The organism is Bacillus cereus group sp. N8 (assembly GCF_016483685.1).
In the GTDB taxonomy this organism is placed as follows: Bacteria; Bacillota; Bacilli; order Bacillales; family Bacillaceae_G; genus Bacillus_A; species Bacillus_A proteolyticus.
Map to the genome: position 1 here is coordinate 1 of NZ_JAEHBK010000031.1, position 43,992 is coordinate 43,992.

A 43,992-nucleotide genomic window follows, 5' to 3' on the forward strand; every position below is an offset into this window, starting at 1 on the left:
CCGAGCTCCGATAGAATATCGAATCTCGATGGCTGCTTAGTCTTTTTAATATTGTCTACTTGACAGGGATAAGACCATAGGCAGTCTCTTTTTATTTATAAAACAAATTATAAAGGTTTCTCTTTATTTCGGGCATGTGATATCATTTAATTTTATATAAATAGTATTCGAGTAATTGTAATCATAACAATTTAAAACGATAAAGGATGATAATAGATTGAATAATCATAGTAAAACACCTGCATGTATATATACGTATGCGTTTCGAGAAGAGGAACGTGCTTTATGTTACTTGGAAATGCGTTCGTTCTTTGGGATGGAGTCTCACGTTAATATTTTGAAAAGTGAAGTCAAGATTGCTCCGAGTAGAAGTCCGTTTATTAAAGAGCGCGTTGAGGTTATGTATGAAGGGGACGACTTAGAAAGCATTTTAGAACAAGTGGAACAAATTGATTTAGCGGGAGCGACATTCAAAGTTATCTTCGTTAAAATTAATGATCTTGGTAAAGAAAATAAAATTGAATATGGGGAAAGACGCCTTATTGAACGAGACCTTGGCATGCATATTGAAGGAGAAGCTGATGTTCGTAATCCAGAGCGTGTATTCGGGATTGTTCCTCTTGGAGGACGCTGGTACTTCGGGCACTATGTAGAAAGTGATCCGGTTTGGTATCATCACATAAAAAAACCGCATAGCTATTCGACATCACTGAGCACCCGTGTTGCTAGAGCTGTCGCAAATATCGCTGTACCAAACCCAGATGGAGTACGAGCAATTGACCCGTGCTGCGGAATTGGAACAGTAGTAGTAGAAGCACTTTCTATGGGAATTAACATTGTTGGTAGAGATATTAATCCACTTGTAGTTCTTGGAACGAGAAAAAACATCGCACATTTCGGATTTGAAGGAACAGTAACAAAAGGCCCAATTGAAGAAATTACTGAGAACTACGACGTCGCAATTATCGATATGCCGTACGACCTATTTACGCACGCAACACCAGAAGATCAACTCTCGATTCTTTCAAGTGCGCGCCGCATTGCAAAAAAAGTAGTCGTTGTCACGATGGAAACAATGGACGACATGATTCATGAAGCGGGATTTGAAATTAAAGACCGCTGTATCACAAGAAAAGGATCATTTTCTAGACAAATTCTTGTTTGTGAATAAGAAAGAAAGGTCACCCATTTGGGTGACCTTTTTTGGTTTGCATTATTTTAGCAGTATGTGTGATTGGTTGGTGGAATAGAGGTGGGATTTGTCGATAAGTCGATATTCCAGGTCGAAACGCCGATATATTCCAAGAATCAATCGATCGCAGATTACTCTTCTTTCGTCTTCTCTTGTTGTGCAATTAGTAAATTACGTAATACGTGTCCGCGGTAGCTTTCTAGCTTTCGTCCTTCATGATAGCGGACGCCTAATTTCTTTAGTTCAGCTACGTACCAGCCTTTTGTTCCATAGTACATGAGATCACTTCCTTTTTACTTTTGAACAGTATATGTGCCTGGGCGAGAGAATTTTCTTTTTTTATTCATGAAATTTGCGAAACTGAACATTGAATATTCAGTTTATTTGTATTATGATTAACTTATTAACGGATGACAGTGATTAGCCTCCCTGTAAGCCCGAATGCCTTTTTGAAAATGAATAGAGGAACAACTTCTTTCCACTTGAACTTCCTTAGCAGGAGGACGAGCCATAAGGATAGGGGCAGTAAAATTCAATGCAGTTGTATGCGTTGTTTTTCTGGCTCTTTTTATTTTTTACTTAAAGTAGGAGGGGATTTTTAGAAAGCGTTGTCAATGGAGTATGGTGTACGTCCACGCTAATGGAGGGGCTGGTGAATTGTTTGGCTAAAGAGAAAAAAGAGTTACAGAAGGATTTAAAAACTCGGCATATAACAATGATTTCGATCGGCGGGGTTATCGGTGGTGGTTTGTTTGTAGGAAGTGGAACGATTATTCAATCGACGGGTCCAGCAGCGATTTTGTCCTACATCATCGGCGCTTTAATGGTTGTGCTTGTGATGCGGATGTTAGGAGAGATGGCAGCGGAAAATCCTGATAGCGGTTCTTTCGCAACGTATGCGAACAAAGCAATTGGGCCGTGGGCAGGGTATACGATTGGGTGGTTATATTGGTTTAACTGGGTCATTATTATCGCAATTGAAGCGGTGCTTTTAGGCGTGATGATTAACAATTGGTTCCCTTCAGTGCCAGCATGGATTGCGAGTTTATGTATGGTTCTTTTAATGACGATGACGAATGTATATTCAGTAAAACTGTACGGTGAGTTTGAATATTGGCTAGCGTTTATTAAAGTTATTGCGATTGTTGCGTTTTTAATTTTAGGCGTTTCGATGTTTTTTGGTCTTGTTCCAGGGGTGGATAGACCGAGTCTTTCTGTTATTACGGAACACGGTGGTTTCTTCCCGAATGGAATTGTCCCTGTCTTACTGAGCGTTGTGTTTATTTCTTTCTCGTTATCAGGAAGTGAAGTAGCAGCGATTGCAGCCGGAGAATCGGAAAATCCAGAGAAGAATGTTATACGAGCTATTAATAGTGTTGTATGGCGCCTTATGCTTTTCTTCGTAGGTTCGGTAACGATTTTAGTTATGTTTATTCCGTGGACGGATAAGGAGTTATTAAAACTTCCGTATGCAAGTTTATTTAATATGGCAGGAGTACCTGCAGCCGCAGAAATTATGAATGGTGTTGTCTTTCTATCACTACTTTCCGTTATGAACTCAGGTATATATACGAGTTCGCGTATGTTATTTTCACTTGCTAAAAAAGGAGATGCTCCGGCTAGTTTTTCACGATTAAATAGTAGAGGGACGCCGGTTGTAGCGATCTATGCAAGTATCGTATTTGCATTTATTTGCGCGATGTTGAAATTTATATCTCCTGATAAACTGTTTGCGTTTTTAGCGAATAGTTCAGGCGGGGTAACGATGCTTATGTATATGTTCGTTGCCGTTTCACATGTCATATTAAGACGAGAGAGGGAAAGAGAAGGGGCTGGCAAGCTGAAAGTGAAAATGTGGTTATTCCCTTATCTCACATATGCAACGCTTTTAATGATTGTTACGATCTTTGTTTCACAAGCATTTATAGCAGATATGCGTATGCAGTTTTACATGACATTACTAGCTACGATCCTAGTAATAATAAGCTATTTCCTAAGAGTTAGAAAGTTAGATAAGCAAAAGTTGAATGATTTTGCGATTATAAAAGATTCGGAAGTTAGTTTAGAAGACAAATAAGAAAAGGGGTATATACCATGTTGAAAGAGAAGAAGGATATTACAACTATAAAATCTAGCATATTACATGAAAGAAGAAAAAATGCAGTGCCAGAAGGACCTTACAATATTACAGAGTTGTATGTGCAATCAGCAAAAGGCGCGATTATTACTGATGTTGATGGTAACGAATTAATAGACTTTGCGGGCGGAATTGGCATGCAAAACGTCGGGCATTGTCATCCGAAAGTAGTAAAGGCGATTCAAGATCAAGTGGAATCTTCTATTCATAGTTGTTTTCATGTAGCGCCGTATGAAAGTTATATTACATTGGCGGAAAGGCTGAATGAGTTAACGCCAGGTGATTTCAAGAAAAAAACGATGTTTGCGAACAGCGGAGCTGAAGCAGTAGAAAATGCGGTGAAGATTGCTAGAAAAGCAACTGGAAGAAGCGCGATTGTTTCGTTTGAGCGTGCATATCACGGGCGTACACTTTTGACGATGTCACTGACAAGTAAGGTGAAACCGTACAAACATGGATTTGGACCGTTTGCATCAGAAGTATATAAATTACCATATCCGTATTATTACCGTGCTGACGAAGGGCTAGCACAAGAAGAAGTAGATGCACAAATTTTAGCGTATTTCGAACGCTTTATGTTAGAGGAAGTAGCAAGTGATAATATCGCTGCGATTATTTTGGAGCCACTTCAAGGAGAAGGTGGATTTATCGTTCCGACGACTACATTCATGCAAGGTGTCCGGAATATTTGTGATAAGTACGGAATCATTATGATTGCGGATGAAATTCAAACTGGTTTCGCTCGTACGGGCAGCTTATTTGCAATGGATCATTTCGGCGTAGCTCCTGATTTAATGACTTTCTCAAAATCAATCGCTGCTGGAATGCCACTTAGCGCAGTAACAGGAAGAGCGGAACTAATGGATGCGCCTGGCCCTGGTCAACTTGGAGGTACATTCTCTGGAAGTCCAGTTGCTTGCGCAGCTGCATTAGCTGTTTTAGATATTATAGAAGAAGAGAATTTAGTAAATCGCGCCGCTGAAATTGGCGCACGTATGATGGAAGTATTTAATAGTTGGAAAGAGAAATACGAGCTAGTCGGTGATGTGAGAGGAATCGGCGCGATGACTGCAATCGAGCTTGTAAAAGATAGAGAAACAAAAGAGCCAGCGACAGAAGAAGTGAAAGCAATTATGAAGGAAACGCATAGTAAAGGGGTCATTACGATAAGCGCCGGTATTTATAGTAACGTACTTCGCTTCTTGCCGCCTCTTGTTATAACGGATGAACAGCTTGAAGAAGGGCTTACTATTTTAGAAGCTGCTATTGCGAAACTATCAAAATAAAAATGGTGGGGGCAGGGGAATGAAGTTTTTCAATTATATAAACGGTGAGTGGAGAGAGCCTTCCACGAATGCATATGTGAAAAATTATAATCCGCATAACGGGGAAGTGTTAGGTGAATTCCCGTTTAGTTCAGTAGAAGATACACGAGTTGCAATCGCATCAGCGAAAGAAGCTTTTCATAAATGGCAAAAGTTATCGTTCCAAGAGAGAGCAAGTTATTTATGGAAAGCGGCAGCTATTTTAAAAGAAAAGGTAAATGAAGTTGGGCGGGATGTAACGAATGAAGAAGGAAAGACGATTGCAGAAGGAATAGGAGAGACGAAGCGAGCGATTAGCATTCTTGAATATTATGCCGGGGAAGCAAATCAGCCGATTGGAGAGATCATCCCATCTGCTAATGAAAGTACGATGCTTTACAGTAAACGTGTAGCAGTAGGACCAGTCGGATTAATTACGCCGTGGAACTTCCCAATTGCGATTCCAGCGTGGAAAATGGCGCCGGCACTTATTTACGGAAATACGATTGTCATTAAGCCGGCTGAAGTTACGCCAAAATCGGTGTACCATCTTGTGAATGCTTTTCATGAGGCTGGTATTCCAGCGGGCGTTATAAATTGTGTATTCGGCAAAGGTTCTGAAGTTGGAGCAGAATTAACGGGAAACCCTGATATAAAAGCGGTATCTTTTACTGGCTCTAATCACGTTGGAAATATCATTCAGAAAGCAGCCGTTGAAACTAGGAAAAAAGTACAATTAGAGATGGGCGGAAAAAATCCGTTAGTTGTATTAAAAGATGCCGATATTGAAAAGGCGGTAAATATTGCGATAAAAGGTGCGTTTATGTCAACGGGGCAAAAATGTACCGCAACAAGTAGAGTAATAGTTGAAGAGGGCATTTATGAAACATTCCGTGATCGACTGTTACAGCGCACTGAAGCTCTTACAGTTGGGAATCCGCTATATAGTAATACATTTATGGGTCCATGTGTTTCAAAGGGGCAGCAGCAATCTGTTCTATCGATGATTGAAGTAGGAAAAGGAGAGGCTTCGTTACTGTATGGAGGTAGCGTACCAGACAAAGCTGAGCTGCAGCGAGGGTGTTATGTTTTACCGACTATTTTTGAAAATGTAGACAAAGATGCACGCATTGCAAAAGAAGAGATTTTCGGCCCAGTTATATGTTTATTTAAAGTGAATAGTTATGAAGAAGCAGTTTCTTTAGCAAATGATACAGAATACGGATTAAGTGCATCGATTTGTACAAATAATTTAAGTTTGTCGCAAAGGTTTATTGATGATATGGAAGTTGGAATGGTTCATGTGAATTCAGAAACTGCAGGAGCAGAACCACAAGTTCCGTTTGGTGGAATGAAAAACTCTAGTGCTGGACCGCGTGAACAAGGAAAAGCAGCGAAAGAATTTTATACGAGAATAAAGACAGTATACGTAGATCAAGTATAAACAGTAAAAAACATAGTAACGGAGGATGAAATATGCGTAAAGGGACATTTTTTATGGCAGGACATTCGAGACTTCCGAAAGGGATGGCTGTTCGCAGTATGTACGAAACATTAACGATTACAATTGAGGCAGATCATAAATATCACGTCATTATTGAAGCGTCATGTACGCTTGCGACAGAGCATGGTAGGGACTTCGTCGCTCAAATGTTGAGAGGACATAGTTTGCAAGATGGTATTGAAGAAATCGTTCAAGATATTATGGACCATTATCAAGGAAAAGCGCAAAATGCTATTGTCAGTGCGGTAAAAGATTTGCATCGCCAATATGTAAGTTATTTAAATGATGAACAGCTAGAAGGAGAGTACGAGGAAACAACACCATAAAAACTGTCTAGTTTATCCCGCATTAACGCGCAGTAAGATCTCCACAGATCAACTGCCCGTAAATGCCCGATTGGTGAAACTAATGATCAGTGGGGATGAACTACGTCCCCACTGATCAAAGTTTCACTTTATATCGCCATAAACGAGAGCCAGTTGTATTTCCGTTAACGGGATACGACTGGCTTATTTTATTTGGGAGGTAAGAAAGATGAAAAAGTTAAATGAAGTTCAAACTGTGAAACAAGAGGAGAAAAAAAGAGGGTGCGCAGAAAGTAAGGGGATTTGTAAAATGTGTAAAGTTTGTCGAGAAAATAATAAAAAACGAATTGACAGTTAGAATATTTTGAATTATTATTTAATTAATAAGATCCATACGAGAAATTAGCCTTCTCTATATCCGATCTTGCTTTCCTGTTTTACAAATATTTTCATACAAACTGTCTATTATTATTGTACTTTAAGAGATTAAAGAACATTCGTAATTATGAGCCAGTTGTACGTTTCTACGATTTTATGTCGTGGTATGCGTATAACTGGCTTTTTCGTTGTTAGGACAGTAAGACCGAATCTCAGCATAAGAAGATAAGGATAACTGTCTGTAAAAAGCGTCAATACGTTCTTCATATTTAAATTAGGGAGGAATTGAAATGTCGATTATTACAGAACAAAATGCGAAGATGAAATTTGCAAAGAAATATGAAGGGTATGAAATTGCTCCTCATCCAGAGCATAAACGTTTATACCATATTACGCTAAACCAGCAATTGCTTAAGCAGTTTTTTGAAGAGGTAAAAGAGCATTCAGAGCAGTCACTGCAATACATTCCTTATTCTCGGTTTAATCTTGCGGATGGAATGAGAAAGATTTTTGGGCAATCATTTATGGATAACATTCGCGGCATTATTCATGACCGTGAAACGGGCGGATTTACAATTGGGGTACAAGGTGAAACATCAGATCCAGCAGACTATGTGAAATTTGCAACAGCATTAACACATTTAATCGGGGAGCCAAACTTTGATGCAATGACAGGAACGTATTATGCTAGATTTAATGTGAAAGATACGGATAGTAGTGATTCTTACCTTCGTCAAGCGTACCGATTGTTTACACTGCATACAGACGGAACATTCGTTGATGAACCGACAGATTGGCTTCTTATGATGAAAATTGAAGAGCAAAATGCAGTAGGCGGAGAATCTCGTTTATTACATTTAGACGATTGGGAAGATCTTCAGAAATTTAGAGAGCATTCACTCGCATCTGTTAAAATTACGTATAAAGCACCACCAAGTAAAAATTCACAAGAAATCGTCTATCGTGAAACATTTTTTGACGTAAATAACGCACCGTGTATTTGCTTTATTGATCAGTTCGCTTATCCAGATAATATTGAACAAGCAAACTATTTGAAAGACCTATCATATTCTGTTGAAAATTCACCAGCAACACATGCATTGAAATTACCAATTGGTGACTTAGTTCTTTTAAACAACTTATTTTGGATGCACGGAAGAGCTGCATTTGAGAAAAATAAAGATTTATATAGAGAACTAATGCGTCAACGTGGTTGTTTTTCTAAATAAGTTTGTACGGCGGGTCTTAAAAAAGGCCTGCCTTTCATCATATTAAGGGGGAAGTAGGATGTATGACTTTATAATTATTGGCGGAGGAATTGTTGGCCTTTCAACTGGAATGGCTTTAACGAAAAAATTCCCTCGTGCGAAAATCGCGATCATTGAAAAAGAAAAGGAACTTGCACATCATCAAACTGGACATAATAGCGGAGTAATTCATTCTGGAATTTATTATAAACCAGGGAGTTATAAAGCGAAGTTTGCCAAAGAAGGAAACGCAGCTATGGTTCAATTTTGTAAAGAAAATGACATCGCTTATGACATGTGCGGAAAAGTAATTGTCGCTACAGAAAAAGAAGAACTTCCTCTTTTACATAACTTATATGAAAGAGGCTTACAAAACGATTTACGTATTGAAAAAATAGATAAGGAAGAATTAGCTGAAATTGAACCTCATGTAAAAGGACTTGGGGCAATCCGTGTTCCCTCTTGCGGGATTGCTGATTATAAAGGAGTAAGTTATGCATTTGCTCGCTTCATTCAAGAAAGCGGAGGAGAAGTACATTTAGGAACAGCCGCAGAGCGTATTACTGAGAAGAAAGACGCCGTAACAATTGAGACAAACAAAGGCACATTTAAAACGAAATTTCTCATTAACTGCGCCGGCTTACATAGCGATCGTATTGCGAAAAAGACAGGCATATTGACGGATATGAAAATCGTTCCGTTCCGCGGTGAATATTATGAACTCGTCCCGGAAAAACGTCATCTCGTAAAACATTTAATTTATCCAGTTCCAAATCCAGAATTCCCGTTTTTAGGTGTTCATTTCACAAGAATGATAAACGGAGACGTACATGCAGGACCAAACGCAGTATTAAGCTTTAAGCGAGAAGGTTATACGAAAACGGACTTTGACATTAAAGACTTCATGGAAACAATGACATACACAGGCTTCTGGAAAATGGCAATGCCAAATATGAAAGAAGGCATAAAAGAAATGGTGCGCTCATTTAGTAAACAATCATTCCTAAAAAGCTTACAGCGCTTAATACCAGAACTTACAGAGAAAGATATCGTGCCAACTCATGCAGGTGTAAGGGCACAAGCTATTTTATCAAACGGAAATATGGTTGATGACTTCTGCATTATCCCTGGCATTAATTCTTTGCATATTTGTAATGCACCATCTCCAGCAGCGACGGCTAGTATAAAGATTGGTGAGGAGATTGTAAGGCAAGTGCCGGATGTTGTGGCGGTTAGGGTTTGATGGGGTCCCCCGGGTTTCGGGGGATTTTTTGTTTAGTGGTTGGCTGGTTGTAAGTCCCCACACTGCTCAATGTTCTACTTCATAAGTAATCCCGTATTTCTTCAGTTTCTTATATAAATTAGCCCGGGACATGCCTAACTTTTTCGCAGTGATGCTTTTGTTTCCGTACGTGTCTTCGAGAGCTTGTATAATTCTAGTTTTCTCTAAGTTCTTTTTCTCATCAAGGAGTGAGCGCTCTGTAAGATGGACAGATTTTTGCGAAGGCAATAGCTGCAAAATATTTGCTTCGCGTATTTCTTTCCCGTCATGAAGGACAATTAATCTTTCTATTATATTGCGTAGTTCACGAATATTACCCGGCCAAAAATATGTATGCAATCGATTCATTGCTTCTTGATGAACGAATGGAGCGGGCTTGTTATATTTAAACGAAAATTCTTTTAAGAAATGATGAGTTAAAAAGGAAATATCGTCTGTGCGCTCTCTTAGCGGCGGGATGTGCGCTGTGAAAACATTTAATCTATAAAACAAATCAGATCGAAAAGTTCCGCTGAGCACCATATCTTCTAAAATACGATTCGTCGCGGCAATAATTCTTACGTTTATTTTTTTCGGCGTTTGTCCGCCAATCCGGTAAATCTCTTTTTCTTGTAAAGCGCGAAGTAGTTTCACTTGCATATCAAGGGGGAGTTCTCCCACTTCATCTAAAAATAAAGTACCGCCATTTGCTAATTCTAACTTTCCTGCTTTTCCGCCTTTAGCGGCTCCAGTATATGCCCCAGATTCATAACCGAATAACTCACTTTCAAAGAGAGCGGCAGGAATAGCGCCGCAATTAATCGGGATAAAGGGTTGCTTGTTTCTAAGGCTTGCTTCGTGAATGGCCTGGGCAAATAGCTCTTTCCCAACGCCGCTTTCTCCTGTAATTAAAATCGTCGCATCAGTTTTTGCTACCTTTTTCATGTTGTGGATAATGTGCTGAAGTGTTGCGTTATTACCTTTAATCGTGCTGAAGGGGTCATCTTGTTGATGTTGAATCATTTGCTTTAATTGCTGTAATTCTTCAGAAGTAGAGGATAATTTTTCATTTAACTTAATTGTCGCGGTAATATCTCTTTCTACAGACATAGAACCAACTAATTCATTGTTTTCATCATAAATAGGAGTCGTACTAATTAAGACGTGCTTATCTGGCCGAGGAAGATGATAAATATCCCGAACCGGTTGCCCGCTCTCAAGAACTTTCAAATTCATAATATCTTCTTTTGAAAAGAACTCCTGCACGTTTCTTCCGATAATATTTTCTTTTTTTATGTTATACATTTTTTCTGCTGCCTCATTCCAGTACAGCATAACTCCTTCCGTATTTACGATAGAAATCGCTTCTTCCACGTAAGAGAGGAGTGTATGCAACGTTGGAACTGCAAAGGTATCGAATTGTTTCATAACATGGCCTCCAAAGAATTTATCCCGCTATTTGTGGGCTGAAAATCAGTAGGGGATTTATAAAATCACCACTGGTTTTATAAAAAAGTAGACAGTAGTATACAGATTTGTTGCCAAAAGGATACACCTTTTTCAGAAAAATGTAAACAAATTAATGCTTTGTGATTTGGCATAGTATTTGCATTGAAAATAGTATCAACATATAGAGGAGAGATAGAAATGAAGGTTAGTAAAATATACACAACAATTGATGCTCATGTAGCTGGGGAACCGCTTCGAATTATTACGGGCGGAGTGCCAGAGATCAAGGGAGAAACGCAACTTGAAAGACGTGCATACTGTATGGAACATTTGGATCACCTTCGCGAGGTTCTTATGTATGAACCGAGAGGACATCACGGCATGTACGGTTGTATCATTACACCGCCTGCAAGTGCTCATGCTGATTTTGGCGTACTATTTATGCACAATGAAGGCTGGAGTACGATGTGTGGTCACGGCATTATTGCTGTCGTTACAGTAGGAATTGAAACAGGGATGTTTGAAGTGACAGGTGAAAAACAAAAATTCATTATTGATAGCCCTGCCGGGGAAGTTATTGCGTACGCAAAATTTAACGGGAGCGAAGTAGATTCCGTATCATTTGAAAATGTTCCTTCGTTCGTATATAAGAAAGACGTTCCTATCAAAATAGATGACTATGAATTTCAAGTAGATATCGCATTTGGCGGAGCATTTTATGCGGTAGTAGATAGTAAAGAATTTGGTTTGAAAGTTGATTTCAAAGATTTATCTGCTATTCAAACGTGGGGCGGTAAAATTAAACACTATATCGAGAGTCAAATGGAAGTGAAACATCCACTTGAAGAAGGTTTAAAAGGAATATACGGCGTTATTTTCTCAGATGAGCCGAAAGGAAAAGACGCTACTTTACGAAATGTAACAATCTTTGCTGATGGGCAAGTAGATCGTTCCCCTTGCGGCACAGGAACTTCCGCAAGAATCGCAACTCTTTTTGAAAAAGATGCTTTACAAAAGGGAGAGATTTTCATCCACGAATGTATTACTGACGGCCAATTTGAAGGAGAAGTATTATCTTTAACAGAGGTAGATAAATATGAAGCAGTCGTTCCGAAAGTAACGGGGAATGCGTTTATTACAGGATTCCATCAGTTCGTTGTAGATCCGAGAGATGTTTTGAATCGGGGGTTTTTGTTAGCTTAATGTTTTCTTAAGGGGAGGGACCTTTGGATGAAGTGGTGGCGAAAATTAAATTTACCTGTGAAAATCTTGATAGGGGCATTAATCGGTATTGCGTTAGGGGTAGTATTTGGACCGAAAGTAGCTGTTTTAAAACCGATTGGGGATATATTTATTCGTTTATTACAAATGATTATCGTTCCTTTAACTTTTTTAAGTATCGTCTCAGGTATCGCGCAGCTTGAAAATCCGAAAATGTTAAGGGCAATTGGCGGGAGAATTTTTATTTACTATGCAATTACTGCTGTATTAGCGACTAGTATTGGCGTAGTGATCGCTTTTATTATCAACCCTGGTAAAGGAGTAGAAGGTCTTCTTGCGAATGGACAGAACTTTAAAGAAGAGAAGTTTAGTTTTGTAGATAATATCGTGCAATGGTTTCCTTCTAACGTCATTCAAGCAGCTTCAGAAACGAGTATGCTTCAAATTATAATCTTTGCTATTTTTGTCGGGGTGGCACTTATTCTTCTCGGGGATCAAGCGAAAGGAATTCGTAAATTAGTGCATGAAGGATCAGGAGTCATGATTAAAATTGCAGAGCTCGTTATCGGATTTGCACCATATGGGATTATGGCGTTAATTGCTCATGTAGTTGGCACATTTGGAGCTGAAATGCTTACTGCGGTCGTTAGCTATGTAGTAGCTGATTATTTATCATTGCTACTCATTGTGTTCATTATGTACCCAATTGTACTGAAAGTTTTCGGGAAAATAAGCCCAATTCATTTCTACAAACAAGTGAGTCCAGCTATGCTCGTAGCTGCTAGTACAACATCGAGTAGCGCTACTCTTCCAGTAACGATGGAAGTTGCGCAAAAAAGGCTTCGTATCCCTGAATCGGTAGCTGGTTTCACCATTCCGCTTGGAGCTACTGTTAATATGAACGGATTATCAGCGGCGCTCGGTGTTTTAGCGGTCTTCGCATTAAATGTATACGGAATTCCGATTACATTTGGGCTTATTATGCAAACTGTATTTTTAGGAATTGTCCTTGCAGCGGGCTGTGCCGGAGTAAAAGGTGCGGACGTTATTACCGCGACCATTTTACTTTCTACACTAGGGCTCCCGCTAACAATTATCCCGATCATCGCAGCTGTTTCTCCGCTCGTTGATATGGGCCACACGGTTGTAAATATTACGGGTGATTTAGTAGGAGCGCAGGTCGTGAATGAAAATATAGCACAAAGTGAGGAGAAGAATATAGGAAAGGGTGAACAAATATGCTAGTCATAAGCGCGAACGAGCAAAAAAACTTAGTAAATATGAATGAAGTCATTGAATACGCGGCGCTTGCTTTAAAAGAATTTTCAGCAGAAAGAACGATTACACCAATTCGCGGCTCATTACCATTTGCGAACGAGCAAAATACCGCATTAATTATGCCTTCAGTAGCGGAAGGGCTTGAAGCTCTTGGTTTAAAAGTAGTAACGGTAGCGCCTCATAATAAGAAGTTAGGAAAGAAAACGATAAATGGAATTGTTATGCTATCAGACTTTCAAACAGGAGAACCACTCGCACTTTTAGAAGGTTCCTATTTAACGATGATCCGAACAGGCGCCTTATCAGGAGTAGCGACAAAACATTTAGCTCGTCATAACGCAAAAACTTTATGTATCATCGGCACCGGTGAACAGGCAAAAGGAATTGCAGAAGCTGTATTCACGGTTAGAGATATTGAAAAAGTAATTTTATACAACCGAACGGAAGAAAAAGCCTATGCATTCGCGCAATATATACAAGAGAAATTCAGCAAACCGGCCTACGTTTACACAAATCCAAATGAAGCAATAAGCGAAGCGGACATCATCGTCACAACTACGAATGCATCTACACCAGTCTTCTCAGAAAAATTACAAAAAGGCGTCCACATAAACGCCGTCGGTTCATTTAGACCGAGCATGCAAGAACTACCATCTCACGCCATCACAAGCGCAAACAAAGTAGTAGTCGAATCAAAAGAAGCAGCATTAGAAGAAACAGGTGATCTTCTAGTGCCAATAAAAGAAGGTTTATTTAAAACTAGCGACATTCACGCTGAACTTGGTCAAATTATAAGCGGAGAAAAAGCTGGTAGAGAGAATGATGAAGAGATTACTATTTTTAAATCAGTTGGTTTAGCAGTAGTAGATATTATCGTTGCGAAGTATTTGTATGAGAAAGCGGTGGAGCGTGGAGTGGGGAATAGGATTGAGTTTTGAGGCTGCCTTTTGGTGGTCTTTTTTATTTGGGGGATAGGTTACTCTGTTTGGTGATTCGTATATTTTTGGAGAAAGTGTATTGGGATTGTGGTGTTCTTGTTGTTTATACTGCGTGTACACATCTCAAATGTAATGCAAAAGCTAGTGTTAAAGGGCATTCACAAGTAGTTGTTGAACTCCTTCGTAAGGGAGAGCTTGAAAGATAAGAAAGCAGCCGAGTTGTATACAAAGAGTCGGCTATTTTTCTGTTTATTTAATACTCTAAAGATACACATCTTAAAGAATATAAGATATTTATGTTCAAAATGCCTTGGTAATTGATTAGAGAAATGAGTTTGGAAAATAGATTAATTTTATTTAGAGAAGAAGAACTTAGAAAAGCATCTAATCATATTATTAATTTGAATGAAAATTTTAATATATATCAGTATTGGATTCTATTGGAGTTGTCTTTGTTTGTCCCTTATTTTCCAATTGGAGAATAAGGGACAAAGTTTTATGAAGGAGTAAATTTAGACACCAAGTATGCAGCTTGTTTACCATTCCCGCCATTCTTCTGTTATGTCTTCTTCGGATTCTAAGCCAGCTATTCGTGCTGCTGTATCGATAAATTCATAGAGATCTTCTCTTTCCATTGTTTCGATAAAATAGTCATGTTCGTCATTTAATTCATTTATGTTAACAACGACTTCTTTAACGACTTGCATTATTTCGACTTCGGTTGGATTCTTACCCAATTGCTCTAAATTGTTAATGTAAGTGTCGAGAACTTTATTTGTTGCACTTATATTTTCTTCAGTGAAAAACTCCCCATCTTCATCATTCTCAATCCATGGGGTTGTTGGTTTGTTTTTTTTCAATTCATCAAATGTCATGATAACCTCCTAAAAATGTTTTTTATCTTTAATCCCATTCTACATTCTCGATTATATATAACAACCATTTCAGAGGAATTTCTTGTAGGCTGCTAGTTTTTCAACTCATTTTACGAGGCCATCTATTCGTGGTCTTTTTATTTTAACCTCCGCATAAATATAGTTTATCGCAAGGATTCATTGATAGATTTCAAACTTTCTACCTTTGCGAAAAAGTTTGACAATACATACGGGTAGTGGTAATTTAAAACCTATAAGAAAACTCGGTATTAATTCCGAGTTTTCTTATAGGTGTAAATAGTCGAGAGGGGTCGAAATATGAAGAAGAAGTTGTTTGCATTACCATTTGTCCTACTATTACTTATTGCATTAGCGGCTTGCTCAGGAGAGAAAGATTCTTCGAAGCAAGCGAACACTAGTAAATCAGGGACTCCGAAAGATGGAGGAACGTTAACAGTTGGTGTTAGCGACAATCCCGATACGATGAATCCGCTTTATGCGAATGATCGTGTGTCATTGACGATACAGCAAGCTTTATATGCACCGCTGTATCATATGGAAGACGGTAAGAAAAAGTTTGTTCTTGCTGAAAGCTTTACGCCTTCAGAGGATCAATTAACATGGACTTTAAAACTAAAAGATAATTTGAAATGGCATGATGGTAAGAAAATTACATCAGACGATATTGTATTTACATTCCAATCTATTTTAGATGAGAAGCAAAATAGTTCAAGCCGTGAAAACTTTATTTTTAAAGGAAAGCCGCTTGAGGTGAAAAAAGTGGATGAGCTAACGACTCAATTCGTATTACCACAAGTAAGTGCATCTTTCGAAGGGGTTATGAACGATTTCTTCCCAATTCCGAAACATGTATTTGAAGGGGAAGCAGATTTAGTGAAGAGTAAGAAAAACTTACAGCCTGTAGGATCGGGGCCGTTTAAGTTTAAAGAGTATAAATCAGATGAGTACGTTGCATTAGATCGATTTGATGATTATGTAGGTGGTAAAGCTAAATTAGACTCTATCGTATACCGCGTTGTAAAAGACCGTAATACAGCAAATGTTTCACTGCAAAATGGTCAAATCAACATGAAGATGATTGAGCCGCAAGACTTTAAGAAATTAGATAGTACTGGGAACTTCTCAATGGTGACATTCCCTGAAGGTAGATTATTCTACTTATCTTATAACATGAATACTGATCTTATGAAGAAAAAAGAAGTGCGCCAAGCAATTGCGCATGCGTTAGATAAAAAAGAAATGATTAACTCAGCATTCGTTTCAGGTGAATTTGCAGAACCAGCAAATTCAATCTTAACGCCAGACGCTATGTATTATGCGAAAGATATTAAAGAGTATAAGTATGATAAAAAAGAAGCGAAAGATTTATTAGCAAAAGCTGGCGTAAAAGATAAAGAAAAAGTACGTGTGATGTATGTAACGAATAATAAAATTATGGAAAGCTTAGCGTTATATACACAACAAAAGTTAAAAGAAGTTGGTTTAGAAGTTGAACTAAATGCATTAGATGCTAGTGCGGCAAGTGAAAAAGGCTTAGATAAAGAGAATAAAGAATATGACATTACATTTGGTGGTTACATAATGGGACCTGAGCCAGATTCATATAAGAGCTTATTCTTAAGTAATGCTGAATACAATTATGCACGATATAAAAACGCTGATTTCGATAAGTTATGGGAAGAAGCTGCAGTTGAAACAGATAAAACAAAACGTGCAGAGCTATACCATAAAATTCAAGAGACAGCTAGAGAAGACGTACCTTATTTACCAATCGCATATCCGAAAGCAGTTATTGCAGTAGATAAAAAGTTTGATGGATTAAAAGAAGCAAAAGCAATTCCAGTTACAATGTTTGAAGATCTATCGAAGATTTATGAAGTGAAATAAGAAACTATGAAGAAGCTGATGGAAATCAGCTTCTTTATCCCGCTTTAATGGGCAGTAAGACTCGCACCTCAAAACTTGGCGAATGCGAGGAAGTTAGGTGGAAGTCCTGCTGATTAAAGTTTCACTTTATCTTGAGGGGGGAAGTTTGTGTATAAAGTAATTGCAAAGAGGCTTTTAAATGCAATTCCGCTTTTATTTGTTATTTCTATTATTTCTTTTTTATTAATAAAACTAGCGCCGGGCGATCCCGTTCGAAACTTTGTAACGCCGAATATGAGTCCAATTGATGTCGAGCGTATTCGCAAAAGTTTAGGACTAGATCAACCGATTTACATGCAATATATTTTATGGCTAAAAAATATTTTAACAGGGAATTTTGGATACTCACTTCAAAATCACCGCCCTGTTTTAGAACTTATCACAGAAAGATTACCCGCAACAATTGGGTTAATGGGATCATCTTTACTCGTCTCATTTGTAATCGCAATACCGCTTGGACTATTTACAGGTGTGAAAAAGAATTCTATCTTTGATCGCATCGTAAACTTTATCTCCTATGTGGGAATCTCAATGCCAGTCTTTTGGTTCGCGTTACTATTAATCTATTTATTCTCTTTAAAGTTGAATATGCTTCCGAGTATGGGTATGCGCACAGTCGGTCAAGATTCCTTATGGGATATTGTCCAGCACGGTATTTTACCTTGCGCGGTGCTAGCGTTCCAAAACGTCTCTGTTTATATGAGATATATTCGTTCAAGTACCATCCAGCAATTAGAAGAAGATTACGTACAAATTCAATATGCGTACGGCGCTTCAAAGAAAACAGTTTTATTTAATCACGTACTTCGAAATGTATTAATACCAATCATTACAATTTTCGGATTATCCATTCCGAGTTTAGTAGGCGGAGCGTTCATTACGGAAACAGTATTCTCATGGCCGGGACTTGGTTCGCTCGGGGTGAATGCTATTTTTAGATTTGATTATCCAATTATTATGGCAATCACATTATTATCATCGTTCATGTTAATTCTCGGTAATTTAATTGCTGATATTTTATATGGCGTAGTAGATCCGCGCATTCGAATGAGGGGGTGATTTGGAATGAACAATAGGAGATTTCAAACGATAAAAAGTAGTTTTACAAAAAATAAGTTTGTATTAATGGGAGTTATTATACTTAGTGTTTTAACAATAGCGTCTCTTTTCGCATTTGTATCACCGTACGATCCTAGTAAAATGTCGATTCCAGATCGTTTACAAGAACCGAGTATGAGTCATCCTTTCGGCACGGATGATTACGGAAGGGATTACTTAACGAGAGCGTTATATGGCGGACGAGTTTCACTTGCTGTTGGTTTTCTTGCGATGGTTGTTTCTATTACAATCGGTACGGCAGTTGGAACAATTAGCGGATATTTTGGCGGAAAGTTAGACAACTTCTTAATGCGAGTTGTTGAAGTTCTTATGTCGATTCCGTCATTCTTTTTAATGTTGTTATTAAATGCGTATTTAAAACCAGGAATTACAACGTTAGTTCTTATTATCGGACTATTAACGTGGATGGACACCGCGCGTATCGTAAGAGCAGAAACGTTATCTGTAAAAGAGCGTGAGTACGTTTTATACGCAAAAGTATCGGGACAAAAATCACTCATGATTATTGTAAGACATATCATTCCTAACATTTTATCGACCATTATAATCGCAGCGACATTAACAATTGCGACATCGATTTTAATGGAATCATCACTTAGCTTCTTAGGATTAGGTATTAGAGAACCAGATTCTTCTTGGGGCAGCATGCTGAACAATGCGCAAGGGTACATAGGTGAAGCTTGGTATTTAACGCTCTTCCCAGGGTTCCTTATTTTATTAACAGTACTAAGTTTTAACGTAATTGGTGAAGCGCTGAAGAAAGCTTTTGCACCAAAAGGGGCCGGGCATGAAAACTAAGTCGTTAAGTGAAAGGAGTGAGAAGCGTGTCTGAAAAACTATTAGAAGTGAAAAATTTAAAGACTTCTTTTTTCATAGAAGACGGAGAAGTAGAAGCTGTTCGCGGTGTTTCATTTAGTTTGAAAAAGGGTGAAGTCGTTGGGATTGTTGGCGAATCGGGAAGCGGAAAGAGTGTTATGGCGAAATCCGTTATGGCTCTCGTTACGTCGCCAGGGAAAGTGAAAGAAGGAGAAATTCTATTTCACAATGAAAACGTGCTTTCTAAATCGGAGAAAGAATTGCGTTCTATGAGAGGGAATCAAATTTCACTCATATCCCAAGATCCAATGTCGGCATTAAACCCAGTCGTGAAAATTGGAAAGCAGATGACGGAAGTAATTATTCGGCATCAAAAAGTGAAAAAGAAAGAAGCAGAGCACATCGCGGTTAACTTGTTAAAACAAGTCGGTCTTTCTTCACCGGAGGAAAGGGTGAAACAATATCCGCATGAACTAAGCGGTGGTATGAAGCAACGGGTTATGATCGCAATGGCGATGTCTTGTAATCCAGACCTTCTCATTGCGGACGAACCGACGACAGCGCTTGATGTAACAATACAAGCACAAATACTAGACTTAATGAAAAACTTAAAAAACGAAACGAATATGTCATTACTTCTTATTACGCATGATCTTGGAATTGTTGCGCAAAACTGTACACGCGTTATCGTTATGTACGGCGGGCTTATTATGGAAGAAGGACATGTACTTGATATTTTCCAATCGCCGAATCATCCATATACGAAAGGGCTATTAAACTCTCTGCCAAAAATATCGAACGGCGTAAAAGAAAGACTAGCTCCAATTCAAGGTGTAACGCCGAACTTATTGCACCCGCCGAAAGGTTGCCCATTCGCAGAGCGTTGCCCACATAAAATGGACATTTGTGAAAAAGAACGTCCGCCATATTTTGAAATCGGAAACGGAAGACGCTCTATGTGCTGGCTAAATGATAGGGCGGTAGGTGATTCCCATGCATGAAGAAAACTTAATTGAAGTTCGGAACTTAAAAAAGTATTTTCCTATTAAAAAGGGACTATTCGGCAGAAAAACAGAGCAATTAAAAGCAGTCGATGACCTAAGCTTCACAATTAAAAAGGGTGAAACATTCGGGCTAGTAGGAGAATCCGGCTGCGGAAAATCAACGACAGGAAGAAGCATCATTGGTTTACACGACGTTACTTCAGGTAACATCCTATTCGACGGAAAAGATATCGCAGATCTAAAAGAAAGTGAACTAAAAGAATATCGAAAACGAATGCAAATCATTTTCCAAGACCCATACGCATCATTAAACCCGACAATGAACGTATTCCAAATTATTAGCGAACCGATGAACATTCACGGCTCTTACAAAGAGGAAGAAAGAAAAGAAATCATTTTAGACCTGCTCAAAAAAGTAGGCCTAAAAGAAGAACACCTATATCGCTACCCGCACGAATTTAGCGGAGGCCAAAGACAGCGCATCAGCATCGCGCGCGCACTATCTGTAAAACCTGACTTCATCCTATGTGACGAACCAATCTCAGCACTAGATGTCTCAGTCCAAGCACAAGTCGTAAACATGCTGCAAGACATTCAAGAAGAAACAGGCGTCACATACTTATTCATCGCACATGACCTATCCATGGTAAGACACATATCAGACCGAATCGGAGTCATGTACTTAGGAAACATAGTAGAAATTGCCGACAGCGAAGACCTATACACAAAACCGGCACATCCATACACACAAGCACTACTCTCATCCATGCCAGAACCAGATCCAACAAACACAGGCAAAGAACGGATCATCCTAGAGGGAGAAGTACCAAGCCCACTAAACTCACCATCCGGCTGCAAATTCAGAACGCGCTGCAAATTCGCCACTGAAAAATGCGCGCAGGAAGTACCGAAAATGGTGGAGATTGCAAAAGGGCATCAAGTGGCTTGTCATTTGTTTTAGAGGAGGAAGCACTGGGGGGACCTGGTGCTTTTTGTTGTTTTACGTGGTCATTAAGCTAACAAAGGAAATTATTAGATACGAAACGCTTCTTGTTTCACAGATAACAAGTTTTGATTACCGGTGCTCCAAAATTAAGTGGAGAAATCATCATAACTACTAGTAGCCAAAAGGGAAGGGCTTTTAATTGAAACTGAACCTCCCATATTTCCATACTCTCAAAAAAGATTTATAGTTATATTATAAATCTTCTTAAGGAGAGGATATATTGAATAAGAAGAAGAGGATAAATATTGCTGTTTTTACAATCTTATTATTAATAATAGGATATACATTTTACACAATGTATAGTAAAAACATTACTCAAGATAAAGCTTCAAAAGTAGCAATAAATCACATGAAGGATAAAGAAAATATAGATCTTGTAGTTACTAAAGTTGAGATTTTACATGGAGTACGTGAGGGTTTTATTGATGTAGAAGGTTATTCTAAAAATGATAAGAAAAAGGCAATTCGCGTTACAATAAACAAAACTCAAAACTATTTAGTCTCCGGTGGGGGATTTAAGAATCAAAGGTAAACGATTAGATTACTCAAATAGTAAAGTAATTCAAATTAGAAAAAGGCACCTTAAGGTGCCTTTTTCATTACAAGGATTAAAAAATTTTTAACTAGATTTATTATTAACTAATTTATCCCCACCACCAAGCTCCGCCTCAATCTGCGAAGTCTTCGATGACTCATCCATACGCCAATACGTAATAAAGCTTATTGCGATACATCCAGCTACGTAGAAATAGAATAGTGATTCCATCCCGATACTTTTTAGCCATAATGCGATGAACTCGGCTGTTCCGCCAAATATCGCAACAGTTAGTGCATAGGGTAAACCAACGCCAAGTGCACGAATTTCAGTTGGAAAGAGCTCTGCTTTTACAATTGCGTTAATAGAAGTGTAACCAGTCACGATAATGAGACCGACCATCATGAGTAAAAATGCTACAATTGGTTCTGTCGTTTTTTCCATAAAGAAGAAGATTGGTGCTGTGAGTAAAGTTCCGAGAATACCGAAGGCCATTAATAGTGGGCGGCGTCCGATTTTATCAGATAATAGCCCTGCAATTGGTTGAAGTACAACGAATATAAGTAGTGCGGCAAAGTTAATCCAGCTTACAACTTCTTTCGGAAGACCGACTGTGTTCACCATGAATTTTTGTAAATATGTTGTGTACGTATAAAATGCAACAGTGCCTCCTAAAGTTAGACCGACTACTGTTAATACTGCTTTCGGGTGTTTCATAAGAGCGCGAACGGTTCCTGCGCTTTCGCGGTTTTTCGATTCCATATTTGAGAACTGCTCTGATTCATCCATTGTACGTCGAAGCCATAATACAGCTACTGCGCCCATCGCACCAATAATGAATGGAATACGCCATCCCCAAGCTTTCATATCTGGTTCGCTTAGTAATTGCTGAAGAACAATTTGAACGCCTAACGCAACCATCTGTCCAGCAACGAGCGTTACATATTGAAAACTTGAATAAAAACCACGGCGTCCACTACTAGCCATCTCAGATAAATACGTTGCGGAAGTTCCATACTCTCCGCCAAGTGACAACCCTTGAAGTAAACGAGCGAGAACTAAAATAATTGGCGCCATAATACCGATGCTTTCGTAACTAGGCGTACAGGCGATAATTAAAGAACCACCGGCCATAACCGTAATGGAAAGCGTTAATGCTGCCCGGCGTCCGTGCCGATCTGCATAACGTCCCATTAGCAAACTTCCGATAGGGCGCATTAAAAATCCAACTGCGAAAATAGCTGCTGTGTTCAGTAACTGACTCGTTGGATCTCCTTTAGGAAAGAATTCTGCTGAAAAATAAACAGCGAAAGCAGAGTAAACGTACCAGTCGTACCATTCAATTAAATTGCCGACGGAACCTTTAAAGATATTGCCGGCGACTCGGTTAGATTTTGCTTGAGCCATAATAATTCCTCCTCTTGCTTATAAATAAAATGATAATTATGAAAGCGCGTTCAATATAGTTGAATTGTACTGTTCATGAATTAAAATCTCAATATTATGACAATTTTATTCTTTTTGTACTTTATGTACATGGAGAGTTTTAATAGTTGCTTCATTATTAGTTTTGTCATAATAATAGAAAAAAGGAGATTGATAGTTTTGAATATTTTATCAAAGGATATGGAGTATGAAGAAATCACGCAAAGTGTCATTACAAACGAAAATAGTAAGCTTAATTATTACGTTAATTTTATTTGTCGTTCTCCTATTAGCCGGAATATTTGTTTACATTCAGTCCGTTGATACGAAGCGCCAAGTGGAACAATTAGCTCTGCAAACGGCGAAGTCACTTTCTTTTATGCCAGCTATAAAAGATGCTTTTCAATACAACGAGCATAAAAGTCCCATTCAATCCATTGCGGAACAAGTTCGCGAGCAAGCTGGTGCAGATTATGTCATTATAGAAGATCGTTATGGGGTCATGTATTCACATTCTAATTCGGAGTTGATTGGTACAAAGAGTAACAATCCATATAACTATGAAGCACTCACTTTTGGCGGATACTATACGCTTGAAGGAAATGGTGAAAGTGGTCCGGCTTTAATGGCGAAGGCACCCATTATTGTTCATAACGGAGACTATGATCAAGTAGTAGGCGTTGTGACAGTAGAGTTTTTAATAAAAGGTATTGAATCTAACATACTGAGCAGAACGAAAGAAATTATCCTCTTTTCCTTAGCGGTATTATTAGCCGGAATTGTTGGCGGCATTCTTTTAGCACGTAGTATTCGTAAAGATACACTCGGTTTAGAGCCGAATGAAATCGCAGCGCTATACCGGGAACGAAGTGCGATACTACTATCTATAAAAGAAGGAATTATCGCTCTTGATCAAAACGGTTGTATTACGATGATGAATACGTCGGCAGAAGAGATGCTGCATGTAAGTGATGATTATATGCAGCAGCACATTTCAAAAGTTTTACCGAATTTTAATACGGAAAGAGTGCTAGAAAACGATCAAGAAATCGCGTTTCAAGATAAAGTGTTTATTTTAAACATGACACCAATACTTGAAAATAACAGTACGGTAGGAGTTGTATGTAGTTTTAGAGATAAAACCGAATTGCAAAACCTTGTGAACACAATATCTGAAGTAAGAAAGTATTCAGAGGACTTACGTGCTCAAACACATGAATTTACAAATAAACTTTTCGTCTTATCAGGATTACTTCAGTTAGGACATTACAGAGAAGCGATTGAATTTATCCAACAAGAATCTAATATTCATCAAAGCCAAAATCATATTTTATTTCATCAAATTCACGATGCGAAAGTACAAGCTATTTTATTAGGAAAACTCGGAACAGCGTCTGAGAAGAAAATTGATTTTCATATTGAAGGAGATAGTGCGCTTCATCCGTTACCAGACCATATAAAAGTTTCGCACCTTATTACGATCGTTGGAAACATAATCGACAATGCGTTTGATGCAGTGAGTAACCAAAATGAGAAGAATGTTTCATTTTTTGTTACGGATATTGGGCACGATATTGTTTTTGAAGTAATAGATAGTGGAGCAGGGATACCGGCGGAAAAAATCACAACCATTTTCCAAAAAGGATTTTCAACGAAAGGAAATGATCGTGGTTACGGACTAGCAAACGTGAAAGAAATGGTAGATCTACTAGAAGGAACAATTGAAATTCAAAACGAGAAAAATGGAGGAGCTATTTTTATAATTTACCTTCCGAAAACATTGAGAGAAAGTACATGACAAACAGGGGGATGAGCATATGTTGAAGGTTGCAATTGCAGAAGATGATTTCCGCGTAGCGCAAATTCAAGAGGAGTTTTTATCAAAAATAAAGGACGTAAAAGTAATCGGAAAAGCATTAAACGCAAAAGAAACGATGGAACTACTACAAAGGGAAGAAATCGACTTACTTCTATTAGATAATTATTTACCAGATGGAATTGGAACAGACTTATTGCCGAAAATCCATGCTGACTTTCCAAACGTTGACGTCATTATGATTACAGCGGCGAATGAAAACCATATGCTAGAAAAAGCAATTCGAAACGGCGTAAGCAACTACCTTATAAAACCCGTCACGTTAGAACAATTTGTCCGCACAATTGAAGACTATAAAAGAAAGAAGCAATTATTACATAGTAACAATGAAGTAAATCAAGCACTCATCGATAACTTTTTCGGTACTTCGCAAATGCAAGATATGAAAAACTTACCGACAGGTGTTGATCCGTTAACACTTCAAAAAGTGAAAGGAATTATAAAAGGATTCGAAGAGGGTATTACAATAGAAGAAATGGGAGAACAAATGGGAGCTTCCAGAACAACCGCGAGAAGATATTTAGAATACTTAGTAGCGACAAACGAATGTACAGTAGAATACACATACGGCATTATCGGGCGACCAGAACGAAAATATCGAATAGGACGAGGACTATGAAAAAACGATTATTACTATGTATATGGATCATGACAGGAGTAATAGCTGGTTGTTCCTCAGAAAAACCTCAAACGAATACAGTAAACATAGAAGAAGTAGAAATCGTTGCGCCAAACGTTCAAGGAGCAGGATGGGACTTAACAGCGCGGGCGATGCAAAAAACGCTAACAGAAGAAAAAATCTTCACAAAACCAATCACAGTCACAAACAAAGTAGGCGGCAGCGGTGATGTCGGATGGAAATATACGAAACAAAAAGGCGGTCACGTACTTGCGATTAACTCAAGCTTACTCATAACGAACAACTTACTAGGCCATAGTAAACTAACATATAAAGACTTCACCCCACTCGCAACGCTAGCGTCGGACTGGGAAGTCGTTGTCGTATCAAAAGACTCTAGCGTAGACAACGCAAACGAACTAATGGAACAACTAAAACAAGACAAGAAAAACTTCAAAATCGGCGTGGCCCCCGGCCTAGGAAACGACGATCACCTATCCTTCGTACAAGTAAGCAAAGCCTTCGGCATAAACCCTGCCGAACTACAATTCTTCGTCTACGAAAACAAAGAAAAAATCATAAACGCCCTAACGAACAAACAAATAGGCGCCGCAACAATGACCCTATCCGAAGCCGAAAAACAATACAAAGCCAGCAAAATAAAAATACTAGCCGTATCCGCACCAAAGCGCCTAGACCGACTACCAGAAATCCCAACTTGGAAAGAACAAGGCATCGACGTTGTCTTCCAGCACTGGAAAGGGATTATGGGACCAAAGGATATGACGGAGGAAGAGGTTGCTTATTGGGATAGTGTTATTAAGAAGATGGTGGAGAGCGATAGTTGGAAGGGGATTTTGAGGGAGCGGGGTTGGGAAGGGTTTTATAAGGGGAGTGGGGAGAGTAGGAGGTTTTTGGAGGAGAGTAGTGAGTGGTATGGGGGGATGGTGGGGAAGAAGTAAAGCAGTAAGTATTTAGGTGATAAAGAAAAGATTTAACGTTTCATGTATAATATGAAGAGTAAGCCACCAACAACTATTGAGTTGGAAGAATATTGTTACACAACTTAAATTGTAAATACTTATTTATTAACATTTTTATAAGTGAAATTTTTTAATAACAAAAAGGACTCGATTATGAGTCCTTTTGCTTGTTGTATTTGTGTATTGATTACTTAAAAAAATAGTATTGACTTAAACTTCTACTGTGTTGTACTCACGTACGATTTCTCCTAACTCAATTCCTATACGTTCAACGATTCCTGTAACTAAGGCATTCCCCATGAAGAATAAACGCATACGGTCTGAAACCTCACGGACATTTTCAAGATTATCTTTTTTGAATTTGGTCCAGTCTGGAGGGAAATCTTGTAATAATTCGGCTTCAATCGGTGTAAGCAGTCGGTATTTCCCATCGATTTTAAGCAAATGTGTTGAACGGTTTACAGAACCTTCACTTGTAAGCATTGTGCGTCCCGGCATATCGAGAGAATCATACGGACTCATTCCACCTTCACTAAAGGTATATTTATGACCGTTATCAGCTACTCGCTCAATTTTTTTAGGACCCCGTAAGTATTCAAATTTTTTAAGCTTTGGATTGTCATCGTCTAACTGATAATTTAAGATATATTGGTTATACTCTTCTTCACCATGTTTGCGCACATAATATTCCTTCGCTTCTCGAACAATTTCACCCAAAGTCTTTGGCTCTTCCTTAACTGGTAATGTATCAATTGTGAAGTATTGACCATAACGCATAATACCAGTATTCCAAATAGTACCTGTGAAATTGTCAGAAATGTCTACGATATACTCTTCGTTGAGGATGTCTTTATCAGATAATGTATCTGAGTAGTGACGTTTTTTGTATGCCTCTTGTTCAATTGGAAATTGACGAGCGAACAATCCATCTTGAAAGATGTAGTTATCGAAATCACCTTCATCACATGTCATGATATTTTTTTCTTTCTTAGGCTTGCCATACTTTTCATCCATCGCCAAGGCAAATGGTGTGTCATTCCGATATACGTAAAAGAACACACGGCGGCGACGCTGAGCGCGCCCATAGTCTGCAGCGTTAATCACACGCCATTCAACTGAGTAACCAAGTTGCGCAAATGCACCAAGCATAATTGCAAAGTCTCGTCCACGTTGTGAAGATGGTGATTTTAATAAACGATCAACGTTTTCTAAAATCAAATATTCAGGTTTGATATGGTTAACTGCACGGATGATCTCCCAAAAGAGAACACCTTTCTTTCCTTCGATGCCCAATTCATGTTTTTTAGAACGAGCAACGGAATAGTCTTGGCAAGGGAACCCACCAACTATCATGTTTACACCATGAGCTTTCATTTCTTCGAAATATTCATTTGAGGCCTGCATGATATCTTCATTACTGTGTTGAACATGCGGATAATTATATATACCTACTTCAAAGGCATCTTGTGATTTACGAGATGGTTCAAATTGATTAGTGTTTGTTGTTTCAAAGAACGGTTCTTTGAGTGTTAAGTTGGCGTTATCAAGCCCTACTACGAAGCCTCCAACCCCGTCAAACATTGAAAATACTTTATACTTAGACATTCACTTTTTCCTCAACTTTCTCAAAGATTTCGTTGTAATCGGTAATTTCCAAACAGTTCATTACCTTTTCGAGTTGTTCTAAGTTCACCGTAGAACGGATGCCTCGAACCATATCACTAATAGAGCTTTCACGAAGCCCACTAGCTTTTGCTAAGTCCTTTTGGCGCATTTCTCTCTCCTTGAGAATTTCATTCAAGCGTAGTTTGATCATACCTTTTGCTCCCTTCAAAAAATACGGGATATTGTATCAATGAATCATTATAACCTATGCAGACAAAAAGTTGAAGGTAATTTATAATAAAATTGCACCAAAGATTAAGATTTTCTATTAAGGAGATAGCGATGGATAGAGAATATAAAACAATTCGAGAAATAAAAGAACGTGGTGAATCTGCTGTTGGTAAAAGGATAAAGGATCTTGTCACACAGGAGACTGTAAATAAGTGGTACGCTAGCCCAAGAAATAAAGGTTGGCTTGGAAATGCGGTTGAAAAAGATTGGTTTGGGTTAGCGAATAACAACCGGCCTGAAGCTGATTTTAAAAATCTAGGTGTAGAACTCAAATGTGCTGGGCTTAAATTTTTCAAAAAAGAAAATTCCTGGGGTGCCAAAGAAAGACTAGTTCTTAACATTTTTGATTTTAATGAAGAATACAAGAAGGATTTTCAAGATTCTTCTTTTTTGGAAAAGTCAAAGCTTGTAGAACTCATGTTGTATAAATATGATCCAGTTAGTTTTTTTCAATTCGAAGAAAAGGAATATCCAATCTATCCAGATTTCTTAATGACCCACTCTACTCTTTTTAATTTAAACGACTTATTAGATGATGATTGGGCAATCATTGAAAATGATTGGAACATTATAATGGATATGATTCGTCAGGGGAGGGCCGAGTATATTTCCGAAGGCATGACACAGTACCTTGGAGCAGTGACAAAAGGAGGTAAAACTGAAGAAAACAAAACAAAACAACCGTGCAGTAATCAGAAAGCACATAGACGAGCTTTTTCTTTAAGACCAGCGTACATGAAGGAAATTACGAAGCGAATTGTAAAGGGCGAATTAAAGAGTTCAACTACTTATGCTTCTTATCAAAATGACTATCCTGAATTACATAAAAAAATCGATGCAAATCAAATTGGCACTCAAGAGCATATAATAAAAGATTTATCCGAGTTAAAAGACAAAACGTTTGAACAAATCATTCTCGAGCAGTTTAAACCGTTCTACAATATGGATAAAAAAGTCTTAGCAGAAAAATTTGGTGTTAGAATCAAAAAAAAGAATGACAAAGCAAGTTCACGGCTAATTGCGCAGAAAATGTTTAATCTACAAGGTGATTTAGAAGAAACAGACGAGTTTAAGAAGGCTGGAATTGCTGTAAAAACAGTTACCGTAAAATCTAATCAGAGAGAAAAAATATCTGAAAAAAGAATCACAACTGAAGGATTTAAGCTTGAATCGGATGTTAGCTTCATTAAAGATATTAGTAACCTTGACTGGGAAGATACTCGAGTGTATGACTATCTTTCCACAACAAAGTTCTTATTAGTCGTTTACGAGGAAACACCAGAAGGAGAGATATTTAAGGGTGCAAAGTTTTGGTATATGCCAGAAGACGAACTCATGGGTACAGTCAAAAAAACATGGGAAACAATTAAACAAACCCTCATTAATGGTGTCGAGTTAACCTTTAAACGTGTTTCTAATAATAAGGGTTATAAAATAGAGAACAATCTGCCGAGCCAAGTGAGTGGTCCTCAAATTCTTCATATTCGGCCTTCAGCTGACCAGTCGGATTATTATGAAAGTAAAAATTCAGATCGGCTCTCCTGTTCTGCAATTTGGAAGGATAGACCTGAGGATATGAAAGATATCTTGACAGATAATTATATGGTTAAGCAAGCCCTGTGGTTAAATAAAAATTATATGTACCAACAAGTAAAAGAATTTTTTGAATGAGATTACTTGATTTGTACTAATACGCTGATTTCAGAAACCAAGAAAGAATCCAAAAGGTGTTTTTTTGAACAAACTAAGGATTGGAGTGCCAAAAAGTACATAGTAGAGAAACGATGTGGCGATAAGTACATTAAGTGGTTGTTAGCTAATAGTTGACAACTTAAACTTATGAAACTTGCAAAAGGTATAAAAGATGTGATACTTAAAAAGGTTAGTAGATATGCCGAAATATCTTAAAAGATAAGCTGGGATTGCAGCCCAGCTTATATTTTTTTTCGCGAAAAGAAATATAAGAAGATTTTAATTGATTAAAATCTTTAAGAGTCTAACATATGACTGAGGTGATTTAGAGGGGAAATTATTTTTAACATTTAGTGATGAAGGAAATTTTTTTAGCTACTAAAAGTCATATCGTTTCTCTATCTATAAATACTAGAAGCCGGTATGGCAACACAAAAATAGACAGTTTTTTTAAGATGTTCCTGTCTGTACTGAACAGAGCTCAAATTGCCTAGTGTGCCATGGATTTTAATCTTGTTAAACCAGTTTACGTAGTCGTTTAATTCTAAGGTCAATTCTTCTAGACTTGCGAAGTGACGATAGTGAACGAACTCTGTTTTAAAGATTTTGTAGGTTGCTTCTGCTACCGTATTATCGTAGGGCAGCCTTTCATATTTAATGAAAGCTTGTTTTTGAACTCGTTTCCTCGATTTGTATGAAATAAGGCAAGTTTTTTTTCACCGTTGCGAAAAAAAATCGGCATCTTTCTATTGGCCCGTACTATGCCCTATAATTTCTCGATTAAAGAAATCAACTAATAAACATACGTAATTCCAATTTTTATTCACGCGGACGTATGTAAAATCATTTACGACTACAGCTAACTCTCTTCGGTTTACATTGTGCAATCGTATAGTTTGATACTAAAACTTGGTTCTTCTTTCTCTTTTATTTTTCGTCATAGTAGATTCTCCTCAAATATATTAGTTGTAGTTTACTTGCCCTTAATTTTTTTGTCTAGTTCAGTGTAGCCTATCCACTGTTTATTTTCTAATCATAGCTGCTCCAATCCATTTAATTCTTTTGGCCCTTCTCTATAAGAATGTTGTTTTTCTACAGGTTGTTGTAAACGGTGTGTTTGACCGGTACGATACTATTTCATCCATGTCTTAATTTGAGAAACATTTTTAATTCCAAGCTTCTCCATAATGATGCGATTTGAATACCCATCCTTTTTCATTTCAATGACTTTCTACTTTGTTTCTTCTGAGTAATGAGCTCTTGTTTTTTTCATCTACCACTATTTGGGTTCACTTCACAAATCCAGGTGGCTTTTTATATGGAGGTATTTAAGGACTAATTTTGCAACTCGAAAGTTAGAATTATTAGCAGTTGTGTTTGATTTTATTGATTTGATGCAAAATGAAGTTCGGATTATCATAATTTTTTTTGAATAAATGGTGCAATGTTCATTTCATTTTTATAAAAATAACAGTTTATAAATTACTAAATAAAAAAAATGTAGTTAATATATAAAAAATGTATTTTATGAAATGAGATTTTTATGTTATTATATTTTTAAATTAATAATATTATATTTTATATTATATGTGAATTGAAAAGGAGATCGATATATTCGTGGGATATAATAGTAAAAAAGCTGATAAATTTAAAGAACTAGCAGAGAAACGTGTTTCAGATACGCTTAAAAAGTTACAGTTGATTGGTAATTTAGCGAATAAAAATAACTATGAGTATACAGATGAACAAGTAAAGCAGATTATTGACACGCTAGATTCAGAGATTAAAAGTTTGAAAAGTAAATTTATAGAAGAAAGTAAACAACGTTCTACGGAGTTTAAATTCAAATAGACAAACAACTATTTAAAGATACAGGAGGATAAAATATGCCTAAGTGGAAATTTCCTAATGGACAAGGGTTAACTCCAAAGGGGGTAAATAATCCATCAATTGAAATATTCTTAGATAATGTTGCGGAGTCTTTGACACGTGAAGTACTGCAAAATTCGTTGGATGCAAAAGATAAAAGCAAGGAGGAAGCAGTTGAAATTAGGTTTGACTTTTTTGAAATGCCAACAGAAAACATCTTAAATATTAAATCTATTAGAGGTGAGGCATTGCCGAAAGCACTCGAATTATGGAAGAAAAAAAATAATAAAGACACTCTCGATTTTTTAAAGCGTTTTAGTGATGTACTTCACGCACCTAAAGTACCGGTCTTAAAAATTAGTGACTACAATACAACAGGCTTAAATAAAAAGAAGTATGAGTCATTAGTTTTGGGAGACGGTTATTCAGAAAAGGATGACACTGATTCAGCGGGTAGTAAAGGAATCGGTAAAGCAGCACCGTTTGCAGCCTCAGATCTACGGATGGTGTTTTATAATACACTAGCAAATGAAGGAACTGAAAAGTCAGTAGGTGTAATGAATTTTGTTTCATTCAACATCAAAGAAGAAAACTTCATTACACAAGAGCGTGCGACGTGTGTGGATCCTGAAACAGACTATATTGCTGGACAGCAAACATTTGGTTACCCTGAAAGAAAAAATGACGAATTTGGGACAGATATTTTCATTATCGGTCTTAAAAATTATGATAATTGGAAGCAAAATATTATTCTTTCAACGTTAAATAATTTTTTACTTGCGATTGTTCAAGGGAAGCTTGTTGTACAAGTTGGTAAAGCAGAAATTATTAACGATTTAACTGTACATTCTTTAATGAACCGTATATATGAAGAGAATAAACTTCGTGGAGATATAAAAGCGCAGTTTTTAAAAACGTATCGTTTTTATGAAGTATTAATAAGTGAGAAAACACTAGATTTTCATTTGGATGAACGTTTTATAAAATATCCATTTGTTAAAGATCTAGCGGATGCTAAATTATATTTGTTGCAGCATGAGCCAGCCAATCGTACAGTATTGCAAACTCGTGCAGCTGGTATGAAAATTTATGAGCGTAATCGTGTTAGTGGCAATATCAATTTTTCAGGCGTATTTCAAGCGTCAGGAAAAGAGTTGAATGAGTATTTAAAAGATTTAGAAAATGCTAATCATGATACATGGAGTATTGATCGTAAGCAGGGAGAAGCACATCTAGAAGCAGCAGGTTTTTTAAAGGATTTATTGCAATGGTATAAAGATAAAGTACAAGGGGCTTTTGCAGATATTGGTACGGATGTTATTGATGCATTCGGAGTAAATGATTTATTGCCTTTAAATGAGCAACAAACTGAAGGTGAGAAAAAACAGAAAGACTCGGGTATAAAAAATAATTTCGAGGATTTTAAGTTTTCGCGAAAAAATAATAAGACTCAAACATTAGATGGCGATAAAGAAGAAGTTTTGTTAAAGAATGTACTAGAAGCTGTAGGAATCGGAGATGGTGATACTTCTGGTAGCGGCGGTAAACGTGAGGGCCGTGGTGATGGAGACTCACCTCACACAAACTATGGGGCAGGTAAAGAACCTGGTGATCAAGGTCCAAATAGTGAAGATGAGGAAGTTATCACGAATAAGGAAAAACGAGTAGGTCCGTCTACTTCTATTAAGCTGAAAATTATTGAGCTTAATGCAGCTGAAGGGAAGTACCGAATTGTCGGGAAAGTATTGAAGAAATCAAAAGCAATTGAAGTTGAATTGAAGTCAATCGGTGCAAATGGTGTGACATACCCATTGAAAGTAGTGGATGTTGCAAGTCAATCGAATGAAATTTCGATTAAACGAAACGCAGTTCGATTAGAGAGTCTATCGAAAAACGTTGTATTTAGTGCAGATATTTCAATTGATAGTAAATTACGGTTAAAAATGGAGGGCACGGTATATGAAATTAAAAGCTGATTTATTTCCGTATCCGGTTTTAAGTAGTGAAATGAATGACTATGAAAATAGCGAATTTAGTAGCGACATTCATTTTGAAAAAGTATCACCATCTAAAATGAATGTTATGGTGAAATTTCAATTAAACGATGCGATGTTAGAGCGATTCATTGCTGAGGGAAAGGCTGTGTATGCCGTTCATTTAGAAGGGGTTTCTTCAAGTTATCGTAAGTTATTTACAGCGTCCAAGTTACAAAATGAGCTTACGATTTCGTTAAATGCTAACGAAATCAGTGGCAAAATCGAAGTGAATACGATGATTTTAGCTAATGAAATGATTGGAAATTATAGTAATCCAAATTTCAATAATGAATACTATGGTGATAACTTTAATGTACTTAAGCTAATCAAAGGAGATATTTTAGCGTTTGATACGATGGCGGAGCTAAATATTAAATTTGCTAATAAAGAAAATCCAAATGCTAAGTCGATGATTCGTGTTGCAGCGATTAATGATGTGTTTATGGATGTTAATATTGATGGCGATATTATTTTAGTCAACTTACCTCAAAATGCGCACAAAGCTTATCAAGTTATGAGTCGCTCGGATCAAGTTAAACAAAGTATGTTGCTAGTAACGATTGTTGTGCCCGCATTAACATATGTAATTGAACGCGTGAAAAATGGTGATTTCAACAGAGATTGTTTATGGGTGCCGGCCTTATTTGAGTTACTAAACAAAGCGGGCTATGACGAACAAACGATTTTAACTGCTGACGCCATGAAAGTTGCACAGCAGCTATTGGATGCACCTGTAGAAGATGCATTATATAACTTTTATCAAGGAGCTGAGCTTACGGATGACTAATGTTATTAAATATGTAACAGATGAATTTTTAGAAAATTTTAAAGTTAATTTTAAAACGGATTATTTACCACTATATAAAACAAATGATACAGTCGAAATTGCGAAAATCTTTTCGAATCCTGAAAATGTTCATGAAAGCTCGACAGTTTTCGATTATGTACCATTGAAGTTAGAAACAGTTGATGGTGAAGCTACAAAAGAAAATATTCGAACGCTGTGGAATAGTTTGAAGCATATTTCAATTTCAGAAGCTGAAAGTGAAAAGATGTGGGTAGCTTTAGCAAACACTTACTACATAGATTATCATTTAAATCAGTTGAATTTAATTGCAGCTCAAGATAAGGACCGTAGTATTGAAAGTAGAACAATTTTTAATCAAGGTCATAAGCGCTCGCTAACGATTAATAATTTATCGTTACTATGGTGGGTAGCTTATTACACTGTAGATGTGCAACATCCAAGTAATCCATTCCACTTAACGGACTTTTTTGTAGACGGTGCATTCCGTGGTAACGCAGTTATTTGGTTCTCGAGTAATATTATTTCTAATAAAGCTATTTCATTAGGGATTTTAGAGGCCATTAAAGAGCTAGCTGAGCAAGATAAAATGATTGTGAATCGTTATTCTTACTCCAATGCAAATAAAATCTTAAATCAAATTGGTGGGGTGAGAATGTTAGACATGCTAACACGTGAGGAAGTAAAAGAAATTATTTGTGCGAATCTTTTAGACACAGAAAAGATTCGGGTGCCACAAATGCAATAATTAAAAATCACCCTATTTTATAATAGTACATAGTGAATAAACAACGTTTAAAAGATAGGGTGATGAGCTGACTTATTCGGGTTAGACAAAATAAAAACATCTCCCATTGAAATAAGGGTTGGACTAACGTAATTTCATATAAAGACCTTATTTAAAAGTAATTCTTGTTATAATAGAATTAAACTTTTATTGAGTGGGAATAATTAAAAGAAGCTTAGAATCCTTGAATTAAAAGGGTTCTAAGCTCTTTTTTTATCGCTGCAAACAATTTGTAAATAAAAAAATATTTGTATAGTAAGGATCTTTAGGGGAATTTTAGTTTGATTGTAAAATTTCTTTTAACTGCTCTTTTGAAAGCCAAGGTCTTTTTCTGTGTAGCATTCGATGGCAATTTGCACATACTAAAATAATATCTTCAACTCTTGTTTTTGAACCTTCTTTTAATTCAGAAACAGGAATTACATGGTGTCCTTCAATGTAATCTTCTCCTAGTTCTCCATATTTTTCTTTATAGTCAAATTTACAGATTTCACAAAAAAGTTTTCCGTTGTTTTTTGATTTAAATTCGTCTTTGACAGTTCTTATCAATTTAGAATTTCTTTCTCTATAGATATGTAGCCGTAATTTTTTCTTTCCTTCTGGGAAGCCAGCATCATCTTCTGTTAGGTCAACATTTTCTTTCGCTGGTTGATAATCTTTAAGACCCCATCGACCGTTACCTTTTCCGTTTACAGCATAAAATAAATCTTCGCCACCTTGGAAATCTTGACTCTCACTAGACTTTTTATAAATAGTACCTCTAATAGTGTTTTGATAAGTCTTTGTTATTACTTTGTTATCTCTGGCTTTTACTTCCTCATAAATTTCCTCTAAAGTTGCTTCACCACCTAAAGATTTTAGTGATTCAACAACTTCGGATTTCCATGTGATTTCCATTCATTCCACCTCCTGTAAGTAAGTATAGTATACTATTCTACTTTAATGTATACAAATCCATATTCTTTTCTCTTTTTTGGGGTTATAAAAAAAGAGAACTATTGGTATTAGCCCTCTTTTAATCTCTGTTTAACATGCTAATTTGAAACCAATTTTCTATCAGGTATATCAGTATATTGAACATTAATTATTTCTTTTAGCTTATTAGCAACTTCTCGATTCATATTAGGATTTAGGTCTCTATATGTTCCTAATGTGGTTTGGATGATTACTATTACTAAAACTTTTCTATACAATCCCTTGCACCTCCCCCAACGTCACCCCCTAATCTAAAGAAGACAAAATAAAAAAGGGGGGACCAAACCACTCATGAAAACCACCACAAAAGAAAAAAGAAACACCATCAACATGCTACTACTCTCAGCCGCAATAGGAATCTTTTCACCACTACTCATGTACATCACACTGGCACGTAAAAATGAGGTGTACAAATATCATTGCCGAAAGGCGTTCAACTTTCATTTATTAATTTTTCTTCTATTTAATATTAGTTCGCGTATTAGTGATGTTTTGTTTTGGATCGTACTTGCCTTCGAGGTCGTTCAAGTGATCATTGTTGCGTGGAAAGTAATACGCGATGAGCCATATCGTTATTTCATTCGAATTCCGTTATTTAAAGAAGATAAGTATGCGGTGGAAGGAGAATAGGTGATGAAACAAGAAGTGGAAATAAAGAGAAAGCGAATTTTTATTATGATTGCAGTATTGTTTATTGCGATTTATATTGTTTTACGAAAAAGAAAGTATGAGTACTTTTATGATGGTATTAGTGAGTATGAAAATCGTTATGGAGGGAATGTTCCTTTTTTATTACTTGTTGTAGGTTTGTTTCAATATTGTCGGCAGAATGAGATGAGTTTTTCTCATATGCTTCAGTATGTGCAAGAGAAGTTATCGGAGTAGGTGATGATATGGCGTGGATGATTAGTGAGTTTGCAAGTGTTGGGGATGTTACGGTGCGGACGCTTCGTTATTATGACAAAATCAATTTATTAAAGCCGAGCGATTACACTGAGGGTGGGCATCGGTTATATACGAAAGATGATTTGTATGTGCTGCAACAAATTCAATCGTTTAAGCATCTCGGTTTTTCGCTTGGGGAAATTCAAAATATTATATTGCAGCGTGATATAGAGACGGAAGAGTTTTTAAGACAAATGCATTTTCAAAGAGAATTGCTTTTGACAGAGCAAGAAAGAATTGCGAAGGTACTTTCGCATATGGATGAGATGACGAAGAAGTTTCAAAGGGAAGAACGAGTGGATGTCGCTTTGTTTTCTTCGTTTTTACAAACCTTCATATGGGAGAAAGAAAATAAAGAATGGTTAGAGGAACACTTTTCAACGGATAGTGTTCGAGCGTTTTATAATGATAAGGAACTAAAAGAAAAGTTTGATCGGCGTTTTATGGATGTGATAGGGAAGTTGAAAAAGTATAAGGTAGAAGAGAAGGATCCGAGTCATTATGACGTTCAAGCTACCTTGAAGGAATTTTTTAATTTAATAGAAGAGGTAACGAGCTATCTTGATACACCTCAAAGTGATATAGAGGATATAATCCAAAAATCAAATCTTCCACTATCCGAATTCCCAACCCTCTTCCCAACCGAAGAAGAAAACTATATAAAAGGAGCAATGCAGCAGTTTAACACCTAGTTAAACTGTTTTTCCATTATAATAGAAGAAAAACCAAACGGAGGGAAATCCCATGCCAACCTACAACAAACTAATCAGAAACAAAATCCCACAAATAATAAAAGCTAACGGAAAAACACCCACAACAAGAATCCTACCCGAAGACGAATACATAAAAGAAATCTGCAACAAAACAGAAGAAGAACTAACCGAATACCTAGAAGCAAAAACAAAACCCCACAAACTCGAAGAACTATCCGACCTACTAGAACTAATAAACGCCCTAGCTGAACACGAAGGCACAACACTAGAAGAAATCAACAACATCCGCAAAAAGAAAGCAAAAGAACGAGGTGGCTTCTCAGATCGAGTCTTTCTAATCAAAGTAAACGACAACTAGCCCCTTACATACCCCTTACAAGCCCCTACCAAGTAATAAATCACTAAGAAAAAACACAACAAAACAAAAACACCAACAAACACCGTAGTAGTAGTCAAAAAAAATTTGAAATAACACGCCAAAAACCCGGACCTCCTTCCTATATATAGTACATAGAGGGAATTTTCATTTTTGAATGAGAACGGGAGGAACTTTGATGGCGGTGTATCGTAATGTGCAGGTGAATTTTTGGCAGGATGATTTTGTTTTGGATTTGACGCCGGAGGAGCGGTATTTTTATGTTTATTTGTTAACTTGTTCGAAGACGACGCAGTGTGGGATTTTTCCTTTTCCGAAGCGGTTAGCTGAGATGGAGACGGGTTATAACAGGGAGACTGTTGATAAGTTGGTACAACGCTTCATCGATTATGGAAAGATTCTTTATGATGCAGAGACGAGGGAGTTATTTATTTTAAATTGGCTTCGTTATAATCCTGTGACGAATACGAATGTGGAGAAGTGTGTGCTTCGTGAGCTTAAGGGTGTGAAGAATAAGGAGTTTGTACGTATGTTTCTTCAGAAGTGTGCGGAGGAGGAGCTGAATGTTCCGATGCTTTTAGCACATTTCGGTATGCCTAGTGATTTGGCTATGGATGATGTTGATCCGGTTTGCGAGGAGCCAGAGAAAGAAGAGGTTATAGAGGAAGAGACGGGAAGTAAGGTGTTCACGTTTTATGAACAACATTTTGGTAGTTTGTCTCCTTTTACGGTAGAGGAATTGAATGCGTGGATGAATGATTTGTCAGAGGAGCTTGTGCTGAAGGCTCTTCAAATTTCGTATGAGAATAAAAACCGGAAGATGGCTTATGTGAAGGGGATTTTGAGGGGATGGCACGGGAAAGGATTTACGAAAGTGTCTGAGGTTGAGGCGGATACGGCAAGGTTTCGAAAGAAGGAGTCGTCTGTTAGTAGCGGGGAGACGGCAAATTTTTTGGCGAAGTGTGAGGAGTGGGAGAAAAATGCACCTTCTGAGGAAGAGTTGCAGCGCTTTTTAGCGGAGCGCGGGTGGCGTCCATGAGTATTCAAAATGTGGAGGCGGAAAAGACGGTGTTAGGTTCTCTATTACTAGATGGAGAGCTTATTAAGGAGTGCCGTTTGACGGAGCAGTATTTTTCAATGCCAGTGCATAAGTCTATATTTCAGTTAATGCGAAAAATGGAAGAGGAGGGGCAGCCGATTGATCTTGTGACATTCATTTCTAGGGTGAATCCGAATTTTTTGAAGGGGATCGGGGGAATGGAGTATTTTATAGGGTTAATGGATAGTGTGCCTGCTACTAGCAACTTCTCTTATTATGAGGGGCTTGTTCGAGGTGCGTGGAAGATGTATCAGGCTGGCGTTCTTGGATACAAGATGGGAGAGCGTCTTATTGCGGAGAAGGACGAGAAAATTATTGGTGAGACGATTACGGAACTTTGTGAGTTAGAGGAAAAGGACTGTGTATGTGAGTTTGATTTGAAGGATGCGTTAGTTGGTTTGTATGAAGAGCTTCATCAAGATACGAAAGAGAATACTGGTATTGAGACTGGTTATATATCGTTAAATAAAATGACGTGCGGATTGCAGGAAGGTGATTTTGTTGTTCTTGGTGCGCGTCCTTCTATGGGGAAGACTGCGTTTGCGCTAAATGTTGGACTGCATGCGGCGAAGTCTGGAGCGGCAGTTGGGCTGTTTTCATTGGAGATGAGTAGTAAGCAATTGTTAAAAAGGATGGCATCTTGCGTAGGCGAGGTATCAGGAGGTAGGCTGAAAAATCCGAAGCACCGTTTTGCGATGGAAGACTGGGAAAAGGTGAGTAAGGCGTTTGCGGAGATTGGTGAGTTACCGCTTGAGATTTACGATAATGCAGGCGTTACGGTGCAAGATATTTGGATGCAAACTCGAAAGTTAAAGAGGAAGCACAGTGATAAAAAGCTTTTAGTCATTGTAGATTATTTGCAGCTTATTACGGGCGATCCGAAGCATAAGGGCAATCGATTTCAGGAGATTAGTGAAATTTCACGGAAGCTTAAGTTGTTAGCACGTGATTTAAATGTTTGTGTAGTAGCGTTGTCGCAATTGTCTCGTTCCGTAGAGTCACGTCAAGATAAGCGACCGCTTTTATCCGATTTAAGAGAGACAGGACAAATTGAGCAAGATGCAGATGTCATTATGCTTATGTATCGTGAAGATTATTACGATAAGGAAACGAAGCAGAAAGAGATGACGGAGATTCATGTGGCGAAGCATCGAAATGGACCTGTTGGTAGTTTTAAACTGAGATTTTTGAAAGAGTTTGGACGGTTTGTGGAGGGAAAATAGTGAAAAGACTGGAGTATCACTTTGCAAATAAAATAAAGCATAAGTTTTCTATTTAATTAACTTATGCTTTATTTTTTGATCCTTTCAATATGCTTCTTATTTTTCCATAAAGAAGGATTTTCGCTCTGTAGTAATCCATTGCTCTAAATCATCTTGGCTACGTCGTACAAGTCGATTCACTAAAACATCATGCCATACATAATCCTCTAATAGGTATATATGAACAGGGTCATCTGTATAAAAAGCAATATTACGCTCCTCAAGTGATGGTCCATAAATCATCTCTTTAGAATCTATCGATAAAATAAACCAATGTTCTGTAGACAGGGTTTCTGTATAAGGTGTTATACGATGGGCTTCTAGATTTTTAATGGGATTTTCAACATGCAGGGTAATACCTTGTATCATGACTTTATCGGCTACCTCAGATAGTTCTTCTTTTAATACTTCGTACATCTCATCCCACATCGAAATGACAATACGTTTTTCTGCTTTTTTGATTAATGCCTGACAATAGCTAATGATTGTTTTATTGTCTTTTAAAGTAATCACTCGATTATCCGTTTTTTCCTCGGAAGTTTCTAGTTTTTTTAATGAATCACTGATTCCTTCATAAGTAGACTGCCATTCTGATTGAGCCTTCTGTAAAAAGACTTCAACCGGTAGAGGTGAATAGCGAGTAGTGTCATTTATTTCTTCCTTCATGACAATTCCTTTTTCTACAAGGTTACCTAAAACCTCGTAAATCCGCGCTCTTGGGATACCTGAATCTTTACTCACTTGGTAAGCCGTAACAGGTCCTTGTTTAACAAGAGATACATAAGATTTAGCTTCATATTCATTAAAACCAATTTTTTTAAGCTGTTGCACTATGTAGGCCACTTTTTTCGTCCTCCGATGTTTGCTTTTATATTTCAACGTTACAATAACTGTTTACATTTAGCAAATTATTAGTTACTATTCGAATGGTGACTAAAGGGAGGTTAATAGTATGGATTTTTATTTAGACCCATCAGTATTAATTATTTTGATTGCTTTTGGATTTTTAGCTGCATTTATTGATTCAGTTGTAGGTGGTGGAGGATTGATTGCTTTACCAGCTTTATTATTTACAGGACTGAACCCAGCAAGTGCAGTAGCTACGAATAAACTAGCGTCGACAATGGGGTGTGCAACTAGTAATATTGTGTTTTATCGTTCTGGTAATCTTGATTTGAAATCGGCGTTTAAATTAGTTCCACTCACTTTCATAGGTTCCGTAATAGGTGCATGGACCGTTCATTTAATGAACCCAGAACTACTGAAGCCATTGATGCTGATCATGCTTGGTGCGGTTGCTATTTATACGATATTCAAAAAGGATTGGGGTAGTATTTCCACTCATAAAAAATTGTCTGGTCGACACGTCATTATCTTTACCTTTTTTGTTTTTGCTATTGGTTTTTATGATGGATTTCTAGGTCCTGGAACAGGTTCATTTTTAATGTTTTCTCTTTTATTTATTGGGTATGATTTTTTAAAAGCAGCAGGTAATGCGAAGTTTCTTAATTTAGGAAGTAATATTGGCGCATTGTTGATGTTTATGTATGTAGGACAAGTAAACTATGCGTATGGTTTTATAATGGGAATTGCTCAAATTGCTGGAGGGATCGTTGGCTCCAAATTTGCTATAAAAAAAGGAAGCGGGTATGTTCGTGCTCTTTTCATTACAGTAACTTGTTTATTGTTAGCGAAAAATCTGTATGACTATATTCAGTAAGTAATTTTGAACATCTTCACTTCAAAGAACGTAGAAAAGGTCAAATATGAAGGCTACATAAAATATAAGAAGATACTAGGGGCAAATTTCTTTTAACATTTTTTAGATGCTACCTTATTCGAAGATAGCATCTAAAAAAAGGCTCATTTAAAAGAAAATTTAAGTTTAGAGAATGAAAATAATATAAACTCATATTTTTCTGGGGTATGTTTATTGATCATAGTGAAATGTTTACTCTATATTCTTCTTATAATTAGGCCTCAACAAACTCTTAAAATCCAACTCAGCAATCAACACACTCAACAATATAAGCGTCGCCCCTAAATATCCTTTCCCAGTAAGCGTTTCGCCTGTGAAAACAAAGGCAAATCCTGCGGAAAAGACAGGTTCTAATGAAAAAATAAGTCCTGTATGGGTAGGCGTAGTGTATTGCTGGGCGATTACTTGCACAATGAATGCCACCGCTGTGCAAAATATGCTTAAGACTAATATGATTAGCCATGAATCGATAGTGCTAGGAAGTTTTGGTGTTTCTATAACAAATGAAAAAATAAGGCTAAATAGGCCGACAAAACCGAGTTGTATGACCCCAAGTGCAATGGAATTCACATGTTTCGTTACTGATCCGGTAATGATGACGTGAATCGCATAAAATAAGGCAGACAGTATACAGAATATATCGCCGTTACCGATCTTGAATTCACTAGTTAATGTTAATAAGCCGATTCCTATTATCGTTAACACAATTCCTAATATAACTTTCTTTTCAGGAATGTGTTTTAAAAATATAGCTGATAATATTGGAATGAAAATGACTGTGAGACATAGTAAGAAACCAGCATTAGAAACGCTTGTATACTTTGTGCCAAACGTCGCAAAAATGTAAACGATAAATAAAACAGAAGCTAGTATAAAGGCATATTTTACAGTTTTAAAATCGATTTTGAATAAATGTTTGTAAAATATTAAACCTGATAAAAGAAAAGCGATAATAAATCGTAATGCGATTAAATTATATTCTTCTATGCCATCAAGTCCAAGCTTTGTAAGTAGGATGGATGCACCCCAAAAAAATGTAACTAGTAGTAGCATTAAATCAGCTTTTAATTGAATTTTCATTTCTATTCCCTCGTTATGTATAATTTATGATTCCATACCCCTATCCCTATCGTTTATTTTAATATTAATTCTGAATATTTGTAACAAAAATTTATCGACGCTTTTTTCTCCATCCAATTATTGAAAGTTCGGACCTGAAGAAAATCGGTATGTAAGTTTCTAAAGTGAATAGAAATAATGAAAAAGAACCCAATTTCTCTATTTTATGAACAGCTCCCTGTCAAGTAGACAGTGGAAATAATAAAAAACCTTAAGCGGCTTGAATCCTGTATTCCAATG

Annotated in this window: 42 protein-coding genes and 2 pseudogenes; 33 read left to right on the forward strand and 11 right to left on the reverse strand. The window is 37.3% G+C overall.

The window, feature by feature from the left end:
• Positions 1-217: 217 nt before the first annotated feature.
• Positions 218-1,171 (forward strand): TRM11 family SAM-dependent methyltransferase, encoded by a 954-nt coding sequence (locus tag JDS80_RS25600; protein ID WP_199640251.1) that lies wholly within the window; start codon positions 218-220, stop codon positions 1,169-1,171.
• A gap of 152 nt (positions 1,172-1,323) precedes the next feature.
• On the opposite strand, the gene JDS80_RS25605 is transcribed toward JDS80_RS25600, so the two are convergent.
• Positions 1,324-1,470, reverse strand: coding sequence for a YflJ family protein (locus tag JDS80_RS25605; RefSeq protein ID WP_000291372.1), 147 nt, complete (start codon positions 1,468-1,470; stop codon positions 1,324-1,326).
• Positions 1,471-1,844: 374 nt separating this feature from the next.
• Between JDS80_RS25605 and JDS80_RS25610 the strand changes: the two genes are divergently transcribed.
• The 7 genes from JDS80_RS25610 (at position 1,845) to lhgO (ending at position 9,310) form a co-directional block, all read left to right on the forward strand.
• Positions 1,845-3,269: an amino acid permease gene (locus tag JDS80_RS25610; protein WP_199640252.1), complete on the forward strand. Its 1,425-nt coding sequence runs from the start codon at positions 1,845-1,847 to the stop codon at positions 3,267-3,269.
• Between the two features lie 17 nt (positions 3,270-3,286).
• Positions 3,287-4,615 (forward strand): 4-aminobutyrate--2-oxoglutarate transaminase, encoded by a 1,329-nt coding sequence (gabT, locus tag JDS80_RS25615; RefSeq protein ID WP_199640253.1) that lies wholly within the window; start codon positions 3,287-3,289, stop codon positions 4,613-4,615.
• A gap of 19 nt (positions 4,616-4,634) precedes the next feature.
• Complete coding sequence (locus JDS80_RS25620; protein ID WP_199640254.1) at positions 4,635-6,077, forward strand: aldehyde dehydrogenase family protein; 1,443 nt, start codon at positions 4,635-4,637, stop codon at positions 6,075-6,077.
• 32 nt (positions 6,078-6,109) lie between these two features.
• Positions 6,110-6,463 (forward strand): DUF3870 domain-containing protein, encoded by a 354-nt coding sequence (locus JDS80_RS25625; protein ID WP_001225454.1) that lies wholly within the window; start codon positions 6,110-6,112, stop codon positions 6,461-6,463.
• Positions 6,464-6,671: 208 nt separating this feature from the next.
• Entirely contained in the window at positions 6,672-6,800 is a 129-nt protein-coding gene (locus JDS80_RS31985) for a hypothetical protein (protein ID WP_002201607.1), read from the forward strand.
• A 310-nt stretch (positions 6,801-7,110) separates the two neighbouring features.
• Complete coding sequence (gene glaH / locus JDS80_RS25630) at positions 7,111-8,049, forward strand: glutarate dioxygenase GlaH (RefSeq protein WP_199640255.1); 939 nt, start codon at positions 7,111-7,113, stop codon at positions 8,047-8,049.
• Positions 8,050-8,107: 58 nt separating this feature from the next.
• Positions 8,108-9,310, forward strand: a complete 1,203-nt coding sequence (lhgO, locus tag JDS80_RS25635) for an L-2-hydroxyglutarate oxidase (protein WP_199640256.1) — start codon at positions 8,108-8,110, stop codon at positions 9,308-9,310.
• A 66-nt stretch (positions 9,311-9,376) separates the two neighbouring features.
• On the opposite strand, the gene JDS80_RS25640 is transcribed toward lhgO, so the two are convergent.
• Positions 9,377-10,756, reverse strand: coding sequence for a sigma-54 interaction domain-containing protein (locus tag JDS80_RS25640; protein ID WP_199640257.1), 1,380 nt, complete (start codon positions 10,754-10,756; stop codon positions 9,377-9,379).
• A 219-nt stretch (positions 10,757-10,975) separates the two neighbouring features.
• Here JDS80_RS25640 and JDS80_RS25645 point away from each other — a divergent pair, with 219 nt between their 5' ends.
• The 4 genes and pseudogenes from JDS80_RS25645 to JDS80_RS32400 form a co-directional block, all read left to right on the forward strand.
• Positions 10,976-11,980 carry a proline racemase family protein gene (locus JDS80_RS25645; RefSeq protein ID WP_206774682.1) on the forward strand — a complete coding sequence of 335 codons (1,005 nt, stop codon included), beginning with the start codon at positions 10,976-10,978 and terminating at the stop codon, positions 11,978-11,980.
• A 27-nt stretch (positions 11,981-12,007) separates the two neighbouring features.
• Positions 12,008-13,243 (forward strand): dicarboxylate/amino acid:cation symporter, encoded by a 1,236-nt coding sequence (locus JDS80_RS25650; RefSeq protein ID WP_199640258.1) that lies wholly within the window; start codon positions 12,008-12,010, stop codon positions 13,241-13,243.
• Complete coding sequence (locus JDS80_RS25655; protein WP_199640259.1) at positions 13,237-14,214, forward strand: ornithine cyclodeaminase family protein; 978 nt, start codon at positions 13,237-13,239, stop codon at positions 14,212-14,214. The genes JDS80_RS25650 and JDS80_RS25655 overlap by 7 nt, the downstream gene beginning before the upstream one ends.
• A 108-nt stretch (positions 14,215-14,322) precedes the next feature.
• Positions 14,323-14,420 (forward strand): annotated as a pseudogene (locus JDS80_RS32400) (hypothetical protein); the annotation flags it as partial.
• Positions 14,421-14,750: 330 nt separating this feature from the next.
• Here the strand turns inward: JDS80_RS32400 and JDS80_RS25660 are convergent.
• Positions 14,751-15,089: a hypothetical protein gene (locus tag JDS80_RS25660; protein WP_199640260.1), complete on the reverse strand. Its 339-nt coding sequence runs from the start codon at positions 15,087-15,089 to the stop codon at positions 14,751-14,753.
• A 318-nt stretch (positions 15,090-15,407) separates the two neighbouring features.
• On the opposite strand from JDS80_RS25660, the gene JDS80_RS25665 reads away from it, so the two are divergent.
• The 6 genes from JDS80_RS25665 to JDS80_RS25690 all read left to right on the forward strand — a co-directional run bounded on the left by JDS80_RS25665 (position 15,408) and on the right by JDS80_RS25690 (position 21,513).
• Complete coding sequence (locus JDS80_RS25665) at positions 15,408-16,997, forward strand: ABC transporter substrate-binding protein (RefSeq protein WP_199640261.1); 1,590 nt, start codon at positions 15,408-15,410, stop codon at positions 16,995-16,997.
• Positions 16,998-17,144: 147 nt separating this feature from the next.
• Positions 17,145-18,095 carry an ABC transporter permease subunit gene (locus JDS80_RS25670; RefSeq protein WP_199640262.1) on the forward strand — a complete coding sequence of 317 codons (951 nt, stop codon included), beginning with the start codon at positions 17,145-17,147 and terminating at the stop codon, positions 18,093-18,095.
• A 6-nt stretch (positions 18,096-18,101) separates the two neighbouring features.
• Entirely contained in the window at positions 18,102-18,953 is an 852-nt protein-coding gene (locus JDS80_RS25675; protein ID WP_199640263.1) for an ABC transporter permease, read from the forward strand.
• A gap of 26 nt (positions 18,954-18,979) precedes the next feature.
• Positions 18,980-19,972 (forward strand): oligopeptide/dipeptide ABC transporter ATP-binding protein, encoded by a 993-nt coding sequence (locus tag JDS80_RS25680; protein WP_199640264.1) that lies wholly within the window; start codon positions 18,980-18,982, stop codon positions 19,970-19,972.
• Positions 19,965-20,936: an ABC transporter ATP-binding protein gene (locus tag JDS80_RS25685; RefSeq protein ID WP_199640265.1), complete on the forward strand. Its 972-nt coding sequence runs from the start codon at positions 19,965-19,967 to the stop codon at positions 20,934-20,936. Before JDS80_RS25680 ends, JDS80_RS25685 begins: the two co-directional genes overlap by 8 nt.
• A 265-nt stretch (positions 20,937-21,201) precedes the next feature.
• Positions 21,202-21,513: a hypothetical protein gene (locus JDS80_RS25690; RefSeq protein WP_199640266.1), complete on the forward strand. Its 312-nt coding sequence runs from the start codon at positions 21,202-21,204 to the stop codon at positions 21,511-21,513.
• 87 nt (positions 21,514-21,600) lie between these two features.
• Here JDS80_RS25690 and JDS80_RS25695 read toward each other — a convergent pair whose 3' ends face one another.
• Complete coding sequence (locus JDS80_RS25695; protein ID WP_002166267.1) at positions 21,601-22,923, reverse strand: MFS transporter; 1,323 nt, start codon at positions 22,921-22,923, stop codon at positions 21,601-21,603.
• 226 nt (positions 22,924-23,149) lie between these two features.
• Here JDS80_RS25695 and JDS80_RS25700 point away from each other — a divergent pair, with 226 nt between their 5' ends.
• Genes JDS80_RS25700 through JDS80_RS25710 form a run of 3 tightly spaced genes read left to right on the forward strand, consistent with a single transcriptional unit; the run spans position 23,150 to position 26,398 of the window.
• Positions 23,150-24,739, forward strand: a complete 1,590-nt coding sequence (locus tag JDS80_RS25700) for an ATP-binding protein (protein ID WP_199640267.1) — start codon at positions 23,150-23,152, stop codon at positions 24,737-24,739.
• Between the two features lie 19 nt (positions 24,740-24,758).
• Positions 24,759-25,436 carry a response regulator gene (locus JDS80_RS25705; protein ID WP_199640268.1) on the forward strand — a complete coding sequence of 226 codons (678 nt, stop codon included), beginning with the start codon at positions 24,759-24,761 and terminating at the stop codon, positions 25,434-25,436.
• The gene (locus JDS80_RS25710) at positions 25,433-26,398 is read left to right on the forward strand and encodes a tripartite tricarboxylate transporter substrate binding protein (protein WP_199640269.1); all 966 of its coding nucleotides are present in this window, start codon (positions 25,433-25,435) and stop codon (positions 26,396-26,398) included. The genes JDS80_RS25705 and JDS80_RS25710 overlap by 4 nt, the downstream gene beginning before the upstream one ends.
• Before the next feature lie 231 nt (positions 26,399-26,629).
• Here JDS80_RS25710 and dcm read toward each other — a convergent pair whose 3' ends face one another.
• Both dcm and JDS80_RS25720 read right to left on the reverse strand, forming a co-directional pair.
• Positions 26,630-28,024, reverse strand: a complete 1,395-nt coding sequence (gene dcm / locus JDS80_RS25715) for a DNA (cytosine-5-)-methyltransferase (protein WP_199640270.1) — start codon at positions 28,022-28,024, stop codon at positions 26,630-26,632.
• Complete coding sequence (locus JDS80_RS25720; protein ID WP_016513852.1) at positions 28,017-28,235, reverse strand: helix-turn-helix domain-containing protein; 219 nt, start codon at positions 28,233-28,235, stop codon at positions 28,017-28,019. Before JDS80_RS25720 ends, dcm begins: the two co-directional genes overlap by 8 nt.
• A 131-nt stretch (positions 28,236-28,366) precedes the next feature.
• Between JDS80_RS25720 and JDS80_RS25725 the strand changes: the two genes are divergently transcribed.
• A complete protein-coding gene (locus tag JDS80_RS25725; RefSeq protein ID WP_199640271.1) occupies positions 28,367-29,986 on the forward strand; it encodes a MutH/Sau3AI family endonuclease in 1,620 nt (539 codons plus the stop codon).
• A 419-nt stretch (positions 29,987-30,405) separates the two neighbouring features.
• Here JDS80_RS25725 and JDS80_RS32265 read toward each other — a convergent pair whose 3' ends face one another.
• Both JDS80_RS32265 and JDS80_RS25735 read right to left on the reverse strand, forming a co-directional pair.
• Entirely contained in the window at positions 30,406-30,708 is a 303-nt protein-coding gene (locus JDS80_RS32265) for an IS3 family transposase (protein WP_199640287.1), read from the reverse strand.
• A gap of 335 nt (positions 30,709-31,043) precedes the next feature.
• Positions 31,044-31,226: pseudogene (locus JDS80_RS25735) on the reverse strand (IS3-like element ISBt2 family transposase); the annotation flags it as partial.
• Positions 31,227-31,624: 398 nt separating this feature from the next.
• Between JDS80_RS25735 and JDS80_RS25740 the strand changes: the two are divergent.
• From JDS80_RS25740 to JDS80_RS25755, 4 genes are read left to right on the forward strand one after another with little or no spacing between them, the layout of a single operon-like run.
• On the forward strand, positions 31,625-31,858 hold the full coding sequence (locus JDS80_RS25740; RefSeq protein WP_199640272.1) for a hypothetical protein: 234 nt from the start codon (positions 31,625-31,627) through the stop codon (positions 31,856-31,858).
• Between the two features lie 35 nt (positions 31,859-31,893).
• Positions 31,894-33,852 carry a hypothetical protein gene (locus tag JDS80_RS25745; RefSeq protein ID WP_199640273.1) on the forward strand — a complete coding sequence of 653 codons (1,959 nt, stop codon included), beginning with the start codon at positions 31,894-31,896 and terminating at the stop codon, positions 33,850-33,852.
• The gene (locus tag JDS80_RS25750) at positions 33,836-34,699 is read left to right on the forward strand and encodes a hypothetical protein (RefSeq protein WP_199640274.1); all 864 of its coding nucleotides are present in this window, start codon (positions 33,836-33,838) and stop codon (positions 34,697-34,699) included. The genes JDS80_RS25745 and JDS80_RS25750 overlap by 17 nt, the downstream gene beginning before the upstream one ends.
• Positions 34,692-35,465, forward strand: a complete 774-nt coding sequence (locus JDS80_RS25755; protein ID WP_199640275.1) for a DUF6339 family protein — start codon at positions 34,692-34,694, stop codon at positions 35,463-35,465. Before JDS80_RS25750 ends, JDS80_RS25755 begins: the two co-directional genes overlap by 8 nt.
• Before the next feature lie 315 nt (positions 35,466-35,780).
• Here JDS80_RS25755 and JDS80_RS25760 read toward each other — a convergent pair whose 3' ends face one another.
• The gene (locus JDS80_RS25760) at positions 35,781-36,401 is read right to left on the reverse strand and encodes an HNH endonuclease (protein ID WP_199640276.1); all 621 of its coding nucleotides are present in this window, start codon (positions 36,399-36,401) and stop codon (positions 35,781-35,783) included.
• Positions 36,402-36,770: 369 nt separating this feature from the next.
• Here JDS80_RS25760 and JDS80_RS25765 point away from each other — a divergent pair, with 369 nt between their 5' ends.
• The 6 genes from JDS80_RS25765 to dnaB all read left to right on the forward strand — a co-directional run bounded on the left by JDS80_RS25765 (position 36,771) and on the right by dnaB (position 40,835).
• Entirely contained in the window at positions 36,771-37,109 is a 339-nt protein-coding gene (locus JDS80_RS25765; protein WP_199640277.1) for a magnetosome magnetite crystal formation protein family, read from the forward strand.
• 3 nt (positions 37,110-37,112) lie between these two features.
• Positions 37,113-37,364, forward strand: a complete 252-nt coding sequence (locus tag JDS80_RS25770; protein ID WP_199640278.1) for a hypothetical protein — start codon at positions 37,113-37,115, stop codon at positions 37,362-37,364.
• Positions 37,365-37,372: 8 nt separating this feature from the next.
• Positions 37,373-38,116, forward strand: coding sequence for a MerR family transcriptional regulator (locus JDS80_RS25775; RefSeq protein ID WP_199640279.1), 744 nt, complete (start codon positions 37,373-37,375; stop codon positions 38,114-38,116).
• A 52-nt stretch (positions 38,117-38,168) separates the two neighbouring features.
• Complete coding sequence (locus JDS80_RS25780; RefSeq protein ID WP_199640280.1) at positions 38,169-38,495, forward strand: nucleoside triphosphate pyrophosphohydrolase; 327 nt, start codon at positions 38,169-38,171, stop codon at positions 38,493-38,495.
• A 196-nt stretch (positions 38,496-38,691) separates the two neighbouring features.
• Positions 38,692-39,552: a DnaD domain-containing protein gene (locus JDS80_RS25785; protein WP_199640281.1), complete on the forward strand. Its 861-nt coding sequence runs from the start codon at positions 38,692-38,694 to the stop codon at positions 39,550-39,552.
• Positions 39,549-40,835 (forward strand): replicative DNA helicase, encoded by a 1,287-nt coding sequence (gene dnaB, locus JDS80_RS25790; protein ID WP_199640282.1) that lies wholly within the window; start codon positions 39,549-39,551, stop codon positions 40,833-40,835. Before JDS80_RS25785 ends, dnaB begins: the two co-directional genes overlap by 4 nt.
• 96 nt (positions 40,836-40,931) lie before the next feature.
• Here dnaB and JDS80_RS25795 read toward each other — a convergent pair whose 3' ends face one another.
• Entirely contained in the window at positions 40,932-41,717 is a 786-nt protein-coding gene (locus JDS80_RS25795; RefSeq protein WP_199640283.1) for a helix-turn-helix domain-containing protein, read from the reverse strand.
• 109 nt (positions 41,718-41,826) lie between these two features.
• Here JDS80_RS25795 and JDS80_RS25800 point away from each other — a divergent pair, with 109 nt between their 5' ends.
• Entirely contained in the window at positions 41,827-42,594 is a 768-nt protein-coding gene (locus JDS80_RS25800) for a TSUP family transporter (protein ID WP_199640284.1), read from the forward strand.
• Between the two features lie 231 nt (positions 42,595-42,825).
• On the opposite strand, the gene JDS80_RS25805 is transcribed toward JDS80_RS25800, so the two are convergent.
• Positions 42,826-43,713, reverse strand: coding sequence for a DMT family transporter (locus JDS80_RS25805; RefSeq protein ID WP_199640285.1), 888 nt, complete (start codon positions 43,711-43,713; stop codon positions 42,826-42,828).
• Positions 43,714-43,992: the final 279 nt, after the last annotated feature.

Excerpts from the sequence above, each read along its gene's own strand:
- JDS80_RS25805 (WP_199640285.1), bottom strand. The coding sequence starts at position 43,713 with ATGAAAATTCAATTAAAAGCTGATTTAATGCTACTACTAGTTACATTT.
- JDS80_RS25785 (WP_199640281.1), top strand. The coding sequence starts at position 38,692 with ATGGCGGTGTATCGTAATGTGCAGGTGAATTTTTGGCAGGATGATTTT.
- lhgO (WP_199640256.1), top strand. The coding sequence starts at position 8,108 with ATGTATGACTTTATAATTATTGGCGGAGGAATTGTTGGCCTTTCAACT.
- JDS80_RS25695 (WP_002166267.1), bottom strand. The coding sequence starts at position 22,923 with ATGGCTCAAGCAAAATCTAACCGAGTCGCCGGCAATATCTTTAAAGGT.
- dcm (WP_199640270.1), bottom strand. The coding sequence starts at position 28,024 with ATGTCTAAGTATAAAGTATTTTCAATGTTTGACGGGGTTGGAGGCTTC.
- dnaB (WP_199640282.1), top strand. The coding sequence starts at position 39,549 with ATGAGTATTCAAAATGTGGAGGCGGAAAAGACGGTGTTAGGTTCTCTA.
- JDS80_RS25660 (WP_199640260.1), bottom strand. The coding sequence starts at position 15,089 with ATGACATTTGATGAATTGAAAAAAAACAAACCAACAACCCCATGGATT.
- JDS80_RS25645 (WP_206774682.1), top strand. The coding sequence starts at position 10,976 with ATGAAGGTTAGTAAAATATACACAACAATTGATGCTCATGTAGCTGGG.
- JDS80_RS25800 (WP_199640284.1), top strand. The coding sequence starts at position 41,827 with ATGGATTTTTATTTAGACCCATCAGTATTAATTATTTTGATTGCTTTT.
- JDS80_RS25700 (WP_199640267.1), top strand. The coding sequence starts at position 23,150 with ATGAAGAAATCACGCAAAGTGTCATTACAAACGAAAATAGTAAGCTTA.
- JDS80_RS25720 (WP_016513852.1), bottom strand. The coding sequence starts at position 28,235 with ATGATCAAACTACGCTTGAATGAAATTCTCAAGGAGAGAGAAATGCGC.
- JDS80_RS25685 (WP_199640265.1), top strand. The coding sequence starts at position 19,965 with ATGCATGAAGAAAACTTAATTGAAGTTCGGAACTTAAAAAAGTATTTT.
- JDS80_RS25760 (WP_199640276.1), bottom strand. The coding sequence starts at position 36,401 with ATGGAAATCACATGGAAATCCGAAGTTGTTGAATCACTAAAATCTTTA.
- JDS80_RS25675 (WP_199640263.1), top strand. The coding sequence starts at position 18,102 with ATGAACAATAGGAGATTTCAAACGATAAAAAGTAGTTTTACAAAAAAT.
- JDS80_RS25640 (WP_199640257.1), bottom strand. The coding sequence starts at position 10,756 with ATGAAACAATTCGATACCTTTGCAGTTCCAACGTTGCATACACTCCTC.
- JDS80_RS25655 (WP_199640259.1), top strand. The coding sequence starts at position 13,237 with ATGCTAGTCATAAGCGCGAACGAGCAAAAAAACTTAGTAAATATGAAT.
- JDS80_RS25605 (WP_000291372.1), bottom strand. The coding sequence starts at position 1,470 with ATGTACTATGGAACAAAAGGCTGGTACGTAGCTGAACTAAAGAAATTA.
- JDS80_RS25765 (WP_199640277.1), top strand. The coding sequence starts at position 36,771 with ATGAAAACCACCACAAAAGAAAAAAGAAACACCATCAACATGCTACTA.
- JDS80_RS25620 (WP_199640254.1), top strand. The coding sequence starts at position 4,635 with ATGAAGTTTTTCAATTATATAAACGGTGAGTGGAGAGAGCCTTCCACG.
- JDS80_RS25745 (WP_199640273.1), top strand. The coding sequence starts at position 31,894 with ATGCCTAAGTGGAAATTTCCTAATGGACAAGGGTTAACTCCAAAGGGG.
- JDS80_RS25755 (WP_199640275.1), top strand. The coding sequence starts at position 34,692 with ATGACTAATGTTATTAAATATGTAACAGATGAATTTTTAGAAAATTTT.
- JDS80_RS25770 (WP_199640278.1), top strand. The coding sequence starts at position 37,113 with ATGAAACAAGAAGTGGAAATAAAGAGAAAGCGAATTTTTATTATGATT.
- gabT (WP_199640253.1), top strand. The coding sequence starts at position 3,287 with ATGTTGAAAGAGAAGAAGGATATTACAACTATAAAATCTAGCATATTA.
- JDS80_RS25665 (WP_199640261.1), top strand. The coding sequence starts at position 15,408 with ATGAAGAAGAAGTTGTTTGCATTACCATTTGTCCTACTATTACTTATT.
- JDS80_RS25710 (WP_199640269.1), top strand. The coding sequence starts at position 25,433 with ATGAAAAAACGATTATTACTATGTATATGGATCATGACAGGAGTAATA.
- JDS80_RS25775 (WP_199640279.1), top strand. The coding sequence starts at position 37,373 with ATGGCGTGGATGATTAGTGAGTTTGCAAGTGTTGGGGATGTTACGGTG.
- JDS80_RS25705 (WP_199640268.1), top strand. The coding sequence starts at position 24,759 with ATGTTGAAGGTTGCAATTGCAGAAGATGATTTCCGCGTAGCGCAAATT.
- JDS80_RS25650 (WP_199640258.1), top strand. The coding sequence starts at position 12,008 with ATGAAGTGGTGGCGAAAATTAAATTTACCTGTGAAAATCTTGATAGGG.
- JDS80_RS25625 (WP_001225454.1), top strand. The coding sequence starts at position 6,110 with ATGCGTAAAGGGACATTTTTTATGGCAGGACATTCGAGACTTCCGAAA.
- glaH (WP_199640255.1), top strand. The coding sequence starts at position 7,111 with ATGTCGATTATTACAGAACAAAATGCGAAGATGAAATTTGCAAAGAAA.
- JDS80_RS31985 (WP_002201607.1), top strand. The coding sequence starts at position 6,672 with ATGAAAAAGTTAAATGAAGTTCAAACTGTGAAACAAGAGGAGAAAAAA.
- JDS80_RS25780 (WP_199640280.1), top strand. The coding sequence starts at position 38,169 with ATGCCAACCTACAACAAACTAATCAGAAACAAAATCCCACAAATAATA.
- JDS80_RS25750 (WP_199640274.1), top strand. The coding sequence starts at position 33,836 with ATGAAATTAAAAGCTGATTTATTTCCGTATCCGGTTTTAAGTAGTGAA.
- JDS80_RS25725 (WP_199640271.1), top strand. The coding sequence starts at position 28,367 with ATGGATAGAGAATATAAAACAATTCGAGAAATAAAAGAACGTGGTGAA.